Here is a 57,671-nt window from a genome sequence, read left to right as displayed (position 1 = left end):
CCCAGCCCTGCTTCTTCTTCGGCTTGCGATCGGAGAGGGCCAGATACTGCTTGCTCACTTCCCGCGCCGCGAAAGCCATGCTGAGGGCGCGATTCGCTTCGGGGGTGCGGGCCAGCAGCACCAGCCCAGAGGTCATCTTGTCCAGTCGATGGACCGGATAGAGGTCAAGACCGGTATCCATTCTGACCCGATTGACGAGACCCGGCTCGCCGGCATCATCGTGCATGCCAATGCCCGGACGCTTGTTGATCACCATGAAATCTTTGTGCTGCAATTGTATCCGGTACATGTATAACCCTTTAGAATGTTATTTGTTAACAACTTGAATGCAGGCCTGCAGGCCATCTTCATGGACCCTCAGCACAAGAATCGCACGAATGAAAAAATGCCTGTTTTGGCTGTTGTTGCTTGGCATCACTTGCTTCTCGCCCCTCCAGGCCAGTGAACGGACACGTGATCTGCCGGAGAAGGTGGTATTGCAGTTGCGCTGGCTGCATCAGCCCCAGTTTGTGGGCTATCACATGGCCAAGGCCAAGGGGTATTACGCCGACGCTGGTCTGGATGTCGAGATAAGGCCAGGTGGCAAGGGAATAAGTCCGGTTCAGGAGGTGCTGGCCGGACGCGCCGACTTTGGCGTCGGCAACACCGAGGTGCTGACCCACTACGCCCAGGGCAAGCCGCTGCTGGCGCTGGCCAGCGTCTACCAGCACTCTCCCTCCATCTTCCTGGCACGCCGCGACAGCGGCATTCTCACCGTTGCGGACATGCGTGGCAAACGGATCATGATGTTTCCGGGTCATCAGGATGCCGAACTGCTGGCCACCCTCTACTATCAGGGGCTTCACGAGCGCCAGCTCATCCCGGTACCCACTTCGGTCAACATCGACGATCTGATCGCCGGCCGGATAGACATCTTCAACGCCTATCTGAGCAATGAGCCCTTCTATCTGGAAGAGCGCGGCATCTCGGTGTCCGTCATCAACCCTCGCAACTACGGCATCGATTTCTACAGCGACATTCTCTTCACCACCCAGGCACAGGAGCGGCTCAATCCGGAGCGGGTGGCACGTTTTCGTGCAGCCAGCCTCAAGGGATGGCGCTATGCCCTCACCCACCCCGAGGAAGCCATCGCCCTGCTGCGCACGGAGTATGGCGTCAACCGCAGCCAGGCCCACATGGAATACGAGTTGCAGATGAGCAAGGAGATGATCCAGCCGCTCTATGTGGAGATCGGGTATATGAATCCGGATCGCTTCGCTCACATCATGCAGCAGCTGGTGGAGATAGGCCTCCTTGCCAAACCGGTCTCCCTGACCCGTTTTCTCTATCAGGTTCCCTCAGAACAGTGGAGCTTCTGGCGACCCTGGTTCCTGCTGAGCCTGGGTGTTGGTGGCCTCATCCTGCTGCTCTCCCTCTATCTTCTGATGAGCAACAAGCGGCTCAACCAGGAAGTGGCCCTGCGCAAACAGCGAGAGCAGGAGATACTGCAACTGGCCCGCCTCGATCCCCTTACCGGGCTGCCCAATCGCCTGAGCCTGATGGAACAATTGAAACACCAGGTGCAAAGCGACAATCCGGGCTGCCTGCTGTTTTGCGATCTCGATGACTTCAAGCGCATCAACGACAACTTCGGCCACAGCCAGGGGGATGCCATCCTCTGCCAGCTGGCCAGACGGATCCACGACGCCATCGGCCACCAGTGCTATTTTGCCCGCTTGGCAGGGGACGAGTTCATCCTGCTGCTGCCGGGCTACGATATCCGTCAGGCAGAGGAGGTCACCGCCGTGATCCGCCAGGCCATGCAGGCCCCCTTCGTGGTCAATGACCAGCCGATGCAGGTGGGTATCAGCATCGGCGTCAGCCACTACCAGCATGACTGGAGCCCGGAGCAGTGGCTCATCCAGGCCGACAGGGCCATGTATTGTGACAAGGGTGGCCGCGTCATCACGCTGGCGGAGCAGTCCGGCTGACTGGCTCATCTCCCGGCACACAGATCCGATACCCCCGTGAAACCAATAAACAGGAAGGCCACCCCAGGGGTGGCCTTCCTGCATTGCATGAGTCTGACCGCTCTTACCCGAAGGTCTGCCCCAGGGATTTGAGCTGGCGAGCCTTGGTGAGCAGGATGTCGCTCGAGGCGTCCATGTCCTGCATCTTGTTGCTGTTGGTGTGGGAGTGCTGGGAGATGGCGTTGACGTTGCGGCTGATGTCCTCCACTACCGCCTGCTGCTCCTCTGCCGCCGTCGAGATCTGGGCCGAGAGGTCCACCACCCGTTCTATTTCCGCCAGCACCTGATGCAGGCTCTCTGATCCCTGGCGGGTCAGGGTCACGCAGGATTGGGTCTGTTGCAGGTTCTGCTGCATCATTCCCTTCCAGCCGTTCAAGGTACGCTGGATCTGGCCTATGCTGCTCTGGATCTGCTCGGTCGCCTTGTGGGTGCGCGTGGAGAGGGTTCGCACCTCGTCCGCCACCACCGCAAAGCCTCGCCCCTGCTCCCCTGCCCGCGCAGCCTCGATGGCGGCGTTGAGCGCCAGCAGATTGGTCTGATCCGCAATGCCCTGGATCTCGCTCATCAGCACACCGATGCGATCCGACTCCTCAGCCAGTGCCACGGCGGCCGTGAAGGCATGCTCTGCCTGGGTTGCCAGCTCCGTCACCCTGTGCTGGGTATCTTCCAGCTGCTGATCGGTGTGTTGGCAGTGCGCCTTGGCCTGGGCTATCTGGTTGTCCGTCTCCAGGATATTGCGGGCAATCTCGTGGGCTGTCGCCGCCATTTCGGTGATGGCCGTCGCCACCTGCTGGGTCTGGACATCCTGTTCGGCGATGTCGGCGCTCGCCTCGCTGGAGGCTGTTTTCAGATGCACCGCGAGATCCTGCAGGGAGAGGGTCGCATCGTCCACTCGTCCAAGGACGGTGCGGATCCTGGCCTGCAACAGCTTGATGTGGAAGTCTGCAATAGCACTGGCATCCTCCCCCGAATAGATGAGCCGGGTCAGGCTGTCATATTCCTCCGCGAGCTGTCGCAGATAACGGGGGGTAGTGATGAGAGTGTCACGATAGATCAGGGCCAGCCACAAGAGAGGCAACAGAGTGAACAACGGCCCCCAGGGCCCCATCAGATAGCTCCCCCCCGCCAGCATCAGCAAGACACCGACGATGGCCAGCCCGTGGCGCATAGGGCGCAGGCTCAATCCGCCCTTTCGCTCCCCCCGCTCCACGCTCTTCAATCTGGCATAGGTGCGCCCGGCCACGGCTTTCATCTCCGGCGCGGCGCGACTGCGGACCGACTGGTAGCCATTGATCCGCCCCTGCTCGAAGATGGGGGTGACATAGGCATCCACCCAATAGTAACGCCCATCCTTGCAGCGGTTTTTCACCATGCCGCGCCAGGGTTTGCCCTGCTTGAGCTTGCCCCAGAGGTCAGCAAAGGCGGCCTTGGGCATGTCCGGGTGGCGAACCATGTTGTGGTGCTGGCCTATCATCTCTGCCCTGCTGTATCCCGCCACCCGGCAGAAGTGGTCATTGGCATAAGTAATGACCCCCTGAAGATCCGTGGTGGAAACCAACTGTTCACTGGACGGAAAATCCACCTCTTCATCAACGAGATGAATCTGGGTTCTGTTCATGGCGCACGCCTCTTGTGTGATAACTCAGTTATCGTAGTCAAGCCATGGCAGCCCGGCCAACAAGGCCCCTCAGACAGTGGGGATGACTGAGAGGCCGTCCTCTGGATCTATGACGGCGCCCTCAGTTCTCCACCGCCGGATGGCACTCGCGCTCCCGGATCAGCTTCTTGTTCACCTTGCCGACACTGGTCTTGGGGATCTCCTGCACTATGCGGATCTGGCGCGGAATGGCCCAGCGATTGATGCGACCACTGTCGACGAACCCCTGCAGGTGCGCCTTGATGGCCTGGGGATCCAGGTTCGTCCCCTCCTTGCCGACCACCAGGGCCAACGGGCGCTCCCCCCACTGCTCGTCCGGCACCCCCACTACGGCCACCGAATGCACCCCGCAATGGGCGCTGATGAGGCTCTCCAGCGCCAGCGAGCTTATCCACTCGCCACCTGTCTTGATCACGTCCTTGATGCGGTCCTTGATCTCCACCGTGCCGTCCGGGGTGATGGAGGCCACGTCCCCGGTGTGCAGCCAGCCGCCATCCCACAGCTCAGCCCCCTTGGCGGGCTCCTTCAGGTAGCCCTGGGCCAGCCAGGGGGCGCGCACCACTATCTCCCCCATGGCCTCACCGTCGTGGGGCAGATCCTTGCCCTCGGTATCGACGATGCGCAAGTCCACCAGGCCGATGGGCTTTCCGGTCTTGATCCGCAGCGGCAGTTGCTCCGCCATGGGCAGCGCCAGCTCCTCGGGAGCGAGGTGCACCACGCACAACAGCGGGCAGGTCTCCGACATGCCGTAGCCGGCGTGCACCCGTATCCCCTTCTGGCTCGCCTGGGTCGCCAGCCCGAGCGGCAGCGCACTGGCTCCCAGCAGCATCTTCCAGCCCTCGAACGAGGTCTGCCTGGCCTCCTCGCAGTCCAGGATCATCTGCAATATGGTCGGCACGCAGTGGGAGAAGCTCACCCCTTCGTCGCGATAGAGCTTGACCAGCTTGTTCGGCTCGTAGCGCCCCGGGTAGACCTGCTTCACCCCCAGCATGGTCGCCACATAGGGGACGCCCCAGGCATGGACGTGGAACATGGGTGTGATGGGCATGTAGACGTCGTCGGAGCAGAGCAGCGACTGGCCCGCATGGGCCGCCAGGGTGCCCAGCTCGTTGAGGGTGTGCAGCACCAGCTGGCGGTGACTGAAGTAGACCCCTTTGGGATCCCCGGTGGTGCCCGTGGTGTAGAACAGGGTCGCCACCGAATATTCGTCGAAGTCGGGGAAGTCGAACTGGTCGTCCGCCCCGGCCAGCAGCGTCTCGTACTCCCCGAGCAGGGGCAAACCGGTAGAGGGCGACTCCCCATCGGTCAGCCGGATGTAACCGCGCACCGTGGGCAGCTTCTCCTGAATGGAGTCCATCATGGGCAGGAAGTCGTCATGAACCAGCACCAGGTGATCCTCGGCGTGGTGCATGGTGAAGGCGATCTGCTCCGGCGACAGGCGCACATTCACCGTGTGCAGCACGGCGCCTATCATGGGTACCGCGAAGAAGCACTCGAGGGAGCGGTGGCTGTCCCAGTCCAGCAGGGCCACCGTGTCCCCCGGTCCAATGCCCGAGGCGGTCAACAGGTTGGCGAGGCGGTGGATGCGCTGATTGAGGGTGCGGTAGTCGTAGCGCAGCCGATCTGCGTAGACGATCTCCCGGCCCGGGTGATGGCGCCCCCCGGACAACAGCAGGCTCTTGATCAGCAAGGGATAAGCATGGGCTCCCTGGGCTGGCGGTATGATCCTTGTCTTCACCATACGGACTCCTTCCGATTCGTGTTTGGGCGCAGGGGAGCCGTCTCCCCTCACCATCTGAGTTAGCGGGCGTCGAGACGCCCGAGCAAGGCCTCGGCCTCTGGCCAGGGGCCAAATCCGCTCGCCGGATTGAGGTGTCCCACCGCCCCGGCATCCACCAGCTCGCTCCCCCACTCCCCGGCCAGGGCACGCACCGCCGCAGGGCTCGCCAGGGGATCGTTGTGACTCAGCACTACCAGACTCGGGAACGGCAGCGTCATACGGGGCAAGGGGTGCCAACCGCCGGCCGCCATGGCCTCCTTGCTGGGATAGTGGGAGGGCCAGTCGGCATCCAGATCCGGTGGCGTCACCAGCAGGGCGCCCTTTATCCTGGGCTGACTGACAGCGCCGTACTGGGCAGCCCAGTGGGCCACCATCAGCACCCCGGCGCTGTGGGCCACCAGGATCACCGGGCCCTCGATGGCGGCGATCGCCGACTCGATGGCCTCGACCCTGGCCTGGCAGTTGAGCTTGTCCGAGGCGAGCGGCGGCACCGTCACCACCTTGTCAAGCCTCTCGGCGAGCAGGGTCTGCCAGTGATCCGCCACGTGTTCACGCAGGCCGGGCACGATCAATACGGTGGCCTCGGGCTGACATTCCTTCATGTATCTTCCCCTGTTCAGGCGCTCCGGCGACGGCCGGATGACATCGGGACCACAGTAAGGTGCCGGGCCCCCGGCTGCTTTACCTTGGATGCCATGAAGTTGTCTTTTTGCGACAGAGACTCGGCCGGACAAGGCGGCGATCGCTGGGCCTGGATGCCATCGGAAGCGGACTGTGAGCGAGCTCACCCCCTGGGATCTGCGACTAACAGATAGGTTAATAAGCCTTCCCATGATGTAAGCGAAATGATAAAAAACGGTTAACAACCAGCAGATGAGCTGTCGCCATGGGAACTGCATCATGACCCTTCTTGCCAGAGCCGCTACCCTCACCAACTACCTCGATGTCGCCCGCCAACTGGGCCTCAATACCCCCCACCTGTTGTCGCAAGCCGGCCTCAGTGCCTCCATTCTGGATGTGCCCAATCAGCGCATCCCGGTCTCCACCATCATCAACTTGCTGGAGCTCACCGCCCGCACCGGCGACTGCCAGAGCCTGGGGCTGCGCATGGCGGAGCATCGCCAGCTGTCGGACTTTGGCGAGGTGAGCCTGCTGCTGAGCTATCAGCCCAACCTGCGCGAGGGCTTGCAGGTGATGGTGCAATACATCCATCTGTTCAATAACGCCCTGGCCATCTTCATCGAGGAGGCGGGCAAGGCGGTGATCATTCGCGAGGAGATCATCACCGACGCCCCCATGCCCTCGCGCCAGGCCACCGAGCTTGCTGTCGGCGTCATGTATCGCTTCTGCGCGGCCCAGGTCGGGGTCGGGGCGAACTGGCATCCCATCAGCGTCAACTTCACCCATGACGCGCCGGCGGATCTCTCCATCCACAAGCGGCTGTTCGGCTGCAAGCTGGAATTTGGCAGCGAGTTCAACGGCATCGTCTGTCAGTCAGCGGATCTGGACATCCCCAACCCCCTGGCCAACCAGGCCATGGCCCGCCATGCGCGCCAGTACCTCGACACCCTGCTGGTGGAGACCCAGCAATCCCTGATGACTGACGTGCGCAAGGCCATCTACCTGCTGCTGCCCATGGGGCGCGCCACCATAGAGCAGATAGCCCGCACCCTGGGCATGAACGTGCGCACCCTGCAGCGCCATCTGGAGGAGAGCGGTGCCACCTTCAGCGAGCTGGTCAACGACGTGCGCCGGGATCTGGTGATGCGTTATCTGCAAAACTCCGGCTATTCGCTGGGCCACATCGCCGACATGCTGGGTTACTCCATGCCGAGCTCCTTCACCCGCTGGTTCAACGCCCAGTTCGGCATGCCGCCCGCCACCTGGCGCTCCCGCCACAAGGGCGTGCCCAAGGTGACCCAGAGCGCGCACACCAGCCTTGCCTACGGCTAGACCCCATTCCTTCGCCAGACGTTGAATTAAAGAGGGAGGCTGCGGCCTCCCTCTTTGCATTCCGCTTTCCATCATGTGGGGCACTCGCCATCGACAGCGAAACGAGTGGGATGCCATGAAAGCCAGCAGCGCGACACTCCCGCATCCCTTTGCCATCCAACCCGGCCCCTCAACAGATCACGCCAAAAAAGAAGAGGGAGGCTTGTCGCCTCCCTCTTCACATCTCGGCTTGCCGCCCCTAGCGGACATCGGCCGGCAGCTGTTCCGCCTTCATCCTCCCCTGGGGCGCGGAGGCGTCGACGCTCGCACGGGGCGCAGCAGCCTTCTCAACGGCTTCGGCCAGAGCGGGCTGGGTGCCGCGCAGCAGGAAGTAGGAGAGTGCCGACACCCCTATCAGGGCCCCCAGCATGTTCCACAGGAACATGAAGGTGAGCAGTATGCCCATGTCGGCCTGGAACTTGATGGGGGACCAGACCCAGCCCACCACGCCGGCGGCCAGGGTGATGCCCACCAGCCCCACCACCCGGCCGGTGAAGGCCACGGCCTGGCGATAGGACTCCACCAGCGACATGCCCTGGCGTTGATGGTGCAACTGCACGCTCAGCAGGTAGAGCGCGTAGTCCACCCCGATGCCGACCCCGAGCGCAATCACCGGCAGGGTCGCCACCTTGACGCCTATCCCCATGAAGACCATCAGCGCCTCGCACAGCACAGAGGTGAGCATCAGTGGCACCAGGGCCACCACGGTCGCCCGCCAGCTGCGGAAGGTGATGAGGCAGAAGACGGTCACCGCCAGGTAGACGTAGAGCAGCATGGTGCGGTTCGCCTCGTGCACCACCAGGTTGGTGGCCGCCTCGATGCCCGCCGAGCCCGCGGCCAGCAGGAACTGGCGATCCGGCGACGAGTTCTCCCGGGCAAACCGCTCGGCGATGGCCACCACGCCGCTCAGGGTCTCGGCCTTGTGATCCCTCAGGTAGGCGATCACCGGCATCAGGGAGCAGTCGGTGTTGAACAGCTCGGGGCTGTTGACCGAGGCCTGCTGGGCCGCGTAGTTCAACACGTTCTGGTTGCGCTGGATGCTGGCGAGCCTGGGGTTGCCCTCATAGGTGCCGGCGGTGATCTGGCGCACCGCATTGACCAGGGAGCTGGTGGCCTGCACCCCGGGATGCTGCTGCAGCTCCCAGCCCAGGCGATCCGCCAGGATCAGGGTCTGGTAATTGAGACACCCCTCCGGCGCCGTCTTGATCATCACCGCGAACAGATCGCTCGAGAGCGCATAGTGGCTGGTGATGTAGCCGTTGTCCTTGTTGTAGCGCGAATCGGCGCGCAGCTCGGGTGCGCCGCTGTCCAGATCGCCAATCTTGAGGTGCAGGCTGACCAGGTAGCCGCCGATCCCCATGGCCAGGCCCAGCAGCACCACAAAGGTGGCCCACTTGCGCTCGGTGCAGCGGTCCAGCAGCGTCCAGAGCCTGCCGAAGCCCTGGTTGGCGGCGGCGTTATTTTCAATGGCCAGCGCCCGCTCGGCCGCCTTGTGGCCCACTCCCACATAGGAGAGCGCCACCGGCATCAACAGCAGGGAGGTGAAGATGAGCACCGCCACCCCGATGCTGGCGGTGATGGCGAGATCCTGAATGACCGGGATGTCGATCAGCATCAGCACCGCGAAGCCCACCGCATCGGCGAGCAGCGCCGTGACTCCGGCCAGGAACAGCCGGCGGAAGGTGTAGCGCGCGGCGATCAGGCGATGGGTGCCGCGGGCGATGTCCTGCATGATGCCGTTCATCTTCTGGGCCGCGTGGGAGACCCCGATGGCGAAGATGAGGAAGGGCACCAGCACCGAATAGGGATCGATGGCGTAGCCGAGCCAGGCGACGAGGCCGAGCTGCCACACCACGGCGATCAGCGAGCAACCCACCACCAGCAGGGTGCTGCGCACGCAGCGGGTGTAGAGGAAGATGATGAGAAGCGAGGTCGCCACCGCCAGGGCGAAGAACATGATCACCTGAATGAGGCCATCGATGAGATCGCCGACCAGCTTGGCAAAACCGATGACCCGGATCTTGTACTGACCCGTCCCCTCCTCTCCCGCCTTGTGGGGCTTGCCGTCGAACTCGATCTGGCTGCGCAACGTCTCGATGCGCTGGGAGAACTCGTGATAGTTGAGGGGCTTGCCGGTGGCCGATGCCTTGTCAAGCAGGGGCACGATCAGCATGGTGGATTTAAAATCGCTCGCCACCAGGCTGCCGACGATACCGGCCCGGTTGATGTTCTGGCGCAACTGCTCGATGTCGGCGGGCTTGCCCTGATAGGCGTCCGGCATCACGGGGCCGCCCTGGAAGCCCTCCTCGGTCACCTCGGTCCAGCGCACCGCCGGACTCCAGAGGGACTTCATCCAGGCGCGGTCCACCCCCTCGGTGAGGAACAGCTCGTCATTGACCCGCTTGAGCACGCCAAGATAGCCGGGATCGAAGATGTCCCCTTGGGTGTTCTCCACCACCACCCGCACCGAGTTGCCGAGGCCACGCAGGGACTGGCGGTTCTCCAGGAAGTTTTTGATGTAGGGCTGGCTCTGGGGGATCATCTTCTCGAAGCTGGGCGCCAACGCCAGGCGAGTCGTCGCCATGTAGCCAAACACCAGGGTCGCCAGCGTCATCACTAGCATGAACAGCGCTCTGTGGTTGAACACCAGCCGCTCCAGCAGGTTGCCGGAGCGCCTGTCGAACTGCGCCAGCTCGCGGATCACCGGCATCGCATCTTGCTTCACATGGCCCATGTCTGGATCCTCGTTATCGTTATTGGGCCGTCATCCGGTGACGGCCTGATTTGGCAATACTTGTGACCGCCTTAATTCACCGCCAGGGTGCGCACACCGCGGCTGCCCACCAGTGCCAGGGTGCCCTGGGGCGTCAGCAGGGCGCCCGCCACCGGGGATGGCTCGGCCAGGGGTTCCAGAGTCAGCGGCTCGTTGCCCCGTTGCCGCAGCATATGGCCGGCCTGGGTAAAGAGGCGGAACTGGCCATCTGCCCCCTGCATAGCAGTGCTGAGGCTGATGGGCAGCGGACTGGCCAGTCTCGCCCAGTGCTGGCCGCCATCCGTGCTGCGATAGGCATGGCCCCGCAGCCCATAGACCAGCAGCTCGCCGGGCCGACCGATGAGGCCGAAGAAGCTGCCGTCATAGGGGCTTGGCAGTGAGACGAAGCGCTGCGTCCCCGGATCCCACTTGCGCAGCAAGCCCTGCTCGCCGGCGAGATAGAGGCTCTCCCCGGCCAGGGCGATGGCATTGAGATGCAGCCCATCCGGGTTGTCGGTGCGATCCTGCATCGGCGTCCAGTGCTGACCGCCATCCTGGGTGCGCAGAATGAGGTTGAACACCCCGACCACGTAGCCAACCCTGTCGTCTTGGAACCAGACGTCGAGCAGGGGCTTGTCGGCCCCCTCCTCCACCAGGCGCTGGCCCTCTTCCACCAACGCGGCCCACTGCTCGTTGTCCGGCTCGGACTGGGCCTTGGCCGAGTAGTATTGCAGCACCAGGTCGCCTATCTGGCGGCCATCCAGCTGTTTCTGCCAGCTGGCGCCACCGTCCTGGCTGTGCAGGATGACCCCGTCCCCCCCCACGGCCCAGCCCTGCTCGGGACTGGGGAAGACGACGGCATTGAGATCCGAGCTCACCGGCACCCTGGCCTGCTGCCAACCCTTGCCTTCGTCGTCGGAGTAGAGGATGTGACCCCGCTGCCCCACCGCCACCAGCCGGCTGCCGGCACGGGCCAGATCCAGCAAGGGGCTCTGCTTGGCCAGCGCGCTCGGCTTGGCCGGCAAGTCCAGCACGTCCACATAGGCCGTCGCCGCCGTGATCGTCTCCGCGCTCTGCGCGGGCCCTGCCATCAGCAGGGCGCCGCACAGCCAGGGCGCCAACTTGTTGAATGAACCCATACCACTTCCTTGTCTTCAAAACCCATCGGATGGTCGCAACAACCCCACCCCGGCCCTCCCCTTGGCAAGGGGAGGGCGCACTTCACTCCTCCCCCTTTCGAAGGGGGAGGCCGGGAGGGGGGTCAGTGGAGATCATCAATGCTTAGCGGATACCCGCGCCCGCCAGGGACTCCGGTGACCACTTCGCCTTGGACAGCGAATCGCCGTACTTGATGCCGCCATGGGGTCCCACCACGCCGTTGATGTTGTAGGTCCCCGCCACCAGGTCATAGATCATGAAGGGGGTGGCATCCGGGGTCTGCTTGTCGTAGCTCTGGCTCAGGAAGGCGAAGGAGCCGCGATAGAGCTGACCACGGGCGTCGTACTGATCCGAGGCCAGGGCCACCCAGCTGTCTTCGTCCAGATAGAAGCGACGCTTGGCATAGATGTGGCGCTCGCCGGCCTTGAGGTTGCCCTCCACCACCCAGACCCTGTGCTTCTCCCAGCGCACGTGATCCGGCGACAGGAAGTTCGGGGTGGTCAGCGCCCGGGCATCGGGCTCATAGGTCAGCTTGTAGGTGTTGTAGGGAACTATCATCTCCTGCTTGCCCACCAGCTTCCAATCGAAGCGGTCCAGCGCGCCGTTGAAGACGAAGACGTCGTCATAGGTGCCGGCGCCCGAGGTGCCCGGGTTCGGGGTATCGTAGGCCAGGTTCGGTGCCAGCTTGACCCGGCGCTGCCCCGGCAGGTACTGCCAGGCCTTGCGCGGCTGCTCAAGGGGGTTGGCGGCATCGCGCAGCATGATGGCTTCACCGGCACGGCGGGCGGGCCCGGTGTAGTAGAGCTTCATCTGGTAGTAGGTGTCCTTGGCCGCGATGGGCTTCTTCATGTCCTCGTAGATGGCGTAGTTGATGAACGCCTGCCCCGTGGTGGAGAGCGCCGCTACCCCGGCGGAATCGACGTTCCAGGAGTCGTATTTGGTGGCGATGTTCACCCCCTGGTAGCGCAGCAGGAAGTTCCACATCGCCTCGGCGCCGGTCTGCGGGATCGGGAAGGGAATGCCCGGCAGCACCTGATCCACCGCCATGCCCCCTTCCAGGGTCTTGGCGTTCAGGGCGTTCTGCCTGGTGTTGTCCAGCACCGCCTGGGGCAGCGCCACGCTGCGGTGAGTCGGGTAGACATCGACTCTGAAGTCCGGGAAGCGGCTCAGCAACTCGGCGGTGGTGGCGGTCAGCTCACCCTTGTACTTGGCCACGTTCTTGCCGTCGATCACCAGCTGCGGCTTGTCGCCCGCATAAGGATCCGGGCGCATGCTGTCACCGGCCTTGAAGCCGGCGGGCGCCGTGGTCAGGCCGCCGGTATAGGCGGGGATGGAGCCGTCGGCGTTGGCCGCGGCATCGGCGCCGACCTGGGTCAGGCTGGTGCCCAGCTTGCCCGCTTCGCTGGCGGAGACGGCCGCCTGGGCCTGACTGGTGAAGGCCAGGGCGAGGGACAGGGCCAGCATGGTCTGTTTATGTTTCATCATCTTGTTCTCCGACTCGGTCGCTTGACTCAATAAGTGGTCTTGAGGGTCAGGTAGACGGCCCCTCTGTCTTCCGTGGTGGCGCCGCCACCGGAGAAGGAGGAGTAACCGCCGGCATAACAGGTGTTGCGCTGGGTCGCATCCAGGGCGTTGGGGGTGGAGCCATCGGTGGCGCCGTCGTTACAGTCGGCAGACTTGCCGAAGGAGTCCACGTACTTCAGATCGACGAAATACTGGTTGTAGATGGTAGCGCCGAGGCCAAGGGCGTAGTTGCCGGTGTCCTTGGCACCGCCGCCCTGCACGGGAGACACCCCCGCCAGGCCGAGGTTGACCGACAGCGGCATGCTCATGTCCACGCCGGGGAACACCTGATACCAGGTCGGGGTGAAGTTGATCGCCAGGCCCCAGTTGTCGGTGGTCGACTTGTCGAGCCCCTGGTAACTGTCCTCGCCCTTGTAGAGCGCCTTGTTGTGATCGTTGAGGCTCAGCAGGTTGCTGTAGTAGAGCTCGGCCAGCAGGGCGGCACCGTCGAACAGCGGGGTGTCGGCCATGGTCATCAGGCCGTTGAGGGTCCAGTGCAGGGTCTCGCCGGTGGCGCTGTAACCGTCGCTGTCGTCGGTGATCACCCCGGTGCTGTCATTACGGGCAGGCAGCGCACCGAGCCCCTGTTTCAGCCCGAGTGGACCCGAGGCACTCAGCAGCGCCGGGATGCTGGAGAGGGGCATGTTGTGGCGATAGTTCAGATCGCTGCCCACGCTGACCCCGGCGATGTCCTTGGACAGGCTCAGACCCAGGATGTCGATGTCCTCGCCGTAGGCCAGGGAATAGCTGGTGTTGGCAATCGAGTTACGCAGGTTGGGAATAGCCCCGGCCGGCAGGGGATTCGTCCCGCGGACGCTCAGACCACGGGCGTCCAGTACCGCCTGGGGCAGGATGTCGGCGGTGCGACGGTAGTATGCCCCCAGGGTGGCATCCAGCGCCTCGGGGGACCACTTGGTCATGAAGCCCCAGTCACCGTGCTTGCCCGGCTCTATGTCTGCCCCGCGGCGGATGTTGCTCAGGGTGCCGTTCGGCCCGGCGAGGCCCGGGCCACCGGTGTGACCCAGCAGGAAGGCGCGGGCACCGTAGCCCACCAGATCGGAGCCACCGTAGAAGGTGCCGGCCTCCGGCAGACGGGCCGCGTCCCAGTCGAAGAAGTACTGGGCGGCGAAGGTCCACTCCGGGTTCAGGGTGAAGGAGGCGGAGATCTGCTTGCGGGGCATGAACAGCTCTTTTGCCTCGGTGCCCGGGGACGCCGCGAGCTTGGCGAGATCCAGGCCAGACTGGCCGTAGCTGATGGAGTGCACCGGGTTGAGCAGGGTCTCGCCCCAGAAGATGTTGTGCTGGCCTATCTTGACGCCGAGCAGCGACTCGTCACCTATCTCCATGTTGTGGAACACGAAGGCGTCGAGGATCTCGCCGGAGGGGCCGTTGTAGTAGCGATCGGCATAATCGCTCAGCCCCGGCTGGCCAAACATGGTCGACCTTGCGGGGTTGGCGCCCCAGCCCGGGATGCCGGAGGCATCACCGTTGTTGTTCAAAAAGGGGTTGTCGCTCGCGCCGACGTCGTCATAGGCATAGTCGTACCAGCTCGCCGCACTGATGCGAAAACCGGTATTGCCCTTGTTCACCACGTCCAGCTCGGTCAACAGATCGAAGCGGGTGGTGACGGTGTCGCCGGCATCCTTGAAGTTGTAGTCCCCATCGTTGCTGTTCGGGGTGGCGAGCATCCGCTCGTCGGCGCTCTCGGTGCGCATGCCGTAGTTGAACTTGCCGGTGTTGTCGAAACGCACTGACCACTCTTCACTGTCCGTGTCGATCTCGACCGCCTGAGCGGTGGGCAGGAGCACGGCCGCAATGGCCGTCGCCAGCAGGCTGAGGCGCAGGGCACCGCAACCATGACTCGTGTGCTTGTAATCCATTACAGTCTCTCCGAGTGTCGTCATCTGTTGTTTGTTGTTCTGTGTCTAGTCGCCGTTTCCGTTGGCTTTATTGTCTGGCTTTATTGTCTGGCTTGTTGCTTGGCTTCTTGCCTGGCTGTTGTGCCAGTGTCGGCGCTTCCCTTGGGGATGAGGGGGCGCTCTGTTTGCCTCCTCCCCTTGCGGGTTCCTCCCCCGGGTGCGCTCTGTGTTGTTGCTACCGACTCTACGGCCAGCCCAACCCCCTTGCTTGCCATTGAACGTCAGCCACTTTTCATTTGATGACAGGGAGTGGCGGCGCCGAACAAGCGGCGCGAAAGGGGTGTCGGACGGCATCCGCGCAGGGATTCTCGGGGCTCAGCCAGGGACCATGGTGAAGGACAGGGGTCCGCCAAGGGGCTGGCGTGTCCAGTGAGTGGGTGGGTGATGGCAGTCTGTTATCGGGGCGAGAGGCAGCAGGCAGAGCATCTGCGCCATCACGGAGAGCATAAAAGCGGCGGAGCAGGCCCAAGCATCCTCACTCCGCCGTGAAAATGGCCGACGAGTCGGCCCACACGCGATTCAGCGGCAGATGCGGCAGCCGGTGGCGGCCTGCAACTGCTCAAATTCGATGCCGGGGGCCAGCTCCACCAGCTTGAGGCCGCTTGGGGTCACGTCCAGCACGGCGAGATCGCTGATGATGCGATCCACCACCCCGACCCCGGTCAGGGGCAGGTTGCACCACTCCAGTATCTTGTGCTCACCGTTCTTGGCGCAGTGCTCCATCAGCACCACCACCCGCTTGACCCCGGCCACCAGATCCATGGCCCCCCCCATCCCCTTGACCAGCTTGCCGGGGATCATCCAGTTCGCGAGATCCCCGCGTTCCGAGACCTGCATGGCCCCGAGCAGCGCCAGGTTGATGTGGCCACCGCGGATCATGCCGAAGCTCTCGGCGCTGTCGAAGAAGCTGCTGCCGGGCAAGGTGGTGATGGTCTGCTTGCCGGCGTTGATGAGATCGGGATCCAGCTCCTCTTCACTCGGGAAGGGGCCTATGCCGAGCAGGCCGTTCTCGCTCTGCAGCCACACCTCCATGGCATCCGGGATGTAGTTGGCCACCAGAGTCGGCAGGCCGATGCCGAGGTTCACATAGAAGCCGTCCTGCAGCTCCTTGGCGGCGCGCTGCGCCATCTCTTCACGGGTCCAGGCCATGACTTAGCTCCTTACTGCAGGCTGTTGAAAACAGGAAGCCACCGGCAGTTCCTGGGTGATGCACAGCGCCATCTCTTCACGGGTCCACGCCATGTTATCTGCTCCTCAGCGCGCAATGTTGAATACAGGAAGCCACCACCAGCGCCTGGGTGATGCACAGCGCCCTCTCTTCACGGATCAAAACCATCTTATTTCTTCTCCATGACGGTGCGCACTTCGATGCGTTTCTCGGGATTGGGGTTGTGCACCAGCCGCTGCACATAGATGCCGGGCAGGTGGATCTCGTCCGGGGCCAGCTCCCCCACCTCGACGATCTCCTCCACCTCGGCCACGCAGACCCGGCCCGCCTTGGCGCAGAGCGGGTTGAAGTTGCGCGCCGTCTTGTTGAACATCAGGTTGCCCGCCTTGTCGGCCCTGGCGCCCTTGATGATGGCGAGATCCGCGGTGAGGGATCGCTCCATCACGTACCAATCCCCATCGAACTGACGGGTCTCCTTGCCCTCGGCGATCAGGGTCCCGTAACCGGTGCGGGTGAAGAAGGCCGGAATGCCGGCGCCGCCGGCGCGAAGCTTCTCGGCGAGCGTCCCCTGGGGGGTGAACTCCAGCTCCAGCTCCCCGGCGAGGTACTGGCGCTCGAACTCCTTGTTGCCCCCCACGTAGGAGGAGATCATCTTCTTGATCTGGCGGCTGTGGAGCAGAGGCCCAAGGCCGAACTCGTCCACCCCGCAGTTGTTGCTGATGATGGTTAAGCCGCGTTTGCCGCTCTCCTGCAGCGCCTCGATAAGCTGCTCCGGGATGCCGCACAGGCCGAAGCCCCCCGAGGCGATGGTGATGTCGTCCTGCACCAGATCGCTAAGAGCGGCCTGGGCGCTGGGGTAAACCTTGTTCATAAATACCTCTTTCGGCTAGTCCATTGGCCACGGGGGCGCGTTCGTTTATTGCGGTTTTTCTGATTGATCTCGTATCGCGATCGTCCGATTACGCCGCTACGCGGCTAATCGAACCTACGCAGTCAATTGAGTTGGTAGGTTCGGGTAGCGAAGCCTATTCGGACGTTCGCGGCATTCATGACATTCCTGATATGCCTAAGGCTTGATGCCCCAATGCATCAGGGTCAGCACCAGGGCGACCAGGAAGGCGGTCTCCCCCACCATCAGCAGGATGGGTTTGATGCCGACCGCCGCCAGCTCCTTGAGCTGGGTCTTCATGCCGATGGCGGCGATGGCGATCACCAGGCACCAGCGCGACAGCTCGTTGACCCCCCCCTGAACCAGGGCGGGCACCCAGCCTGTGCTGTTGATGCAGGCCAGCACCAGGAAGCCGACCGCAAACAGGGGCAACAGGGGTGGCCGCTTGCCGGACGCGGGATCCGCCCCCTGCATCCGGGTGATCATGGCGGCGACCAGGATCACCGGCAGCAGCATGGCGACCCGCATCAGCTTGACCACTGTGGCCACGTCCCCGGTCTCGGTGGACATGCTGTAGCCGGCCCCCACCACCTGGGCGACGTCGTGAATGGTGGCACCGAGAAAGACCCCCGCCTCCACCGGCGTCAACTCGAAGAAGCGAGCGATCATGGGGTAGAGGATCATCGCGAGCGTCGAGAGCACCGACACCCCGATCACCGTGAACAGGGTGGCGCGCTCCTTCTGGGGATGGTTCGGCAGGGAGGCGGCCAGGGCCAGGGCGGCGGAGGCACCACAGATGGCGGTAGCGCCCCCGGTCAGCATGCCGAACAGGCGCTGGAAGCCCATCGCCTTGGCCACCACCACCGACAGGCTGATGGTCACCACCACCAGGGTGACCACCAGCAGCACCAGCATCCAGCCCAGTTCGGCGATCTGGCCGAGGGTGATGCGCATGCCGAGCAGGGCGACCCCGATGCGCAAGACGCTGCGCGCCGTGAACTCGATGCCCGCCTTGCAGCTTCCCTCGCCGCTGAGGAAGTTCAACCCCATGCCGAGCAGCAGGGCGAACAGCAGCACGGGGGCGCCGTAGTGCTCCGACAGGAAGGTGGCGGCGGCCGCCACCGTGATGCTGACCGCCATGCCGGGGGCCAGTGTCCGCACCCGCTGGAAGCGATCCGTCATGGTCAGGGTGAGCATGGGATGGCCTCCTGGGACTCGATGACGATGGACAACCCCTCCCCCGCCGGCTCGACCGGGTAGCGGCGCACCCTGAGCTGGGTCGAGTTCAGCAGCAACCCGGTCGTCAGGTTGAAACGCAGACCGTGGGCAAGGCACTGGATCACCTCCCCCTCCAGCCGGCCGCCGCACAGGGACGCCCCCTGGTGGGGACAGCCGTCATCGATGGCATGGAAACGGCCATCGACGTTGAACAGCACCAGGCTCTTGCCCGAGTCCTCGATGAGGACGCGCTGGCCCGGCGCGGGCACCCGCTCGGCCGGCACCAAGACTCGCGCCTGCGCCCGGGTCATCGCCGCGACGGCCTGGTGCAAGCCGGCAAGCAACTGCGCCACGGGCTGGGCACCGCTGAGGACGCGCCCCTTCCCCAGCACGAAGCTGGGCACCCCCTGCCGAGCCGCCTCTGGCTGATCGCAGAAAAAGGGGGTTCCGTCTCCCTGCAGGCTGCCCACCAGATCGGCAGGCGAGAAGCCCACCGCCTCGGCCAGCCCCAGCAAGGTAGCACCATCCCCCAGATCCCCGCCGTGCAGGAAGTGGCAGGCAAACAGCCACTCCAGCAGACTCTCCAACTGCGCCGGCGATCCCAGCTGGCAGGCCCGTTGCCACAGGCGGTGGGCATCGGCCGTGTTCGGCATACGGGGGATCTTGTCAAAGTCCAGCTCAACGCCGACGCTGGCCGCCGCCTGCCGCACCTGAGCCTGGCGCAGGCGCACCCCCTGTTCGCTGCCAAGGCGCCGCAGATAGAAGGCGTGAAAATCCTCCCCCTGCATCGGCAGCGCGGGCAGCAGTTGCACCCCGCGCCAGCTCACATCGACCCGCACCTCGGGCCGCTCCACCCGCAGCTGGGCCAGCGCCTCATCCAGTTGACGCTTGCCGATGAGGCACCAGGGGCAGATGAAATCGAAATAGACCTCGATGCTGAGCCTCATGCCCTCACCTCGCTGCCCTGGGGACCGGCGACGACCTGGCGGGCGTCCCCTTCAATCCTGGCCACGTCCTTGTGGTAGTGGCGCTTGCCGTCGAAGAAGACCGCAGCCGCCGCGACGCTGATGAGGGGCACCAGCTGGAAGGCGTTGTCCAGCCCGATGTGATCGGACACCTTGCCGGTGATAAAGGGACCGGGGGCCAGCCCCAGCAGGTTGTTGGCAAGGGTCAGGGTCGCAAACGCCGTACCGTGCACGCTGGCGTGGGTGAGATTGGCCACCATGGCGCCGGCGGGGCCCGAGGTGCCGGTGGCGATGAACATCCCCAGACCGATCAGCACCAGCTGGGGGAAGCCGGCCGGCAGGGCAAACGCCAGGGAGAGCAGGAGACAGCTGCCGAGGCAATAGGCGATGGCGAGGCTTATCTTGCGATCCGGCCGGTTGCGGCACAGCCGATCGCTCAGCATGCCGCACAGGATCATGCCGGCACCGCTGCACAGCACTATGATGGCGGCCATGAGTCCCGCCTTGTCCGTGTCCAGCCCGTAGTAGCGGTTGAAATAGCTCGGCATCCAGACGATGACGGTGCCGCCGACGAACAGCTGCAGGCCGCTGCCCACGTAGGCCGAGATCACCGAACGGCTGGAATAGAGGCTGCGCAGGGGGTTGCGGCCCGCCTTGCTGCCCTGGGCCGCCCGGCTGGCCTGGGAGATCCGCGCCTCCTTGACGATGAGGGGATAGATGGCCGCCAGCACCAGACCGAACAGGGCCATGCCGGCGAAGGCCCAGCGCCAGCCGAGGAGATGCGCCAGCACGCCCCCGCAGGCCATGCCGAGCACAGAGCCGAACATGCCGCCGGAGATGAAGGCGCCGGAGAGGGTGGCCCGCATCTCCCGCGGGAACACCGAGACCACCACGGCGATGCCGACACTGCCGTAGGCGGCCTCCCCCACTCCCACCAGGAAGCGGGCGATAAACATCTGCTCGTAGTTCTGGGCCAGGGCGCAGCCCAGGGTCGCCAGGCTCCAGAGCGCGGCCATCATGGCCAGGCTCTTGACCCGGCCGAACCGGTCCGCCAGCAGGGAGAGCGGGAAGGTGAGCAAGCCGACCATGAGCGCGACTATGCCGCTGAGCAGGCCGAGCTGGGTGTCGGAGAGTGCCCACTCCCCCTTGAGCATGGGGAAGACGGCGTTGAGCACCTGGCGCGACATGTAATCGGAGATGAGCAGACCGAAGGTCAGCGCAAACACTATCCAGGCATAACGACGGGGCACGGCAACCTTGCCGGCCTCGGGGTCGTCATCGATATGAAACGTAGCCATACATTCCCTCGCGCTACTGCAAATTGGGTTGGGTATTCGGTCAACCAGCCGGTGGAAAGTCCCCCGGCCAGACAATATTGATTCATCACTCAGTTGCCCTGCGTGCTGCATAGTGCAAGGCGCACCGCCGTTTGGCAAACAGGTTCTTAGGGCGCTTGGCTTGGGGGCCTTGCGCCCTGACACGCAGATCTGCGTGGGTATTACATCACTTCTTCAGGAAGCCCTGCTGACCGCCCTTTGGATTCGGGGCGAAGCCGTTGGCTGCAAGGGTTTCTTCAACCGTCTCATAGAAAACACCGATTTTGAGGATCTCGCGGGCTTCCTTACCGTTGGCAACTGGACGGCCGATCTCTTTGGCAAGGCGCACCAACTGTTCGATCTGCTCGACGGAGGTCATCTTACGCGAACGGTCCTGGGTCCAGAGGTTATCCTCAATACCGCAGCGCACGTGCAGGCCCATCGCCATGCCCATCAGGTTGATTGGCAGGGTGTTGAGCATGGAACTTTCCACCGTCAGCATGGTGCCGTCAGGAATGGCGCGCAGGAAGTTGGCCATGCTGTAGATATGCGGCTGGTCCATGCCACCGCCAATCGCCACCCAGTTGCATACCAGCGGACCCTTATAGACACCGCGGCGGATCAGCCGCTCCACCGACTCGTAGCTGTTGATGTTGTAAAACTGGAAGGCACTCTGGATGCCGGCGGCACTCAGACGCTTGACGTGCTCCTCGATGAAGCCAGGGCCGGAGGGCACGATCATCTCGCGGTAGGCTTCGTAGGTATCGGTCCCCATAGAGGTGCCGGCGTAGTCACGCTTATCCATCTGCTCGACCACGTTCATCTGCGTGGTGTTCACGGTCACAGTGACTTGGTCGGGTTTGGGCTCGAGTTCGGCGAGCATGTGCCGAGTGTCGTCATGCAGCCACTTGGCGGCCGCGCCATCTTCTGGCGGCGCGAAGGAGATAGAGCCGCCGACCTGGATGATCATGTCCGGCACGGCCTTGCGCACACCAGCGATCAGTTCGTTGAACATCGACAGGCGCTTGGAGCCCTTGCCGTCCAGTTCACGCACGTGCAGGTGCAGTACGGCGGCGCCCGCTTCGTAGCAGTCGACCGCTTTCTGGATCTGCTCTTCCATGGTCACCGGGATGTCTTCCGGATAGTCAGAAGGGAACCATTCAGGGCCATACGGGGCTACGGTAATAACCAACTTGTCCTGATTTTCAGGGAAGAGAGAACCGTCAAGGAAGTTCATGTCTATTGCCTCAAGTTATTGAAAATTAGCGGTATCACTGGGATGTTACGACTCAGTAAGGCGTGTCGCCCATGATCCCGGCCCGCTCCATCTTGCGATGGCAGGGGGCGTAATCCATGGCGGCGTAGTGCTGGGTGCTGCGGTTGTCCCAGATGGCCACACTGCCCGGTTGCCAGCGCCAGCGCACCTGGAACTCGGGGATATAGGCCTGGCTGATGAGGTAGCGCAGCAGATCGCTGCCCCCCATGGTGTAGTCCTGGCCGACACGGACATTCGCCGGGGTGTGGTAGTTGGTGAAGTGGGTCGCGAAGGCGTTGACGAACAGGATCTTCTCGTCGGTCTCCGGGTGGGTGCGCACCACGGGGTGCTCGGCGTCCGGGAACATGGCCTTCAAGGCGAGCCGCTTCTCCATCGGCATGGCCGCCCCGAAGCTCGCCTCTATACTGTGGCGGGCGCGCAAGCCGGCGATCTTCTGCTTGATCTCCTCCGGCAGCGCGGCGTAGACCGCCGCCATGTTGGCCCAGAGGGTGTCGCCCCCCACCGGCGGGCACTCCACGCAGCGCAGCACGCAGCCCATGGGCGGTTGCTCGCGCCAGGTGGCGTCGGTGTGCCAAGCGTTCTCGTAGCGATCGTTGGGCACCTCCGGCGACTTGTAGATGCGCACCAGGCCGGGGTGATCCGGATCGCTGCCCGCCACCGGGTGATCCTCCAGCTCGCCGAAACGGCGGGCGAAGGTCACGTGATCGGCGCGGCTCATCTCCTGATCCCGCAGGAACAGCACCTTGTGCCTGAGCAGCTGGGCACGGATCTCGGCAAACAGCCCTGCGTCGTGGGCCGCATCCGCCAGCTGGACGCCGCTCAGTTCGGCGCCGATATGGCAGGTCAGTTGTTCTACACGCATGTCTCTCTCCCTGAATGACAAGTCGGTGCGCTCAGGCGCCGCCATCGAGTGCGGGCTGGCCTGAGATCCTTGGCCTAGATGATGAACACGGAGGAGCCCGTGGTCTGGCGCGACTCCAGATCCCGGTGGGCCTGCGCCGCGTCCTGCAGCTCGTACTTCTGGTTGACCTCGATCTTGATCCGCCCGCTGGCCACGTGATCGAACAGCTCGCCGGCCAGGGCCTCCTTCTCGGCCGGGTCGGCGATGTAGTCCGCCAGGGCCGGTCGGGTCAGATAGAGGGAACCCTTCATGGCCAGCAACTGGGGGTTGAAGCCGTCGATGGGGCCGGAGGCGGTGCCGACGCAGACCATGAGGCCGCGGCGTTTGAGGGAATCAAGCGAGCCCAGGAAGGTGTTCTTGCCGACGCTGTCAAACACCACGTCAACCCCGGCGCCGCCGGTCAGGGCGCGCACCCGGGTCGCCACATCTTCCCGGCTGTAGTCGATGGTGAAGTCGCAGCCGTGGGCACGGGCCAGCTCGGCCTTGGCGCCGCTCGAGACGGTGCCTATCACCGTCAGCCCCAGCAGCTTGGCCCACTGGGCGACGATGAGGCCGACCCCGCCCGCCGCGGCGTGCAGCAAGATGCTGTCACCGGGTTTGAAGTCGTGGATGCGGCGCATCAGGTAGGCGGAGGTGAGGCCGCGCATGGTCATGGCGGCGGCGGTCTCGCAGGAGATGCTGTCCGGCAGGCGAATGAGCGGCGCGGCCGGGATCAGGCGCTCGGTCGAGTAAGCGCCGAGTGTATTGATGAAACCGGTGTAGGTGACGCGATCGCCGACGTCGACGTTGGTGACGCCCTCGCCCACCGCCTCCACCACCCCGGCCGCCTCGACGCCGAGGCCATTGGGCATGGGGATGGGGTAGGTGCCGTTGCGAAAATAGGTGTCGGCATAGTTGAGGCCGACCGCGGCGTGGCGCAGGCGCACCTGGCCAGGCCCGGGCTCGCCCACCGCCACTTGTTCGTAGCGCAAGACCTCGGGGCCCCCGGTTTCATAAAAGCGAATGGCGTTGGCCATGGCGGTTCTCCAGATTCATTCGTGGGTGAAAACATCGTCCAGAGTGAATCTAGGGATTAACGTAAACGTCCGCTTTGCATCGGGCGACAGCCACTTTTCATCTCATGACACCCCCCTTCGAATCCGTTGCCCCCCCTCGGGGAAGAGGCCAGAATCGGCCCTGTTCCCCCATGACGGCGAGGTGACAGTGGCCGGGCATGAATCAAATTGGGAAGCTACTTGATTGAATTACATGAAGTTATACAGGAAGCAACCGCTGGTGCCCGCCCATTGACGGGCCTTGGACTTAAGCATGATTGACGTTAACGTCAACGTAGTGTGAGATGAACCTGTTCACAGCCAGCATCCGCAGCAGACAAGCACCCCATGAAAGGAGTCACAATGTCCAACCTATCCCCCTCGGCCGGCACGCGTTTTCGCACCGCCCTGGCCAATGAGAAGCCCCTGCAGATCGTCGGCACCATCAACGCCTACATGGCGCTGATGGCCGAGCGCAGCGGCTTCAAGGCCCTCTACCTCTCCGGTGCCGGGGTGGCCAACGCCTCCTTCGGCCTGCCGGATCTCGGCATGACCTCCATGAACGACGTGCTGATCGATGCCGAGCGCATCACGGCCGCCACGCAAGTGCCGCTCCTGGTGGATATCGACACCGGATGGGGCGGTGCCTTCAACATCGCCCGCACCGTCCGCGCCTTCGAGCGCGGCGGGGTGGCCGCCGTCCACATGGAGGATCAGGTGGCCCAGAAGCGTTGCGGCCACAGGCCCAACAAGGCCGTGGTCTCCCTGTCCGAGATGGTGGACAGGATCAAGGCGGCGGTGGATGCCCGCCAGGACGAGAGCTTCGTCATCATGGCCCGCACCGACGCCCTGGCGGTGGAAGGACTGGGCTCGGCCCTGGAGCGGGCCGCCGCCTATGTGGAGGCCGGTGCCGACATGATCTTCGCCGAGGCGGTCACCGAGCTGGATCAGTACGATCGCTTCAAGCAGGCGGCCGGGGTGCCCATCCTCGCCAACATGACCGAGTTCGGCAAGACCGAGCTGTTTGACAAGGAGGCGCTCGCCGCCCACGGCGTGGACATGGTGCTCTACCCCCTGAGCGCCGCCCGCGCCGCCAACCAGGCCGCCCTCAATGTTTATCAGACGCTTCGCCGTGACGGCCACCAACGCGCCGTGGTCGACACCATGCAGACCCGGGAGTCCCTCTACGATTTTCTCGGTTACCACCACTACGAGCAGACCCTGGACAGGCTGTTCACCCAGGATCTGTCGACCAAGGAATAAGACGGCGACCAGCCGCCTCATGCTGGCGGCTGGCGCTTCAACGGACTGAATGAGGAAACATGTGATGAGCGCCCTGCCCGAAACCACCGGCTTCAAGCCGAAGAAATCCGTCGCCCTCTCCGGCACCGCCGCCGGCAACACGGCCCTGTGTACCGTGGGCCTCTCCGGCAACGACCTGCACTACCGTGGCTACGACATCCTGGACGTGGCCACCAGCTGCGAGTTTGAAGAGATAGCCCACCTGCTGGTGCACGGCCATCTGCCCAATGTGGCGGAGCTTGCCGCCTACAAGGCCAAGCTCAAGGCCCTGCGCGGCCTGCCCACCGGGGTCAAGACCGCCCTGGAGCAGCTGCCCCCGAGCGCCCACCCCATGGACGTGATGCGCACCGCCGTCTCCGTGCTGGGGTGTCTGTCGCCGGAGAAGGACGATCACAACCACCCGGGCGCCCGGGACATCGCCGACAAGCTGATGGCCTGCTTAGGCTCGGTGCTGCTCTACTGGTACCACTTCAGCCACAACGGCAAGCGCATCCATGTGGAGACCGACGATGACTCCATCGGCGGTCACTTCCTGCACCTGCTGCACGGCGAAAAGCCACGGGACTCCTGGGTGCGCGCCATGCACACCTCCCTCATCCTCTACGCCGAGCACGAGTTCAACGCCTCCACCTTCACCGGCCGCGTCATCGCCGGCACCGGCTCGGACATGTTCTCCTGCATCACCGGCGCCATCGGCGCCCTGCGCGGGCCCAAGCACGGCGGCGCCAACGAGGTGGCGTTCGAGATCCAGAAGCGCTACGAGAATCCGGACGAGGCGGAGGCCGACATTCGTGCCCGCATCGAGAAGAAGGAGGTGGTCATCGGCTTCGGCCACCCGGTCTACACCGTCTCCGATCCCCGCAACAAGGTGATCAAGGAGGTGGCCCGCGCCCTCAGCCAGGAGCAGCACAACACCAAGATGTTCGACATCGCCGAGCGGCTGGAGTCCACCATGTGGGAGGCCAAGAAGATGTTCCCGAACCTCGACTGGTTCAGCGCCGTCAGCTACCACATGATGGGCGTGCCCACCGCCATGTTCACCCCGCTGTTCGTCATCGCCCGCACCTCCGGCTGGTCGGCCCATGTCATCGAGCAGCGCATCGACGGCAAGATCATCCGCCCGAGCGCCAACTACGTCGGCCCGGAAGATCTGGTGTTCGTCCCGCTCAAGGAGCGCAAGTGATGAACAACGCCCACTATCCCGCCCGCGTGCACGCCGAGAAGAATCAGGAGCGCAAGTGATGATCAACGCACAATACCGCAAGCCCCTGCCCGGCACGGCACTGGACTACTTCGACGCCCGTGCGGCGGTCGAAGCCATCCAGCCCGGCACCTGGGACAAGCTCTCCTACACCGCCCGCGTCCACGCCGAGAACCTGGTTCGCAAGTGCGATCCGGCCATCCTCACCGAATGCCTCGGCCAGATCGTCTTCGGCAAGCGTGAGCGCGACTTCCCCTGGTTCCCGGCCCGCGTGGTCTGCCACGACATCCTGGGCCAGACCGCCCTGGTGGACCTGGCGGGCCTTCGCGACGCCATCGCCGAGCAGGGAGGAGATCCCGCCCAGGTCAACCCCGTGGTGCCGGTGCAGCTTATCGTCGATCACTCGCTCGCCGTCGAGTGTGGCGGCTTCGATCCCCAGGCGTTCGAGAAGAACCGCGCCATCGAGGATCGCCGCAACGAGGATCGCTTCCACTTCATCAACTGGACCAAGCAGGCATTCAAGAACATCGAGGTGATCCCGCCAGGCAACGGCATCATGCACCAGATCAATCTGGAGAAGATGTCCCCGGTCATCCACGCCGATCGCGGCCTGGCCTACCCGGATACCTGCGTCGGCACCGACAGCCACACCCCCCACGTGGATGCCCTCGGCGTCATAGCCGTGGGCGTGGGCGGGTTGGAAGCCGAGAACGTGATGCTGGGGCGCGCCTCCTGGATGCGGCTGCCAGAGATCGTCGGCGTCGAGCTCTCCGGCAAGCCGCAACCCGGCATCACCGCCACGGATCTGGTGCTGTCGCTCACCGAATTCCTGCGCCAGCAGAAGGTGGTCGGCGCCTATCTGGAGTTCCGTGGCGAGGGCGCCGCCGCCCTGACGCTGGGCGACAGAGCCACCATCTCCAACATGGCGCCGGAATATGGCGCCACCGCGGCCATGTTCTTCATCGACGGCCAGACCATCGACTACCTGAAACTGACCGGCCGTGACGACGAGCAGGTCAGGCTGGTGGAGACCTACGCCAAGGAGGCGGGCCTCTGGGCCGACGCCTTGGTGGACGCCCAGTACGAGCGCGTGCTGCACTTCGATCTCGCGACCGTGGTGCGCACCCTGGCGGGCCCCTCCAACCCCCATCGCCGCCTGCCGGTATCGGCATTGGCCGAGCGCGGAATCGCGGTGGACCTGGACAAGGCTCGTGCCCAGGAGGCGGACGGCCTCTTGCCCGATGGCGCCGTCATCATCGCCGCCATCACCAGTTGCACCAACACCAGCAACCCGCGCAACGTGATTGCCGCAGGCCTCCTGGCCCGCAACGCCAACCGGCTCGGCCTGATGCGCAAGCCCTGGGTCAAATCCTCCCTCGCCCCCGGATCCAAGACGGTCGCGCTTTACCTGAAAGAGGCGGGGCTGATGGATGAGCTGGCACAGCTCGGCTTCGGCGTCGTGGCGTTTGCCTGCACCACCTGCAACGGCATGTCCGGTGCCCTGGATCCCGCCATCCAGCAGGAGATCATCGAGCGGGACCTCTACGCCACGGCGGTGTTGTCGGGCAACCGCAACTTCGACGGCCGCATCCATCCCTATGCCAAGCAGGCGTTTCTCGCCTCCCCCCCCCTGGTGGTGGCCTACGCCATCGCCGGCACCATCCGCTTCGACATTGAAAAAGATGTGCTGGGGGTGGTGGACGGTCAGGAGATTCGCCTCAAGGATATCTGGCCGTCTGATGAAGAGATCGACGCCGTGGTCAAGGCGTCGGTCAAGCCGTCCCAGTTCCGCCAGGTCTATATCCCCATGTTCACCCAGGAAGAGGATCAGGGGCCCAAGGTGACGCCCCTGTACGACTGGCGTGCGCAGAGCACCTATATCCGTCGCCCGCCTTACTGGGAGGGGGCACTGGCGGGCGAGCGCACCCTGCGCGGCATGCGGCCCTTGGCGCTGTTGCCGGACAACATCACCACAGACCACCTCTCCCCTTCCAACGCCATCCTGCCGGGCAGCGCGGCGGGGGAATACCTGGCGAAGATGGGCCTGCCGGAGGAGGACTTCAACTCCTACGCCACCCACCGCGGCGATCACCTGACCGCCCAGCGCGCCACCTTCGCCAACCCCCAACTGGTCAACGAGATGGCGGTGGTCAACGGGGCGGTGAAGAAGGGATCCTTGGCCCGGGTCGAGCCGGAAGGCCGGGTCATGCGGATGTGGGAAGCCATCGAAACCTACATGGAGCGCAAGCAGCCGCTCATCATCGTCGCCGGCGCCGACTACGGTCAGGGTTCGTCCCGTGACTGGGCGGCCAAGGGGGTACGGCTGGCCGGGGTGGAGGTGATCGCGGCAGAAGGCTTCGAGCGCATCCACCGCACCAACCTGATCGGCATGGGGGTGCTGCCGCTCGAGTTCAAGCCGGGCACCACCCGGCTGACCCTTGGCCTGGATGGCACCGAGACCTACGACGTGGTGGGAGAGCGCCAGCCGCACACCGATCTCACCCTGGTGATCCGCCGTCGCAGCGGCGAAGTGATCCAGGTGCCCATGACCTGCCGCCTCGACACCGCCGAGGAGGTCTCGGTCTACGAGGCAGGTGGCGTGCTGCAGCGCTTCGCACAGGACTTCCTGGCGTCGACGGCGCACAAGGCCGCCAGCTAAATCGCAACCCCGCTCCGCCCCTTTGAAAAAGGGGAAGGCATAAAGCACCCTCTCTCTTTGGGAGAGGGTTGGGTGAGGGAACATGCGTCTCCCTCGCCCGACTCCCCCTTCGGGCACCTTCTCTCCAGCAGAGAAGCTTCTTTCACCCTTTTTTGGACGATTTCTATGGCCCACCAACCACAAGTCAGAATTCCGGCCACCTACCTTCGCGGCGGCACCAGCAAGGGGGTCTTCTTTCGCTTATCTGACCTGCCCGAGCGCTGCCAACAACCGGGCCCGGCACGGGATGCCCTCTTCCTGCGGGTCATCGGCAGCCCCGATCCCTACGGCGCCCACATGGACGGCATGGGGGGGGCCACCTCCTCCACAGCCAAGTGCGTGATCCTCTCCAAAAGCCAGCAACCCGATCACGATGTGGACTACCTCTACGGCCAGGTTGCCATCGACAAGGCATTCGTGGACTGGAGCGGCAACTGCGGCAACCTCTCCACCGGCGCCGGGGCCTTCGCCATCCACGCCGGCCTGGTGGACCCGTCCCGCATCCCGGAGCACGGCACCTGCGAGGTGCGGATCTGGCAGGCCAATATCGGCAAGACCATCCTCGCCCACGTGCCGGTGACGAACGGCCAGGTGCAGGAGACAGGCGATTTCGAGCTGGACGGGGTGACCTTCCCCGCCGCCGAGATCGTGCTGGAGTTTCTCGACCCGTCCGACGAGGGTGAAGACGGCGGCGCCCTCTTCCCCACCGGCAATCTGGTGGACGATCTGGAGGTGCCCGCGTCTGTTGTAGAGAGCGGCGTACTGAAAGCCACCCTGATCAGCGCAGGCATTCCCACGGTGTTCGTCAACGCCGAGGACATCGGTTATGAGGGCACCGAGCTGCGCGAGGCGATCAATACAGATCCGCAAGCGCTCGCCCGTTTCGAGGCGATCCGGGTTGCCGGTGCCCTGCGCATGGGGCTCATCAAGCGCCCCGAAGAGGCGGCCACTCGCCAGCACACCCCGAAAATTGCCTTCGTCGCACCCGCCAAGGATTACCGCACCGCCAGCGGCAAGGAGATTATTGCTGGCGAGATCGATCTGCTGGTGCGGGCCCTCTCCATGGGCAAGCTGCACCACGCCATGATGGGCACCTGCGCCGTGGCCATCGGCACGGCGGCGGCCATTCCCGGCACCCTCGTCAATCTGGCCGCCGGGGGCGGCGAGCGCGAAGCGGTGCGCGTTGGTCACCCCTCCGGCACCCTGAGAGTCGGAGCCCAGGCAGAGCAGGTAGCGGGACAGTGGACGGTCACCAAGGCGGTGATGTCCCGCTCCGCCCGCATCCTGATGGAAGGCTGGGTGCGGGTCCCTGGAGATGCCTTCTAGCCCGCTGCGGCATCACACCGACCAGGCCAGTCAGACGAAAAGAGCCCCAAGGCGACTGCCTCAGGGCTCTTTTTTGGATGTTTCAGGCTGTGAAAATCACATCATCATTGCGGTCTTGCCACGCACTCCACCTTTCTTGGCACATTGTGCTTCGCGTCCCCGCCGATGAGCCGCTTGACCTGCCCGGGTGGGCAGCGACCGTCATCCACATAGGCGGTCTCCCCAAGGGGCAGCCTGCCTGGGGGCGGATCCTGACTCAGAAAGGTGACGGGAATGGGCGCAGGCGCAAACCCACTGCACCCCGACATCAGGAGTACGCCGCACCACAGGGCCAGCATGCCTCCCCTCTTTCCTGCAACCGCCATCGCTCACTCCCTGCCTCTGTCGGGGCACCGACCCGGCGCCCCTCGTTTCGGCAGTCTACCCAGGGATGGCGCCGGACCGACACCCGTCTCCGGCGCCGTTGTGACGATTCCAGACACAGGCAAAAATATCGGCTTTTCACGGCTTCGCCCCGTAGTAGTGGGCCAGCAGGGCATCGGCCTCGTCCACGGGGATCGCCATCTGCGGCCAGCGCGCGGCCTTCTCCCTGATGTCCCGCAGGCTCCCCAGCTCCGGGCGCAGTGCGCTGCCGAGGTGGCGGTTCAGGGCATCAAAGCGGGCGATCACCCCCTGTCGGCTGAAGTGACCGGGCGCCAGATCCAGCCGATAGCCCTGAAACAGCCACTGGAGTCCCTGATAGACGGCGGGGTGGTAGACGCTGTGGTGATCCTCCTCCTCGAAGTAGCGGCTGGTGACGTGCAGATTTGGGCCGGGCGCGGCCACCACCTGCCGGGCAAACTGCTGCAGGCGATCCCGGTGAAACGCCGAGCGCCCGAATCCCGGGGTGAAGAGGTTGTTGGCCACCGCCATAAACAGCGAGGAGGCGTGCCTGAGCGGCCCGGTCAACTCCGACGCGATGCGCTCGTAATTGCGGGGGTAATCGAACCAGAGGCTGGCGTCGATGGCGATCACCCCCTGGAACTGGCCGCCATCTTGCGCCTGGGCATCGAGTGCCAGCAGGCCGCCGAGGGAGTGGCCCACCAGCAGGGCCGGCGCCCGGGTCCGAAACCTCTCCTCGATGAGGGGACGCAGCTCCTCACTCAGATAGCGCAGGAATCGGGGCCCGCCCCCCGTCACGGCATAGCCGGGCCCCGCCGGTGACCCATTGGGCAAGGTCATGGTGTGGCTCGGGGTGTAATCCCGCATCCGGTCGGTGTTGTGGACCGCGACGATGATGAGGGGGGGAATCGCCGGATTGAGCCCGGCCCGCAGGGCCCGGGTGATGCCGACAACCTCCAGCAGACTCTTCTCCCCGTCGAGCAGATAGAGCACGGGGAACCGAGCCCCGGGCTCGCGTTCATATTCCTGGGGCAGAGAGACGCTGTATTGCCGCGTCTCCCCCAGCAGGGCCGAATGGTGGGTGAAGCGCTGGGCGTAGTGGAGCATGTCTGCCTGGGCAGAAGAGAATGTGATCATGGTGAGCAGCAGGATGATGAGTCTTGTCATGGGATGAACCAGAATTGTGTCGCCAACCTTGGGGATCCCCCGTAGGGCGGCGCACAGAGACGGCAGCAGGGCCCGCAGACCCTGCTGTCGTCGGTCGTTACAGCTTGTAGGTGAAGCCTGCCATCAGGTTCGCCGGCTCGCCGTACATGTTGAAGGTGCTGGTGGAGCCGACCCGGTAGAAGTACTCCCGGTCGAGCAGGTTGTAGAGGTTCAGGGTCGCCTGCATCCTGTCGTTGATCTCGTAACGCACCGCCGCATCGAACAGGGCATAGCCCCCCTGATGGGTCTCGACCCCCTTCTGGTTGAAGCCGTAGTCGCTCACCGCCGTCATCCCGGCCCCGAGGTGCAGCCCCTGCACCCAGTCGGCCAGGTGGTAGTCGGTCCAGAGTGAGAGGGCGTGACGGGGGATGGTGTCGAATTTCGGGTTGTGATCCCCGGCCTTCTCCTCTATGTCGGTGAAGGTATAGCCGGCCATCACCATCCAGTTCTGGCTGAGATAGCCGCTCGCCTCCAGCTCCACCCCTTGCGTCTCCACCTTGCCGGTGGCCCAGTAGGTGTTGGTGATGGCAATGCCCTGATCGTCGTAGGCCTGGGCCGCGATGTTGTCGTCCTTCATCAGGAAGAGGGTCGCCCGGGTGTTGAGCAGGCCGTCACGCAGCGAGGACTTGATGCCGGTCTCCCACTGGCTGCCCTCCCGGGGCTTGAGCAGGTTGCCGCTCTCGTCCTGGCTGGTCTGGGGCTTGAACACCTTGGAGTAGCTGGCATACCAGGCGTGTTCGTCGCTCAGGTCATAGACGGCCCCCGCGTAGGGGGTGAGCTTGCCGTTGAACGCACTGGACTCGCCGCTCTGGGCTCCGGAACTCAGGGTCGTGCTGACGGCATCCAGATCGTACCAGGAGACGCGGGCCCCGGTGATCACCGCGAGCGGCTCCAGCAGACGCCAGGTCACCTTGCCGTACAGACCGAGCTCCGACTGCTCCTCATGGTCATTCTTGGTGTAGCTGTAGTCCGGCTTGGCGACCCGGGTCGGGTCGAAATCGAACACATTGATCTTGCCGAGGTTGCGGTTGGTGTAGGTCTGGATGTCCGACTCGTAGCGCTTGTAGTCGGAGCCCAGCACAAACTCGCTCTTGTGCCCCAACAGATCGAACATCTGGCTGTAGTTGGCATCGAAGGCCATGTTCTTCTGCTGGTTCCCCTGGCCGTTGAACATCAGCCCGGTGTTGCCCGCCGCGTCCACGGGGCCGTTGGTGAAGGTCTGCTCCAGCCGCATGTCGTGATCCATGTAGCGGGCCGAGACCTGACCCACCCCGCCGTTGGCAAAGGCGTGTTGCAGCGAGGCCCCCACATCCGTGGTGTCGGCGTCGAAGAAGTCTTCAGCCGACCCCAGGTAGGTGCTGCGGCCGATGTCGAGCAGGGAGCCGTCCTTGTACGCCGGCAGGCCGTTGGTGGGCAGGATGTCCTTGGTCTGGTGCAGGGCGTAGACGGAGAGCCGGGTGCGATCCGAGAGATCGAACTCCAGGGTGCCGTAGTAGGTACCGTTGTCGTTGTTGTTGTAGTCCACCTGGTTCTTGATGTCGGCGTTGGCCACCACGACGCGGCCGCGCAGGGAACCCTCGTCGTTGAGTGCGCCCCCCATGTCCGCCTCCAGGTAATGCCTGTCCCAGCTGCCATAGCGCGCCGTGACCGAGCCCTTGAAGGCGTCGGTCGGACGCTTGAGCACCATGTTGATCACGCCCCCCAGCTCGCTGGTGCTGTTGAAGAGGCCGGAGGGGCCGCGCATGATCTCCACCCGATCCACCGCCGCCAGCGACGGCAGGGTGCCGTACTTGCTCTGCATGGGCGATGGCAGGCCGTTGAGGTTCACCTCGTCGTATTCATAGCCGCGGGAGAAGATGGAGGAGCGACCGCTGTCGTTGACCAGGGTGCGCAGACCCGGCGTGTACTTGGCCAGATCGTCCACCGCCACGAAGTTGCGCTCCTCGATGTAGTCGTTGGTCAACACGGTGATCGACTGGGGGATGTCTTTGAGGGCCGCCGGCGTCTTGGTGCCGACGGTGGCCGAGTCGACCCCATAGCCTCCCATCTCCTCTGACGGCGACATCCCGTAGAGTGGATTGCCATAGACGACCAGGGTTTCGTCCGGCTTGATGTCCGGTGTGTGTGCCCCTGCCGGGGCGGCAACGGTGACGGCCAGAGCGGCAGAGATGGCCAGAGCCAGCGGGCTTCGCGCGTTATCCTTCAAGACAACCATAGTAAGAGTGACCCCAAGATAGAGATGATAATCATTTTCATTTAATTTTCCGGGGGCTAATATATCACTCCATCTTCCGCCGCAGTTTTGCGGTGTGGTCATTTCACTCTTCGACATGGTCAAATTGCACATGACTGACACAGTGGCAAGGGACACCAGCGCACGCCAGCGAGGCCGCTTCACCGGCAGGGTGGAGAACCTGGTGATCCAGGAGGGTCTTCGCTTTCACAACAAGGACATCGTTCACAAGGCAGACTTCGCCACCGAGCGGGAGTTGCCGCCGCAGTTGATCATCGCCATTCCCCTCGAGAGCCGGGCCCTGATGACCTATGGCGCCATTCACAGGCTCAAGGGGTGCCGCTTTCACGAGTCCGACCCCATAGTGGCAACCGCCATCCTCTATACCGAGCCCGACATCGTGCAGGGGGCGGCCAAAGCCCAGGTGCGCAGCCGCAGCATCGTCCTCTCCCTGGACCACACCTGGCTCGCCCACAACCTGGCACAGGCGCATCGCAAGGCTTTCGCACAGACCTTCAGCCGCCATCTGAGCCGCGTCGACTGGCCCCTGCCCGCTGCCCTTGGACAGATTGCGGAAGCGCTCAATCTCACCAGCAGCCAGAACGCCTCCGAGATGCTGATGCGCAAGGCCTTTGCCCTCAGTGTCTGGGAGAGCCTGATGACCCACCTCCAGCAGGCCGCCTCCCCCTGCTGCCAACGCCAGAACGAGCAACCGACGCGCCTCAAGATGCTGCTCAGGGATGAAAAAGTGGACGAGATGACCCTGACCGAGATCGCGGCCACCCTCGGCATGAGCGTCTCCACCTTGCAGCGGGCCGCAAAAAAAGAGCTGGGCATGAGCCTGCAGCGCTACCTTCGCCAGCGAAAGCTGCAAGAAGCGCGGGCCAGGCTGGAGGCGCGCAGCCTCTCTCTGCAAGGGGCCGCCGCCCACGCCGGCTATGACCATGTGGCCAATTTCATCACGGCGTTTAGAAAGCAGTTCGGCTTCTCGCCGACGCGGATCGCCAGACAGGGTAAAGAGCAGGAGCAGGCGCCCTCTGCAACGCCTTGAGCCTCCTTGTTCATGCGCAATACATCTTTGCTCTGGGATAGTAGGCACCACGCAGGTGGGGTGGCGCTTGAAATCAGCGCTCGTCATCCACACATTCAGTGCATACAATGCGTTAACGAAGCACACTTGGTCGCTTCACCCCGGAAATCAAGAGGACATCAAGATGGATACCCGTTCTATCTACACTGGCACCCAGGGTGCCGTGCGCGACACCAACAAGGTGCTGCGCAACACCTACATGCTGCTCTCCCTCACTCTTGGCTTCTCAGCCGTGGTAGCCGGGGTAGCGACCGTCATGAACATGCCGCCCCTGCACTGGGCCGTGTTCCTCATCGGTGTCTACGGCCTGATGTTCCTGACCGAGAAGAACCGTGACAACGGCATGGGGCTGGTGTTCACCTTCGCCCTGACCGGCCTGCTGGGCTATAGCCTCGGCCCCATCATCAACATGTACATGAACAACGGCGGCGGCGAGATCGTGATGACGGCGCTGGGCGGCACTGCGCTCACCTTCTTCGGCCTGTCTGCCTATGCCCTGACCACCAAGCGGGACCTCTCCTTCCTCGGCGGCATGCTGTTCGTCGGGTTCTGGGTACTGCTGGTTGCCATGGTCGCCAACATCTTCCTGCAGATGAGCGCCCTGAGCCTGGCCCTGTCCGCCATGTTCATGCTCTTCTCCTCCGGCGCCATCTTGCTGACCACCCAGCAGATCGTGCGCGGCGGCGAGACCAACTACATCTCTGCCACCGTCACCCTGTATGTCTCCATCTACAACATCTTCCTGAGCCTGCTGAGCCTGCTTGGCGGCAACCGCAACTGATGGATGCTTGATATGCACAAGACCCCGCTTCGGCGGGGTTTTTATTGGCGTCCATTTCTGTCAGGATAAGTTGCAAATCAAGGATATGAAGCGAAGTGGCCCTGATCCAAATCAGGGCCGTTTCGCTGTCGACGGGTTATGCTGTCGCTTTCGTTTCGCTCAAGGGTTGCCTTCATCCCATGCCCATGGACTTCTCAGGTTTATTGCGCCGTCTGCTGACCGACTGCCACATCGATTTCACCTCGTTCAAGGGTGGTGCCTAGCATGCCGATGGATTTCTCCGGCCTGCTGCGCCGGCTGCTGACAGACAGCCACATCTATTTCGCTCTCAAGGTCCTGCTCGCCATCGCGGGGCTGCTCGCCTTCGCGCTGGCTACCGGTGACATCCAGCTCACCGTGCTGCTCTCCCTTGGGGTGGTGGCCGGCGCCATCGCCGAGACCGACGACAGCCTCTGGGGCCGGGTCAAGAACCTCGCCATGACCCTGCTCTGCTTCCTGTTTGCCTCATTGTGCGTACAGTATCTCTTCCCCACCCCCTGGCTCTTTGCCATCGGGCTCGCGGGCTCCACCTTCCTCTTCGTGATGGTGGGTGCCCTCGGCCAACGCTACGCCACCATCAGCTTCGGCTCCCTGCTGATTGCCATCTACACCATGCTGGGGGCCGCCAAGGCGCCGGATCTCTTCTATCAGCCGCTGGCCCTGTGCGCCGGGGCCCTCTGGTACGGCCTGGTGTCCCTGGTCTGGCTCTGGCTGCTGCCCTACAAGACCCTGCACGAGCAACTGGCCCAGAGCTACTTCGCCCTCGCCCGCTACTTGCAGGAGAAATCCCGCTTCTTCCCGGCCGACGAACACGGCGCCCAGGCCATCCGCCACAATCTGGCCCAGCTCAACATCAACCTGGTCAATGCCCTGAACCAGGCCAAGACGGCGCTCAATGCCCGCCTTCATGCCCCCGGCCGCCACGGGGTTGCCCCCGAGCTCGCTGGCCTGCTGCGCCTTTACCTGCTTGCCCTGGAGATCCAGGAGCGGGCCACCTCCAGCCACTACCCTTACAGCAAGCTGGAAGCTGAGCTCAAGCAGGGCATCGTCCTCGACGGCTTCCAGGAGGTGCTGTCACAGCTTGCCGACGCCTGTCAGCAGCTTGGCTACGCCATCCTGGTGCACAAGCCCTACACCCACCACAAACGCATTCACTGGACCCTGGAGGCCCTCGGCGATCAGCTGGAGTTCACCCACCTCAAGCAGCACTACCCCAAGACCCTGCTGACACCGATGAAGTTCCTGCGTCGCAACCTGGCCAGCATCAACCAGTTGCTGCAAAGCGCCGAAGAGCTGCAAAACCCCGCCGCGCCGCCCACCAGCCTGCCTCCCCTGGCACGGCCGGTCGCCCTGCCCTTGCTGGCATTGCTCAGGCAGCACCTGACCCCCAACTCCATGGTGTTTCGCCATGCCCTGCGGCTCTCCCTCGGGCTGGTCGTGGGCTATGGCATTCTGCAGGCGTTTCACCTGGACAAGGGGTACTGGATCCTGCTCACCGTATTGTTCGTCTGCCAGCCGAGCTACAGCGCCACCCGCCGTCGTCTGGTGCAGCGGATGCTCGGCACCTTTGCCGGTATCCTCATCGGCGTGCCCGTGCTCTGGTTCTTCCCCGAGCTGCACCTGCAACTGGGGATCATGGGGCTGGCCGCCTTCCTGTTCTTCACCCAGGTGCGCAGCAACTACAGCGCCGCCGTCTGCTTCATCACCCTCTACGTGCTGATGGCGTTCAACCTGCTGGATGGTATCGGCTTCGCCATCCTCGGACCCCGCTTGCTCGATACCCTGCTCGGCTGCCTGCTCTCCTACGTCCTGGTGGCCTGGCTCTGGCCCGACTGGCAATACAAGCGGTTGCCGACCCTTATCGCCAACTCCCTGTCCGCCAATGCGAAGTACCTCTCGGCGGTACTCGCCAGCCTGCATCGCCAACGGGATGAATCCCTGGACTACCGGGTGGCCCGCAAGTGTGCCCACCTCGCCGACAGCGAGCTGGCCATGGCCTGGCAGAGCATGCTGGTGGAGCCGAGCAAGCGCCGCCGCTTCCTGGATCTCTGCTTTACCCTCACCTGGCGCAACCATGCCCTGCTCTCCTATATCTCGGCGCTCGGGGCCCATCGCGACAAACTCGAGCCCATCGAGGGGCTGGAGGAGATAAGCCGCCACATCAGCCAGACCCTGGAGCAGGCCGCCGATCACCTGGCGGGGCAGATGCCGACGCCACTCACGGGAGCCTGTCCGGCCATCGCTCCGGAGAGCAGCGAGGAGCAGCTGATGCTGAGCCAGCAGCTCTCCCTCATCAGCCAGTTGGCAGACGAGCTGCTGATGCTGGCCAACGACGGCCAGTTGCTGACAGGTCAGGGGCGAACCTAGCCGGACATAGCCGCCGGGCCAGTCCCGCCCGAGGCAGGCGCCAAGCGCCGCCCCGGTTGCCGGACGGGACGCAAGGCGCTACCATGCCCGCCCCATTGAGATAGCCTTTTCGAGGAAGCGTCATGTCCGAGGCACATCATTTGCAGTTCAACGGCCAACTCATCGAGACCGATGCCCAGGGCTATCTGCGCCACAGCGAGCAATGGAGCGAGGCGCTGGCCCTGGTGCTGGCCGAGAAAGAGGGGATAGTGCTGGAGGATCCCCACTGGGAAGTGGTGCGTTTCGTACGGGCCTTCTATCTGGAGTTCAACACCTCCCCCGCCATCCGCGCCCTGGTCAAGGCAATGGAAAAGCAGTATGGCCCGGAGAAGGGCAACAGCCGCTACCTCTACAAGTTGTTCCCGGAAGGCCCCGCCAAGCAGGCCACCAAGATCGCAGGCCTCCCCAAGCCGGTGAAGTGCATCTAGTCCTCCTCGGCAGCCAGATAGCCCGATAGCCACACTGCCTCCCCCGTGTTGGACACAAAAAAAGACCGCGCCCATGTTGCCATGAGGCGCGGTCTTTTCATTTCATCGTCCTGTCAGGGGTTGTAGGCCACCACGGAGCCGCTCAAGCCCGTCATCTGGCTGATCCGGCTCTGCATGCCCTGCAACTTGGCCTTGGAGACATCCGGCCCGATGAAGACCCGGTTGATCTGCCCCTGCACCGGGGTTCTCGGCGACGTCTGGGCCGAGTAGCCCGCCGCCCTCAGCTTGCTCACCAGGGCATTGACGCTGTCTGCATTCTTGAAGGCGCCAAGCTGCAGGATCCAGCTCCCCTGAGCCGGGGCTGCTGCCGGTGCCGTAGTCGGCTGGGCCATCTTGCTCGCGATAAGATCATCCATGGTCTTGATCTGGCCCGCCTGTGGCTTGGCCTCCACCGGTTTTTGCACCTCTACCGGCTTGGTTGGCACCGGCTTGGGTTTGGGCTGCTCCACCGGTTTCTTGGCGATCACTTCCGGCTTGGGCTCGGGTTTGGGCTGGGGCTTGGGTTGCGCCACGGCCTGTACCGGCTGCTGCTGGGTGATGGGAGCCTGACTGGCTCCCGCTGGATTGGCTCCCCCCTGATTGGCCAGGGTCACGGTATCGCCAATCTCCTCTACCTGCCACTGGGTCGCGGCAGAGGCCTGCTGCTGACTCGCCAGATGCTCGGCCGGCAGGGTGCTCGCCGCCGAGACCTGAAGCGCAGGCTTGGCGGGCTCCAGCTCCGGACGCAGGGGTATCTTGGCGAAGGCCTCGTCCTTCTGCTCCAGCTTGTTGCCGTCCATCAGGTCCGGCAGAAAGATGACCACCAGGGCGACCAGGATGACGGTCCCCACCAATCTGTTTTGAAACTTCGAAGCCAAGTTAATTTCCACCCATGTTACTTAGGATCCATTGCAATCTTGCACACTTCGCAAAGAACGCCTCCCCTCACGCCGGCTGGCGAAGCCGGGTCCCTCGCCACCCACTTGGTCTGAAAGGGGATTATCCAGTGCAAAACCCGGCCCGTCGTCACGTTGACGGAGCCAGGGGAGCGAACGGCTCAGACCGCGCCCAGAGCCAGCACGTCGGCGACAGTGTAAAACGAGCCGAACACAATGACCATATCGTCAGGACTCGATGCGGCCAAGGCGGCGCCGTAGGCATCCCCCACGCTGGCAAAGGTGAGCGCCGCGCCCCGGCCGCTGCCAAGGGCCGTCGCCAACTGGTCGGCCGTGGCCGCGCGCGGGCCGTGGAGGCTTGCCAGGAACCACTCGTCAATCAGACCGTCAAGCTCGGCCAGCGACCCCGCCATGTCCTTGTCCTTGAGCATGCCAACCACGGCGCGGCGCTTGCCCTTGCCGGGGCGCTGACGCAGCTGGCTGGCGAGATAGGCCGCAGAGTGGGGATTGTGGGCCACGTCGACGATGACCAGCGGCGAGGTTTGCAACTGCTGCATCCGGCCAGCCAGGCGGGCATTGGCCAGGCCGTCGCGGATGGCGGACTCCGCCAATGGCAGACCGAGGGACTCCAGGGCCGCCAGCACGGTGACCGCATTCATCAGCGGCAGGGCCGGTTTGGGCAATCCCGACCAGTGGTGCAGGCCGTGATAATCCCAGTCGCCTTCATGCTCGTCACCACGAAAATCGATGCCGACCTGACGCAGGCAGGCGCCAAGGCGCGCCGCTTCGCTTGCGATGGTCGACGGCGGATTGGGCTCCCCGCTGATGGCGGGTTTATCTTTGCGATAGACGCCGGCTTTCTCCACCGCCACCGCCTCCCGGGTATCCCCGAGCCAGTCGCAGTGATCCAGGGCAATGGAGGTGATCAGGGCGACGTCCGATTCCACCACATTGGTGGCATCGAGCCGCCCCCCCAACCCCACTTCCAGCAAGAGCACATCGGGCGCGGCGCGGCGAAACAGCCACAGACCTGCCAGGGTGGCGAACTCGAAGAAGGTGAGGGCGATGTCGCCCCGGGCGGCTTCCACCTCGGCAAAGGCCGCGCAGTGATCGCCATCGGCCAGCTCCTGGCCATTGACGCGCACCCGCTCGGTAAAGCGCAGCAGGTGGGGGGAGGAGTAGACACCGACCCGGTAGCCGGCGGCCATCAGGATGCTGGCCGCCATGGCGCAGGAGGAGCCCTTGCCGTTGGTGCCCGCCACCGTGATCACCTTGAACGGCAGTTCGGTGAGGCCCATGCGGCGGGCAACCGTGCCGACCCGCTCCAGCCCCATGTCGATGTTGGCCGGGTGGATCTGCTCCAAATAAGAAAGCCAGTCGACCAGCGACCGGCTTTGGGATTGTTGCATGTGTGAACTCATCTTCAGTCTTCGATGACCTGAGTGTTCATCAGCTTGGCCAGCAGACCGGCCAGACGGTTGCGCATTTCGCGCCTGTCGATGATGAGATCGATGGCACCCTTCTCCAGCAGGAACTCGGAGCGCTGGAAGCCTTCCGGCAGTTTCTCGCGCACGGTCTGCTCGATGACGCGGGGGCCGGCAAAGCCGATCAGCGCCTTGGGTTCGCCTACGTTGATGTCACCCAGCATGGCCAGACTCGCTGAGACGCCACCCATGGTGGGGTCGGTCAGCACGGAGATGAAGGGCAGGCCCGCCTTGGTGAGGCGATCTAGGGCCGCACTGGTCTTGGCCATCTGCATCAGGGAGAACAGGGCTTCCTGCATCCGCGCACCACCGGAGGTGGAGAAGCAGACCAGGCCGCGGCCCTCCTTGATGCTCTCCTCGACGGCGCGCACGAAGCGGGCACCGACCACGGAGGACATGGAGCCCCCGATGAAGGAGAACTCGAATGAACAGGCGACGACCGGTACCCCCTTGAGGGTCCCCTTCATCACCACCAGCGCATCCTTCTCGCCCGTCTCTTTCTGGGCGGCAGACAAACGATCCTTGTAGCGCTTGGAATCCTTGAATTTCAGGATGTCTTGCGGCTCCAGCTCGGCCGCGACTTCGCTGCGTCCCTCGGCGTCGAGGAAGCTCTCGAGACGGGCACGTGCGCTGATGCGCATATGATGGTCACACTTGGGGCACACTTCGAGATTGCGCTCCAGCTCTGCCCGGTAGAGCACCTGTTCGCAAGCAGTACACTTGGTCCACACCCCTTCCGGAATGTTGTGACGACGCGGTGTGGTGATCTTGCTCTTGGGAAGGATCTTCTCAAGCCAGCTCATGGAATTCCTTAATGCATTTGTGCCTGACAAAACACATCGAGCCTTGATTGTTCAATGACTTAACGGCTCGATGGCAATAAACGACGGATCATTAAACCACAAATTTTCGGGCCCAGTTACTAAAAACTGGTCGTACCCGGTGCCGAGTCCGGCAGCCACAGCGGGCCGAGGGGCGGCCGGGGCAACCCGAATTCGGCCGGGTAATCCACATCCACCAGATAGAGGCCGCCCGCCTTGGCGGTCGGGCCCGCCAGGTTGCGATCCTTCGCCGCCAGCACCTCGGCAATCCACTCCACAGGTTGAAGCCCCTGCCCCACCAGCAGCAGGGAGCCGGTGATGTTGCGCACCATGTGATGCAGGAAGGCGTTGGCCTTGATGTCGAGCACGATGTAGGGGCCGGAACGGCTGACACACAGGTGGGTCACATTGCGCCAGGGGGTGTTTGACTGACAGGCGACAGCCCGGAAGGTGCTGAAGTCGTGCTCCCCCAGCAGGCTCTGGCCCGCCTGGTGCATCAGCGTCGCATCGATGGCTTCGTGGTAGTGGCTGACGCCTTGGCCCAGGATCGCCGGGCGGTAGTTGTGGTTGTAGATGACGTAACGGTAGCGGCGGGCGGTGGCGCTGAAGCGGGCATGGAAATGCTCGTCCACTTCCCTGACCCAGCGCACGGCGATGTCAGGGGGCAGGTTGGAGTTGAGCCCCAGGGTCCAGGCGCCTTCCGCGCGGTTCGACTCGGTATCGAAGTGGATCACCTGGCCGGTGGCATGCACCCCCGCATCGGTGCGACCGGCACACTGGATGGAGACGGGGTGGTTGGCGATGCGGCTAAGGGCTTTTTCCAGCTCCTCCTGAACGCTGATCACTTCGCGCTGGCGCTGCCAGCCGAAGTACCGGCTGCCGTCATATTCAATACCAAGGGCAATTCGCATGGGTAACGGTGTCTTCTGATGAAAGGATGCAGTGAAAGAAACGGGGCGGATTATACGCGCTCGGGCTCAAAAGTCCCAGACCGAGCGAGGCAGCGGTGCGGGGCCCCCAAAGCGAGAGAGCAGCCCGCGGGCTGCCCTCTCTGGTGCATGGATGACAAGGGCCTGCCTAGCCCAGGCGCTTGAGCAGCTTCTGCGCCTCGCTGCGCTGGTGCTCGCTGCCCTGGGCCACCGCCTCTTCCAGCAGCTCGCGGGCGCTCTCCTTGTCGTCGATCTCGAGGTAGGCCCGGGCCAGATCCAGCTTGGCCCCCACCCCGCCGTCATCGGCATCCACATCAAAGCCGTTGGACTCCGGCAGCACCTCGGGGAAACCGTCCAGCCCCACATCCAGAGAGAAGCCCTGATAGGGTTCCTGCTCCGTGCTGCTGGCATCGGCATCGGCCAGCAGCTTGTCGATTTCAACGAAGTCGCTGTCTTGCACCTGTTCGCGGGGTTTCACCTCCCCCTGATAGGACTCCACCTCGGCGAAGGCATCCTCGAAGTCCGCCAGGGCCAGCTCGCTGGGATCCCACTCGGACGCCGTCGGCTTGGTGGGCTCCAGCCCGAGCTCGGCCAGCATGTCGTCCACATCGTCCTTGCCAAACCCCGTCTCGTCGATGTGCGGCGCCTTGGTGGCAAGCTCATCGTCGGTCGGCTCGCCAAACCCGGTCTCTAGATCGCTCAGATCGAAGTTGGCCAGTGTCTCGTCACGCTGGCTGCGGCTCTCCTTCTGGGCCTGGGCCAGATCCGCTTCCAAATCCGCGTCCAGCTCGGCAAACAGGGCGGCCTGCAGCTCCTCCTCGGTCATGATCTCGTCATGACCACGAGCAGAGGAGGTGGGCTCGTCGGAGAGATCGAGTTCCGGCACCACGGGCAGATCGAAGTCCCCATCGTGGGCCAGATCCAGCTCGGGCACCAGATCCGGATCCCGGTTCGCCGTCGTCACCGCAGGCTCCACATCAAAGGCGGAGAGCGCCGTCTCGTCATCCCGGAAGATGACATCGGCGGCAGCACTGGCACCATCTTGCTTCCTGCTCACTTCCGGCTCGTTGAGATCCGGCATGCCATGGAGGGGCTCGTCATCCGCGATGCCCACCGTCATCAGCTGCTCAAACTCGCTGTTCTCGTCTCCCATGACCATGGAGGTCGACTCGGAGAGGCTCTTCTCCTGCTCTTCCAGCTCGCGGCGGGCACGAGCACGCAGCCAGAGCGTGACCAGGGCAAGCACCAGGAGCACCGGCAGCAGGATGATCATGGCGAGATTGAGCGGCGAAGAGAGCAGCTCCATCAGCCAGCTCTGTTTGGGCACCGGCGCCACCACGGGAGGCGTCGGATTGGCCTTGAGTTCCGCCACCTCTTTTTGCAGGGCGGTCTGATCCTGCAACTGGGCCTTGAGGGTCTCCACCTCTTCGGTCAGGGCTTGCAGGCGCAGCTTGAGCCTGTGGTTCATCTCGGTGACCTGGCCGAGCTGGGCGTTGGCATCTTCCAGGGCCAGCGCCATCTCGGTAGAGGGTTTGCCCACCGCAGTGGCGGGCAGGGGCGCCGGCGCCGTGCTGGCGGCGCTGCTCGCAGCAGCGCTCACCACCACGGGGGTGGAGACAGCCGCCTTGGCGGTCTCCTTCACCTCGGGGGCTGGAGCCGTTGCCTTGGGTGCCGCCGGGATCGGCGCCGCCTTGGGCGGTGTATTCTTGGCCACCACAGCCGGCTTGGCCGGAGCAGGTTTGCTCACCACCGGCTGGGCGACGTGGGATTGCTTGTTGGCCAGGTATTTGGGGCTCAGCCCCTTCCAGCTCGCGTTGTCGCTGTTGAAGCGACGGCGTGCTTCGGCATCCGTGATGCGCCCCGCCTCTGCGGCGGTGGGCAGCAGGATGTGGGAACCCACCAGAATATGGTTGATGTTGCCGTCTGCGAAGCTTCGGGGGTTCTTGTCATAGATGGCCACCATGGTCTGGTAGACACTTACCCGGTTGGACGGGCGAAGCTTGCTCGCCAGACTCCAGAGGGTGTCGGTGGGACGCACGGGACCATAACTGCCAGCCGACGCAGCAGGCACCTGACGCACGATGGGCTGGGCTCTGGGCAGGGTGACGGGCGCCACGGGCTGGGCCCGGGGCTCTGGTTGCACCGCGGGGGGCGGTGAGCCATCCGGTCCCTTGAGTTCGACAAAGAAGGGTTCTCGCGCCCCCTCTTCGGCCTGAACCGTGCCCAGAAGCCCCAATGCGAGTAGCGTTGCCAGCGTTATGCGGGAATGTCCCATATTCGTTCCTTCGTATGACGGCCCTATCACATTGAAAAATCTGGATAGTTACCCCAAAACAATCGGCTCAATATAAATCAGGCGCCGGTCTCAAGCCAGCGATCCGACATATTTCGCGCCCGGCGGCGACCAGAAAGCAGCCCCAGACGCGAACCAGAGTGTAGAAAAAAACCTAGTCCACTGATATCACACGGTATTCCAAAAACCGGAGAGTGGGTTCCCGGTCACATCCCGGGGCCAAGGGGCCCACATCAAGGCGGGGTTCCCTCCCCGCCCGGGGCCGACATCCGGCCTCAGAGGTAGTCGCGTACCAGCAGTTCGGCAATCTGCACGCTGTTGGTCGCCGCGCCCTTACGAACGTTATCGGCCACGATCCACATATTGATACCACTCGGATGAGAAATATCCTGGCGCACCCGCCCGACCATCACATCATCCTGGCCGGTGGCATCGCGCACCGGGGTCGGGTAGTCCCCTTCATCATCAAACAGGGTCACCCCCGGGGCATTGCGCAGCAGCTCCTTGACCTGCTCGGCGTCCAGCGGCTGGTGCAGCTCCACATGGACCGCCTCGGCGTGACCGTAGAAGACCGGCACCCGCACGCAGGTGGGGTTCACGGCGATGCTGGCATCCCCCAGGATCTTCTGGGTCTCCCACACCATCTTCATCTCTTCCCGGGTGTAGCCGTTGTCGGTGAAGGCATCGATCTGCGGGATCAGGTTGAAGGCGATCTGCTGCGGATAGAGGGTCGGCTCCACCGGGCGGCCGTTGAGCAGGTGGGCGGTCTGGCCCGCCAGCTCGCTCACCCCTTCCTTGCCGGAGCCGGAGACGGATTGGTAGGTCGCCACGTTGATGCGACTGATGCCCACCTCGTCGTGCAGGGGCTTGAGCGCCACCAGCATCTGGATGGTGGAGCAGTTGGGGTTGGCGATGATGTTGCGGTTGCGAAAATCGGCCAGCGCGTCCGGGTTCACTTCCGGAATGACCAGGGGAATGTCCTCGTCGTAGCGGAAGCAGGAGGTGTTGTCGATGACGATGCAGCCGTGCTCGGCGGCGATGGGCGCCCATTTGGCCGAGACCTCGGCACCGGCGGAGAAGAGTGCGATCTCCACCTGGCTCCAGTCAAAGGCCTCCACGTCAAGGATGTCGACGTTCTTGCCGCCAAAGCGCACCGTGTCCCCAGCGCTGCGACTGGAGGCGAGCGGATAGAGAGTCGCTACCGGGAAGGCGCGCTCCTCCAGGATCTCGATCATGGCCTGACCCACGGCGCCGCTGGCACCCAATACCGCTACGTTGAATTGCTGACTCACTGATCTGTTCTCCTGTGATGCGGCCCGTCGGGGCCGGGCATGAGGGCCCCGGCTGGCACGCGTATCGGTTTGATGACAAGCCCGCCATGATGCCGGGCCGGGGGGAGGCGCCGCCTGGGCAAGCCCCTCCCCTTGTTGAAATCGGGTTTATTGCTCCGAGACGGCAAAGCCCAGTAGGGCCAGTCTGTCGTCGGCGAAGGGCCCTTTCAGTTGCAGGGCGCCCAATTCGCGCCGCTCGGGGTAGCGCTTGCGCTGCTCATCGAAGCTGCCGGGCAGCCCGATCCGGTTGCGAAAACGGGCGTCGTCCCGGCGCACGTCATAAACAAGGTGGACAAGCTGCTTGATGAGCGCCTGATCCGCTGGCTGCCCCGGCGTTAGCTCGCGCACCTCTGGGGCAGGCAGCAGGGATTGCAGATCCTGGCGCGGGATGCGCCCCAGTTGCCGGCACAGCGCCTCATAGAGCATCCAGGTGCCACGGGCCTTGCCTTCCAGGCTGTAACCGGCGATGTGCGGGGTGGCCAGCTCGGTATAGGGCACCAGTTCCTTGAGGGGCTCCGGCTCTCCTTCCCACACGTCCATCACCAGCCGCAGGGGATGGGGCCCCTGCTGGCGGACAAGCAGGGCCCGGTTGTCCCACACCTCGCCGCGGGAGGCGTTGATGAGGATCTGCCCGGCCGGACGCTCGGCGATCTCCTCGGCTCCCAGCAGGTGGAAGGTGGCCTCTTCCCCTTCACGAAGATAGGGGACATGGAAGCTGACGATGTCGGCATCCAGGGCAGTGCGGTAATCCACGAAGTCGCCAGCGGCGCCGCTACGGGCCAGGGGCGGGTCGCAGCGCAGCACCTTCATCCCGAGCGCCTCGGCCTTGCCGGCCACGCTCTCGCCGGTGTTGCCGGCACCGATGACGGCGAGGCTCATCTCGCTCAAGGTCAGCTCATGGCGTTCCGCCAGAACCAGCAGGGCGGAGAGCACGTAGTCCCCCACCGACACCTTGTTGCAGCCGGGGGCGCTGAAGAAGGGGATGCCCCACGCCGCCAGCAGCCCCTGATCGATGTGATCCGTACCGATGGTGGCCGTGCCGACAAACCCCAGCCTGGGGCAACTCGCCAGGAGCGCTTCGTTGACCCGGGTCACGGAGCGCACCAGCAGCACATCCGCCTCTTGCAGATCCGCGGCCTTTATTTCTCGTCCCGGCAGGGGAACCACTTCACCAAATTCCGCAAACAGCTCCACCGCATGGGGCATATTTTCATCAACGACGATCTTCATCGGCACGCATCTCGTCCACAAGGGCCACAGGCGCGCCATTCTAGCCCAAACGCGACGGATTTTCAGAGGCTTGTTGGCAGACCGCTCTGCGGCCATCTTTCCGCCTTCCGGCCTCAGGTGCGGGCACGATGCCCGGCAGCATCATATGTAACAGCCTGTTGCCCTCGCCCCCTTCGCCTTGACCAGAGCAACCTGACTGGCACAATGACGCCTCTTTTTAGCCGCTCGCGCCACCGAACCGGACCCCTTGATGCCGACTCACTCCTCTTCGTTGCCACGCCGCAAGGTGCTTCATTTCAATGCCCTCCTGCTCCTTCCCCTGCTGCTGCTCGTCTGCCTGCCCTGGCAGCCGTTCATGACCCAGGCCCTGCAATCGGGCTGGCTATGGTGGCCCTACGCCCTCACCCGCATGGTGGACTTGCCGGGGCTGGTCTTCACCATCGCCGCCCTGCTGCTGCTCACAAGACACAAGCTGACGCTGGACGGTCGCGCCCTGCTGGCGCTGGCTGGCGCCCTCTTTGCCGTACTGGCGAGCGACTGGGTCATCAAGAGCCTCATCAAGCTGCTGACCGAGGAGCCCAGGCCCTACCTCATCTGGCTGGAGAGCCAGGAGCTGATCCCCGCCATCCGCCAGTTCTATGGAGGAAGCCAGGCCCTTCGCAGTGAACAGGTCCACGCCGCGACCCAGTTGCTGGCGCTGCCCGCCTGGCTCGGTCAGCACTGGCAGGCAGAGGTCAACTACGCCTTTCCCTCCGGTCACAGCATCGCCGCCATGAGCCTCGCCCAGTTCTTCGGCCTGATCTGGCTGGCCCGGGCACCTGCCGGGGCCTGGCTGCTGCCACTCTGGGCCATCGGGATCGGCCTCTCGCGCACCCTTATCGGCATGCACTGGCCCCTGGATGTGCTGGCAAGCGCCCTGCTTGGCAGCCTCACCGCCCTCCTGGCCGCCCGCTGGTGGTTGCGCCACTACTGACCTCCAATAAAAAACGGGCACCTGGGTGCCCGTTTTTATCGCTTGTACGCCACTCACCCCTTCTGCTGCCAGCCCTCGGGATACTTGTAGCCGACGAAGCGCTTGGCGGCATAAGCCTTGAATTCAGGGGAGTTGTAGGCGGCCGCCACATCCTTGGCGAACGGCTTGCCCGCATCGGCGCTCTTTACCACCACCCAGTTGATGAAGTCATAGCTGCGCTCGAGGAAGAGGCCGGAGCTGAACGGGATCCCGCTTGAGGCGGCAAAGTTGCCGTTGATGACGGAGAAATCCACATCCTCACGGGAGCGCGGCAGCTGCGCCGCCTCCAGCAGCACCAGCTTGAGGTTGTGGGGGTTCTTCACCACGTCGAACTCGCTCGCCTTGAGGGGATTGATCCCCTCCTTGAGGCTCAGCCAGCCCAGATCCTGCAACATCAGCAGTGCCCGGGCCTGGTTGGTGGGATCGTTCGGGATGGCGACCGTGCTTCCCTCTTTCACCGCCTTCAGATCCCCCAGCTTGCCGGCGTAGAGCCCCATGGGACCGGTCGGTACCTGGGTGATGGGCGCCAGAGAGAGACCCCGGTCTTTGGCGAAGCTCTCCAGATAGGGCTTGTGCTGGAAGCAGTTGACGTCAAGCGACCCGTCCGCCAGGGCGATGTTGGGGGTCACGTAGTCGGTGAACTCCACCAGCTTGACCTTGTAGCCCTTGGCTTCGAGCTGCGGCTTGATGGCGTCGGTGACCATGTCGGCAAAGTCGCCAACCGTGGTGCCGATGACGATCTCTTTCTTCGCCTCATCGATGGCAAAGGCGGACAGCGGCAGGCTGCTGGCGAGCAGCGCCAGGGCGGAAAGGGTGAAGAAGGAACGACGTTGCATAAAAACTCCCTGTCAACATGATCATCAAAACGGTGAGCGGTCGGGGGCGAACATGCAGCCACCACACAACCATCTAGCCATCCAAACGGCTAATTTAGCACACCATAACAGAGCTCGTAGCCTTCGCCAAGCAACAAAACCGGGCAAGCTTGGCCAGCACGAAGCAAAGCGCATCCCGCAACTGGATGAGAAATCTTTGACAGAGCGCGCAGTTATGCGCCTTGCCCTCTCCCTGCCTGGCGTCAAACTGGCTTATTGTGGTCATTCGATACCCATTTCAACGGTTCCCGTGAGGGCCTGATGGGCTGCTCTACACCCAGGCCACACAAGGAGTCACCGTGTTCGATCATGTTGAAATCAAGGTGGTGCGTTTTGACTCCTGTCAGCACTTCTACGCCACCGTACTGGCTCCTCTTTTGATAGAACTCAAATGGTCTGATGAGGCGGCGGCCGGTTTTGGCCTGATGGGCCGCGATCACGTGGGCTTCCTGATTGAGCGGGGGCAGCAGGGCGCCTCCTGCCATCTCGCATTCAGGGCCGACGACGCGACCCAGGTGGATGCGTTCCATCACGCGGGGATCAAGGCAGGTTTTGCCTGCAATGGGCTGCCGGGACTGCGTCCCCACTATGCCCCCAATTACTACGCCGCCTTCCTGCGCGATCCCGATGGCAACAACATCGAGGCGATGACCTACCTTGAATGCCCAGACACGGCAAGCGAGTGAAGCAGCGCCACTCAGTCAGCCAACGAAAGCCTTCAGGCGAGGCAGTCCGCCACAGACAAGGAGACATTCATGCTTGAGCAAAACACCACCGGCCTGCTGGTCGTCGATATCCAGGGCAAACTGGCCCGTCTGGTCGAGGAGAGCGACACCCTGATTGCCAATACCGCCAGGCTGGTGCAAGGGGCCAGGGTGCTGGGGCTGCCGGTTGTCTGGCTGGAGCAGAACCCGGACAAGCTCGGTGCCACCGTGCCCGAACTGCAGTCGCTGCAGGCAGGCGATCTTGTGCTGCCCAAATACAGCTTCGGCGCCCTGGGTGAGCCGACGGTGGCGGCCGCGTTGGCCGAGAGCGGGATCGAGCATTGGCTGGTATGTGGCATCGAGACCCATATCTGCGTCTACCAGAGCGTGCTGGGGCTTCTCGCCAGCGGTGCCGGGGTCTCGCTGGTGGTGGATGCGGTGTCGTCCCGCACCCTTGCCAACCGGGATCTCGCCATCGCTCAGCTGGCGGCCCGGGGCGCCGCCCTCACCTCGGTGGAGATGTGTCTTTACGCGCTGATGGGGGATTGCCGCCATCCGGCATTTCGCCAGATCCTCTCCCTGGTGAAATGACCGCCATGATGGACAACATGGCGCCCTTTCTGTTCGCCCTCATCGCCTTCGGGGCGGCACTCATGGTGACGGTGACGGGGATGGCGGCCACCCGTCACTATCTGGCCTGGCTCTGGCTGGGGATCATGCTCTTCTTCGGGCTGTGGTGGACGCTGCTGGGGATGCCGCCGCTCCTTGCCGAACCAGCCCCTCTCTGACCATGCCGCCCGGACGGCTCAGCCCCCCAGACGCTCCTGCAGATAGTCGTATCCTCCCCCCTCCCTTGGCACGAAGCTCAGCCTGTGGGTCAGACCGGGGGGCGCATCATCGGCATGATGGGAAACGAACAACAGCTGGGTTCCCTCGCCCACGAGGCGCGCCACCATCTCCCGTACCAGGTGACGGTTGAGGGGATCCAGTCCCTGCAGGGGTTCGTCCAGGATGAGCAGCGGCGGATGTTTGACCAGGGCACGGGCGATCAGCACCAGTCGCTGCTGACCGAAAGAGAGAGAGTGGAAAGGCTGCGCCCCCTGATCGGCCAGCCCCAGCAGGGCCAGCCACTGGTTGGCCAGCGCCAGCTGACGATCCCCCGGCCGGGTATAAAGCCCGATGGAGTCGTAGAAACCGGAGAGGATCACTGTCTGCACCGGGCAGCTGACACGATAGTCCAGATGCAGCGCCGGGCTCACGAGCCCGATATGGCGCTTGATCTCCCAGATGCTCTCGCCGCTGCCCCGCCGCCGTCCGAACAGATGGAGCTCATTGTTGTAACCTTGCGGGTGATCTCCGGTGATGAGGGAGAGCAAGGTCGACTTGCCAGCGCCGTTCGGTCCCACCAGTTGCCAGTGCTCCCCCTCGTCAATGGTCCAGTCGAGCCCGTCGATGATCACCTGATCCCCGTAAGTGATACGCATGGCTTTCATGACGACCCGAGGGCCGGGAGGCAGGGGCTCGGGTGTCGTCAGCGGGGGCGGCAAACGGGGGGACGTGGTCTCGGCCCGTGCCAGCTGGGCCACCTCCTGGCTGCCGAGCACCGCCTCGCGCTCCCCCGCCAGCAGCAGACGACACTCGCCGAGCAGGCCGAGGTGAGTGGCAAAGGGGGGGATCTCGTCAAAACGATTGACGATCACCACCAGGCGCAGCCCCTCTGACACCAGGTCGGCCAGCAACATCATCAAAGAAGCCCTGGCCCCCTGATCCAGACCATCGAAGGGTTCGTCCAACACCAGCAGCTCGGGTCGCCCCAGCAGGGCCCGGGCCAGCAGCAGCTTGCGCCCCTCCCCGCTCGAGAGGTAGCGATAGGGGCGCTCCCACAGGGGTTCGATGCCAAAACGGGCCAGCAGCGCGCGGGCCTCATGCTCCTCGTCCCCCGCCTCCAGCATCAGGGTCGATACCCGATACCCCGCCTCCTCCTCTTCTCCCAGCATGTCGGTATTGCGCCGCTGCCAGTCCAGCTCCCCCAGCTGTTGCTGCGACTCGAACGAGAGTCGCTCGGCTCGGACTCGGCCCGATACCGCTCCGGCACGCACGGCCAGCTCGCCGCACAGGGCCGACGCCAGCGCCGTCTTGCCGCTGCCGTTGCTGCCGACGAAGGCCCAGCACGCTTGAGGCGCCAGCTCAAGATCGGGAATGAAGAGGGTCTGGCTGCCGTGAAGGGCCAGCCTGGCCTTGTGCCACTGCAATAGGGTCATGAGTCCATCCAGTTAACCTGTCTCTCGCTACCTTAACAGCTGGAGGGGTGAGAGTGTATCGATAAGGGGCATCCGGGCCCCCTCTGTCACGCCCCCTGATCGTGCTGGCTGGCCAGCCCACAATTGCACCACCACAGAGAAGGGCTGCCGGACTGTGCCATCAAAGCCCGGTGGCGCGATAGATTCGATCCTTGCCATCTTGCTTGGCGCGGTACAGGGCCTGATCCACCTGCTCCATCAACGCTTCCGGAGTACGCCCCTCGGTCGCGCCGATGCCGCCACTGAAGGTCACCTTCATCGCCTCATCCCGCCATCTCATCTCACCCACCCCCTGGCGCCACTGTGCCATCAGCCACTCGGCCTCGGCCAGGGTGCAGTGTTCGAACAGGGCGACCAGCTCCTCGCCACCATACCGGCACAGGGAGGCCGCATTGGCGAGCCGCTCCTGCCCGAGCGAGGCGCAGCGGCGCAACACCACATCACCGACGGCATGGCCATGGCCATCATTGATGCTCTTGAAGTTGTCGAGATCCACCAGCGCCAGCACGAACGGCCTCCCCTCGCTGTGCAGTTGCCTGAGCCGTTCATCCAGGAAGCGGCGATTATAAAGACCGGTCAGTGCATCCCGGTTGGCGGCATCGTGCGACGCCTGCAAGCGATCGGAGACCAGATTCAGCTCCTCGTGCAGCTCCGCTATCTCCGGGAAATCCGGCAGTATCATCGTCGCCCTCTCCTGCGTCGAGCTCAAACGCAGCAGGCGCACCATCTGGATAAGCCCCCCGATCAGCGCCGACAGCCGCAAGCGAAAGAGGATCGCCATCACGATGAACAGAGCGCTCGACAACAGCAACAGCACAATGACGGCACCGCCCCCCACCAAGGCCACCGCGTCTCGCCTCGGCTGCATAGTGATGGCCAGTAGGTTCGAACGCCCCGGCAGGGCCTGATAAGCCACATACTGGCCGACTTCCTCCGAGAAGAAGGTGCCGGACGCTCCCTCCAGCCGCGCTAGCCAGGGATAGGCGATGACCTGACCATTGAACTCGGCCTGGGAATGGACCAGGATCTGGCCGCTGGATCGGTCAAACAGCAGGTGATTCAAGCCGTTGTCCCGATAGAGCATGGTGCTGAGCCGCTGCGACCAGGCGGGCAGGTTGATGTCGAGGCCGATGACACGCTCCTTCACCCCCCCAAATGGCCTTAGCCGATGGGAGACGGTCAGGGTATAGGCCCCGGTCAGCGCATCCGGATAAGCGCCGGTCCAGCTGAAACCGGAGGTGCCGAGCGCCCCCTTGAACCAGGCACGATTCGTCGAGTCAAACTGGGTGGTGTCCCAGGCCAGATCCTGCTCCTCGTTATTGGAAAAACTCTGTCCGCTCGCATCGGCGTAGTAGATCAGGTTCAGTTGCTCGCCGAGCGTCACCTTGTCATTCCACAGGTTGCGGCTGTAGGCCTTGTCTTCCTCGGAGAAGGTCAGAGGACGCAGCTCGTCGGCATTGACCTCGGCGACCAACACCTGCTCCACCTGTTCGAGGCGCTCCGCTTCGGCGTTCGCAATGGCGTGGTTGAGAATCACCAGCTTCTGCTCCACCCCGGCGCGATGATTGAAGATAGAGAGTGCAAACACCCCACCGATCCCCAGCAACATGGGCATGGCAAGTAACCAGAAATATTTGGTACTAAAGGCGTATTTGGTCGTTGGACGGGCGGTGTGAGACATGCAGGAGACCCTCGATACATCTGTGGTATGGTCCCCCGACCCGCTCGCGATAAAGCCGGCATCTGCCCGTCTTGTCCATATTATCGACAAGGTTCTCTCAGGTCAGGGAAATTCATTGATGCAACACGACATCACGTTGATATTTATCTCAGCCATCAATATGCAGTAATTCATTGCCGTTGCTCCTTGTTTACAGGGTGAAGAGCGCTGGCATTTCTCTAACTATTTTTTAAATCACGACCAAACACGCATAATATGTTTTCATCTAATTCCGTTAGGACCGGTCAGGTTTTTCATCAATCACAGACTCGAAATGAGGTTGCGTAATAATCTGGCCCGCCAATAAAACCCTTGCCCCTGAACAAAGCCATGTAATCTGAGGAATGAGAGGTGATGCTTGTTTTCGACCCCCTCGATGATGACATTGTCATGCCCCCAGTCAGCAGTGAGCCTGGTCATGGCGGTGCCATCACATCGGGTGAAGCAGCGCCAGAAGAACTGTTTATTGACCCTAATGCCATCGAACAAGGCTGCGGATACATGGTCCATCGACAACAAGGATTCATCGGCATTGTTTATCCATAACTTGACCCCTAATCTTCTAAGCCTCGCCATATTATTCAATGCCAAATCTGGGATACCATCAGAAATATCCGCCATCTCAAAGGCCATACTCAGTCCAAAATTCGATATATACGAACCGAAATCTTCCCAAGAGATAAAGCATTCCATCAAATGCATATCGACACGGAGAAACACCGCCTGATAGAGGCGACAGTCGATTTTATTAAGATCTTTAAAGAACACCAGTTGTTGCGTAAATAGCCATGCGGCGTAGGAGGTGGTCATGTTGCTGAAGTTGGCTCTGGAAAAGACAGCCTTTTTTTCTGAAAATGAAATAACCTCAACTGCAACAATATCCCCGGCATGCAGGTTGGCGATGGGTTCAATAGTATGCCTGATATAATCATGACCTTCGATGCTATGGCTTATGATGGTCGTCACCCGCTATTCCCCCCTACTGAATGAATTGGGCTTAATATGGCGACAGCCACCACACAATGACGGCAAAAAGCAAGTGGCACGGGTCACCTCATCATCGCTGACATTCACTTCAAGCATGGTTACCTCTTTATCAAGCCATGCCCTATCTGGCCCACCGGCATCTCCCCTCATACGGCACCATTATCAGTTCAATTGCTGTATCCAGACTGAATCGTTTTATGCTCACATAATAAGACCGCCAGTGCATGCCAATCAAATTACCTTGCCATCCATCAACAATAAAATCATTTAATAACAATGAGATATGAACATATTTCTGCTAAAGGGACGTGAATGAGCAAGATAAAGAAATGAGTTTTAAATTTTTTCGGAATTAAACTCTGAGGTATTGCCGTTATTAAAACAGAGGAGCGCCAAGAGAAAGCGTTTTCAAGGCTTGCCTTGATATCATGGCAAGGAGACCGACCATCAAAAAACTGATATCTCTCTCCATGACCCCTCTTATTGCTTTATTTGTGATTGGAGTGTTATCAGCGATGGTGACGACTGTGTTTGCCCAGGTTCCATCCGGGCAGAGGCAATATGAGGCACCCGCTTTGGATTGCAGCCCATGACGGCATCATTCTCGCGCCCTCTCATCGGGCGCAGTGTCACCGGCCTCACTCATTCCCTGACTTATGCCAACCAATGGGACCAAAGTCACAACTTGATCTGCTTGCCCGCAACTGCACATTTCCCGCCCCCCAGGGGCAAGGCGCGGCGGCGACTTGCTAGCCTGCCTGCGGCTCGGGCTCATGGCCACGCACGGCCTCCCCCGACGCCCTATCGACATCCCGGCCCTCAGATTGGCCTATAGTTCGGCGAGGTTGTGGATCGTAACAGCATGATCTGGCACGCCATTTTTGCGCAGGAGAAGGCAGGCATCGGACAACATAGACATGCACCGCATGCCGGCATGAAAACGGCGCCCTCTCGGACGCCGTGTCTTTTATCACAGTGCAGCACTATCGCCACACAGGCACAAAAGCGGCTCAGCCGGCCTTGTGCTGCTCGGCCAGATAGAGCCAGGTGTCGACCACGGTATCGGGGTTGAGCGACACGGAATCGATCCCCTGCTCGACCAGCCAGGCGGCGAAGTCCGGGTGATCGGACGGCCCCTGGCCGCAGATCCCCACGTACTTGCCCGCCTTGCGGGCGGCGGCGATGGCCATGGCCAGCAGCGCCTTGACCGCTTCGTTGCGCTCGTCGAACAGGTGGGCGATGAGCCCGGAGTCCCGATCCAGCCCCAGGGTCAACTGGGTCATGTCATTGGAGCCGATGGAGAAGCCGTCGAAGTGCTCGAGGAACTTGTCCGCCAGCAGCGCATTGGAGGGCAGCTCGCACATCATGATGACTTTCAGGCCGCGCTCGCCACGGCGCAAGCCGTTCTCAGCCAGTATCTCCACCACCTGCTCCGCCTCACCCAGGGTACGCACGAAGGGGATCATCACCTCGACGTTGGTCAGCCCCATGACATCCCGTACCCGTTTCATCGCCTCGCACTCGAGGGCGAAGCAGGGGCGGAAACTGTCGGCGATGTAGCGCGACGCGCCACGGAAACCGATCATGGGGTTCTCTTCATGGGGTTCGTAACCACGGCCCCCCACCAGGTTGGCGTACTCATTGGACTTGAAGTCCGACATCCGCACGATGACCCGCTCAGGCCAGAAGGCGGCCGCCAGGGTGGCGATCCCTTCCGTCAGCTTGGCTACGTAGAACTCCCGTGGGCTCTCGTAGCCCGCGATCATCCTGGTGATGGTGGCCTGGAGTTCCGGGGTCTGCTGATCGAACTCCAGCAGCGCCTTGGGGTGGACCCCGATCATGCGGTTGATGATGAACTCGAGGCGGGCCAGGCCCACGCCGGCATTCGGCAACTGGGCAAAATCGAAGGCTCTGTCCGGATTGCCGACGTTCATCATGATCTTGATGGGCAGGCGCGGCATGTTGCCCACCTCGGTCACCGCCACGTCAAAGTCGAGCTCGCCGTCATAGATGAAGCCGGTGTCCCCTTCCGCACAGGAGACGGTGATGAGCTGACCATCCTGGATGTGGTCGGTGGCGTTGCCGCAACCCACCACTGCCGGAATGCCAAGCTCCCGGGCGATGATGGCGGCGTGACAGGTGCGCCCACCCCGGTTGGTGACGATGGCGGAAGCGCGCTTCATGATGGGCTCCCAATCCGGATCCGTCATGTCGGTGACCAGCACATCGCCAGGCTGCACTTCATCCATCTGACTGATGGAGGAGATGACACGGGCCGGACCCGCGCCAATCTTGTGGCCGATGGCGCGCCCCTCGATCAGCACCTTGCCGGTTTGCTTGAGGGCAAAGCGCTCGAGGGTAT

Annotated in this window: 45 protein-coding genes (2 of these 45 cut by a window edge); 14 read left to right on the top strand and 31 right to left on the bottom strand. The window is 63.4% G+C overall.

Features of this window, described 5'->3' with window-relative positions; genetic code table 11:
- Window positions 1–289, bottom strand: the 5' portion of a protein-coding gene (locus tag H7R73_RS09625) for a TIGR01621 family pseudouridine synthase (RefSeq protein WP_042016970.1). 356 nt of this gene lie to the left of the window's left edge; 289 of the gene's 645 nt are visible here — the first part of the coding sequence; the start codon lies at window positions 287–289; the stop codon falls past the left edge of the window.
- 88 nt (window positions 290–377) lie between these two features.
- On the opposite strand from H7R73_RS09625, the gene H7R73_RS09620 reads away from it, so the two are divergent.
- Window positions 378–1,970 (top strand): GGDEF domain-containing protein, encoded by a 1,593-nt coding sequence (locus H7R73_RS09620; protein ID WP_103260312.1) that lies wholly within the window; start codon window positions 378–380, stop codon window positions 1,968–1,970.
- A gap of 103 nt (window positions 1,971–2,073) precedes the next feature.
- Here the strand turns inward: H7R73_RS09620 and H7R73_RS09615 are convergent, their stop codons facing one another.
- The 3 genes from H7R73_RS09615 to H7R73_RS09605 all read right to left on the bottom strand — a co-directional run bounded on the left by H7R73_RS09615 (window position 2,074) and on the right by H7R73_RS09605 (window position 6,048).
- Window positions 2,074–3,627 carry a methyl-accepting chemotaxis protein gene (locus tag H7R73_RS09615; RefSeq protein ID WP_103260313.1) on the bottom strand — a complete coding sequence of 518 codons (1,554 nt, stop codon included), beginning with the start codon at window positions 3,625–3,627 and terminating at the stop codon, window positions 2,074–2,076.
- A gap of 121 nt (window positions 3,628–3,748) precedes the next feature.
- Window positions 3,749–5,407 carry a fatty acid--CoA ligase gene (locus H7R73_RS09610; protein ID WP_103260314.1) on the bottom strand — a complete coding sequence of 553 codons (1,659 nt, stop codon included), beginning with the start codon at window positions 5,405–5,407 and terminating at the stop codon, window positions 3,749–3,751.
- A 59-nt stretch (window positions 5,408–5,466) separates the two neighbouring features.
- Window positions 5,467–6,048, bottom strand: a complete 582-nt coding sequence (locus tag H7R73_RS09605) for an RBBP9/YdeN family alpha/beta hydrolase (RefSeq protein ID WP_103260315.1) — start codon at window positions 6,046–6,048, stop codon at window positions 5,467–5,469.
- A gap of 298 nt (window positions 6,049–6,346) precedes the next feature.
- Here H7R73_RS09605 and H7R73_RS09600 point away from each other — a divergent pair, with 298 nt between their 5' ends.
- Window positions 6,347–7,399 carry an AraC family transcriptional regulator gene (locus H7R73_RS09600; protein ID WP_042882909.1) on the top strand — a complete coding sequence of 351 codons (1,053 nt, stop codon included), beginning with the start codon at window positions 6,347–6,349 and terminating at the stop codon, window positions 7,397–7,399.
- A gap of 238 nt (window positions 7,400–7,637) precedes the next feature.
- Here H7R73_RS09600 and H7R73_RS09595 read toward each other — a convergent pair whose 3' ends face one another.
- The 12 genes from H7R73_RS09595 to H7R73_RS09540 all read right to left on the bottom strand — a co-directional run bounded on the left by H7R73_RS09595 (window position 7,638) and on the right by H7R73_RS09540 (window position 23,579).
- Complete coding sequence (locus H7R73_RS09595) at window positions 7,638–10,172, bottom strand: efflux RND transporter permease subunit (RefSeq protein WP_182951681.1); 2,535 nt, start codon at window positions 10,170–10,172, stop codon at window positions 7,638–7,640.
- A gap of 71 nt (window positions 10,173–10,243) precedes the next feature.
- Window positions 10,244–11,329, bottom strand: a complete 1,086-nt coding sequence (locus H7R73_RS09590; RefSeq protein ID WP_042882806.1) for a WD40/YVTN/BNR-like repeat-containing protein — start codon at window positions 11,327–11,329, stop codon at window positions 10,244–10,246.
- A 142-nt stretch (window positions 11,330–11,471) separates the two neighbouring features.
- Complete coding sequence (locus H7R73_RS09585; protein ID WP_231959455.1) at window positions 11,472–12,833, bottom strand: DUF1329 domain-containing protein; 1,362 nt, start codon at window positions 12,831–12,833, stop codon at window positions 11,472–11,474.
- A gap of 26 nt (window positions 12,834–12,859) precedes the next feature.
- Window positions 12,860–14,791: a DUF1302 domain-containing protein gene (locus tag H7R73_RS09580; RefSeq protein WP_042016955.1), complete on the bottom strand. Its 1,932-nt coding sequence runs from the start codon at window positions 14,789–14,791 to the stop codon at window positions 12,860–12,862.
- 558 nt (window positions 14,792–15,349) lie between these two features.
- A complete protein-coding gene (locus H7R73_RS09575) occupies window positions 15,350–15,979 on the bottom strand; it encodes a CoA transferase subunit B (RefSeq protein WP_039038783.1) in 630 nt (209 codons plus the stop codon).
- A 188-nt stretch (window positions 15,980–16,167) separates the two neighbouring features.
- On the bottom strand, window positions 16,168–16,869 hold the full coding sequence (locus tag H7R73_RS09570; protein ID WP_103260317.1) for a CoA transferase subunit A: 702 nt from the start codon (window positions 16,867–16,869) through the stop codon (window positions 16,168–16,170).
- A 195-nt stretch (window positions 16,870–17,064) separates the two neighbouring features.
- Window positions 17,065–18,084 carry a YeiH family protein gene (locus H7R73_RS09565; RefSeq protein ID WP_103260318.1) on the bottom strand — a complete coding sequence of 340 codons (1,020 nt, stop codon included), beginning with the start codon at window positions 18,082–18,084 and terminating at the stop codon, window positions 17,065–17,067.
- A complete protein-coding gene (locus H7R73_RS09560; protein ID WP_103260319.1) occupies window positions 18,072–19,052 on the bottom strand; it encodes a DsbA family protein in 981 nt (326 codons plus the stop codon). The genes H7R73_RS09565 and H7R73_RS09560 overlap by 13 nt, the downstream gene beginning before the upstream one ends.
- Entirely contained in the window at window positions 19,049–20,368 is a 1,320-nt protein-coding gene (locus H7R73_RS09555) for an MFS transporter (protein WP_103260320.1), read from the bottom strand. Before H7R73_RS09555 ends, H7R73_RS09560 begins: the two co-directional genes overlap by 4 nt.
- Before the next feature lie 205 nt (window positions 20,369–20,573).
- Window positions 20,574–21,623: a 3-keto-5-aminohexanoate cleavage protein gene (locus tag H7R73_RS09550; protein ID WP_039038787.1), complete on the bottom strand. Its 1,050-nt coding sequence runs from the start codon at window positions 21,621–21,623 to the stop codon at window positions 20,574–20,576.
- Window positions 21,624–21,675: 52 nt separating this feature from the next.
- Window positions 21,676–22,524 carry a TauD/TfdA dioxygenase family protein gene (locus H7R73_RS09545; RefSeq protein WP_103260321.1) on the bottom strand — a complete coding sequence of 283 codons (849 nt, stop codon included), beginning with the start codon at window positions 22,522–22,524 and terminating at the stop codon, window positions 21,676–21,678.
- A gap of 74 nt (window positions 22,525–22,598) precedes the next feature.
- Window positions 22,599–23,579 carry a quinone oxidoreductase family protein gene (locus H7R73_RS09540; protein WP_103260322.1) on the bottom strand — a complete coding sequence of 327 codons (981 nt, stop codon included), beginning with the start codon at window positions 23,577–23,579 and terminating at the stop codon, window positions 22,599–22,601.
- Window positions 23,580–23,960: 381 nt separating this feature from the next.
- On the opposite strand from H7R73_RS09540, the gene prpB reads away from it, so the two are divergent.
- From prpB to prpF, 4 genes are all read left to right on the top strand, one after another.
- The gene (prpB, locus tag H7R73_RS09535; protein WP_103260323.1) at window positions 23,961–24,860 is read left to right on the top strand and encodes a methylisocitrate lyase; all 900 of its coding nucleotides are present in this window, start codon (window positions 23,961–23,963) and stop codon (window positions 24,858–24,860) included.
- A gap of 64 nt (window positions 24,861–24,924) precedes the next feature.
- Entirely contained in the window at window positions 24,925–26,082 is a 1,158-nt protein-coding gene (gene prpC, locus H7R73_RS09530) for a bifunctional 2-methylcitrate synthase/citrate synthase (protein WP_103260324.1), read from the top strand.
- A gap of 58 nt (window positions 26,083–26,140) precedes the next feature.
- Window positions 26,141–28,759: a Fe/S-dependent 2-methylisocitrate dehydratase AcnD gene (gene acnD / locus H7R73_RS09525; protein WP_197971181.1), complete on the top strand. Its 2,619-nt coding sequence runs from the start codon at window positions 26,141–26,143 to the stop codon at window positions 28,757–28,759.
- Between the two features lie 165 nt (window positions 28,760–28,924).
- A complete protein-coding gene (gene prpF, locus H7R73_RS09520; protein ID WP_103260325.1) occupies window positions 28,925–30,124 on the top strand; it encodes a 2-methylaconitate cis-trans isomerase PrpF in 1,200 nt (399 codons plus the stop codon).
- A 104-nt stretch (window positions 30,125–30,228) separates the two neighbouring features.
- On the opposite strand, the gene H7R73_RS09515 is transcribed toward prpF, so the two are convergent.
- The 3 genes from H7R73_RS09515 to H7R73_RS09505 form a co-directional block, all read right to left on the bottom strand.
- On the bottom strand, window positions 30,229–30,489 hold the full coding sequence (locus tag H7R73_RS09515) for a DUF6719 family protein (protein ID WP_103260326.1): 261 nt from the start codon (window positions 30,487–30,489) through the stop codon (window positions 30,229–30,231).
- A gap of 136 nt (window positions 30,490–30,625) precedes the next feature.
- Window positions 30,626–31,672, bottom strand: a complete 1,047-nt coding sequence (locus H7R73_RS09510; RefSeq protein ID WP_041214982.1) for an alpha/beta hydrolase — start codon at window positions 31,670–31,672, stop codon at window positions 30,626–30,628.
- 97 nt (window positions 31,673–31,769) lie between these two features.
- On the bottom strand, window positions 31,770–33,926 hold the full coding sequence (locus H7R73_RS09505) for a TonB-dependent siderophore receptor (protein WP_103260327.1): 2,157 nt from the start codon (window positions 33,924–33,926) through the stop codon (window positions 31,770–31,772).
- Between the two features lie 130 nt (window positions 33,927–34,056).
- Between H7R73_RS09505 and H7R73_RS09500 the strand changes: the two genes are divergently transcribed.
- From H7R73_RS09500 to H7R73_RS09485, 4 genes are all read left to right on the top strand, one after another.
- On the top strand, window positions 34,057–34,995 hold the full coding sequence (locus tag H7R73_RS09500) for a helix-turn-helix transcriptional regulator (protein WP_232092762.1): 939 nt from the start codon (window positions 34,057–34,059) through the stop codon (window positions 34,993–34,995).
- A 163-nt stretch (window positions 34,996–35,158) separates the two neighbouring features.
- On the top strand, window positions 35,159–35,815 hold the full coding sequence (locus H7R73_RS09495) for a Bax inhibitor-1/YccA family protein (RefSeq protein WP_010675134.1): 657 nt from the start codon (window positions 35,159–35,161) through the stop codon (window positions 35,813–35,815).
- Window positions 35,816–36,079: 264 nt separating this feature from the next.
- Entirely contained in the window at window positions 36,080–38,221 is a 2,142-nt protein-coding gene (gene yccS / locus H7R73_RS09490) for a YccS family putative transporter (protein ID WP_103260328.1), read from the top strand.
- A gap of 122 nt (window positions 38,222–38,343) precedes the next feature.
- Window positions 38,344–38,688, top strand: a complete 345-nt coding sequence (locus tag H7R73_RS09485; protein WP_029314727.1) for a TusE/DsrC/DsvC family sulfur relay protein — start codon at window positions 38,344–38,346, stop codon at window positions 38,686–38,688.
- Between the two features lie 113 nt (window positions 38,689–38,801).
- On the opposite strand, the gene dedD is transcribed toward H7R73_RS09485, so the two are convergent.
- From dedD to H7R73_RS09450, 7 genes are all read right to left on the bottom strand, one after another.
- On the bottom strand, window positions 38,802–39,605 hold the full coding sequence (gene dedD / locus H7R73_RS09480; protein ID WP_029314728.1) for a cell division protein DedD: 804 nt from the start codon (window positions 39,603–39,605) through the stop codon (window positions 38,802–38,804).
- A gap of 179 nt (window positions 39,606–39,784) precedes the next feature.
- On the bottom strand, window positions 39,785–41,044 hold the full coding sequence (gene folC / locus H7R73_RS09475) for a bifunctional tetrahydrofolate synthase/dihydrofolate synthase (RefSeq protein WP_182951680.1): 1,260 nt from the start codon (window positions 41,042–41,044) through the stop codon (window positions 39,785–39,787).
- Between the two features lie 2 nt (window positions 41,045–41,046).
- Entirely contained in the window at window positions 41,047–41,910 is an 864-nt protein-coding gene (gene accD, locus H7R73_RS09470) for an acetyl-CoA carboxylase, carboxyltransferase subunit beta (protein ID WP_010675139.1), read from the bottom strand.
- Window positions 41,911–42,029: 119 nt separating this feature from the next.
- Window positions 42,030–42,839 carry a tRNA pseudouridine(38-40) synthase TruA gene (truA, locus tag H7R73_RS09465; RefSeq protein WP_041214976.1) on the bottom strand — a complete coding sequence of 270 codons (810 nt, stop codon included), beginning with the start codon at window positions 42,837–42,839 and terminating at the stop codon, window positions 42,030–42,032.
- Window positions 42,840–43,005: 166 nt separating this feature from the next.
- Complete coding sequence (locus tag H7R73_RS09460) at window positions 43,006–45,132, bottom strand: FimV/HubP family polar landmark protein (protein WP_182951679.1); 2,127 nt, start codon at window positions 45,130–45,132, stop codon at window positions 43,006–43,008.
- 293 nt (window positions 45,133–45,425) lie between these two features.
- On the bottom strand, window positions 45,426–46,442 hold the full coding sequence (locus H7R73_RS09455; protein WP_041214974.1) for an aspartate-semialdehyde dehydrogenase: 1,017 nt from the start codon (window positions 46,440–46,442) through the stop codon (window positions 45,426–45,428).
- A 147-nt stretch (window positions 46,443–46,589) separates the two neighbouring features.
- Window positions 46,590–47,711 (bottom strand): 4-phosphoerythronate dehydrogenase, encoded by a 1,122-nt coding sequence (locus H7R73_RS09450; protein ID WP_182951678.1) that lies wholly within the window; start codon window positions 47,709–47,711, stop codon window positions 46,590–46,592.
- Between the two features lie 250 nt (window positions 47,712–47,961).
- Between H7R73_RS09450 and H7R73_RS09445 the strand changes: the two genes are divergently transcribed.
- A complete protein-coding gene (locus H7R73_RS09445) occupies window positions 47,962–48,684 on the top strand; it encodes a phosphatase PAP2 family protein (protein WP_029314731.1) in 723 nt (240 codons plus the stop codon).
- Between the two features lie 53 nt (window positions 48,685–48,737).
- On the opposite strand, the gene H7R73_RS09440 is transcribed toward H7R73_RS09445, so the two are convergent.
- Window positions 48,738–49,559 carry a MetQ/NlpA family ABC transporter substrate-binding protein gene (locus tag H7R73_RS09440; RefSeq protein ID WP_010675145.1) on the bottom strand — a complete coding sequence of 274 codons (822 nt, stop codon included), beginning with the start codon at window positions 49,557–49,559 and terminating at the stop codon, window positions 48,738–48,740.
- 338 nt (window positions 49,560–49,897) lie between these two features.
- Between H7R73_RS09440 and H7R73_RS09435 the strand changes: the two genes are divergently transcribed.
- From H7R73_RS09435 to H7R73_RS09425, 3 genes are all read left to right on the top strand, one after another.
- Window positions 49,898–50,284, top strand: a complete 387-nt coding sequence (locus tag H7R73_RS09435) for a VOC family protein (protein WP_042016917.1) — start codon at window positions 49,898–49,900, stop codon at window positions 50,282–50,284.
- Between the two features lie 69 nt (window positions 50,285–50,353).
- Window positions 50,354–50,893: an isochorismatase family protein gene (locus H7R73_RS09430; protein ID WP_103260332.1), complete on the top strand. Its 540-nt coding sequence runs from the start codon at window positions 50,354–50,356 to the stop codon at window positions 50,891–50,893.
- Window positions 50,890–51,090 carry a hypothetical protein gene (locus H7R73_RS09425; protein WP_039038807.1) on the top strand — a complete coding sequence of 67 codons (201 nt, stop codon included), beginning with the start codon at window positions 50,890–50,892 and terminating at the stop codon, window positions 51,088–51,090. Before H7R73_RS09430 ends, H7R73_RS09425 begins: the two co-directional genes overlap by 4 nt.
- Window positions 51,091–51,108: 18 nt before the next feature.
- Here the strand turns inward: H7R73_RS09425 and modF are convergent, their stop codons facing one another.
- The 4 genes from modF to ppsA all read right to left on the bottom strand — a co-directional run.
- On the bottom strand, window positions 51,109–52,563 hold the full coding sequence (gene modF, locus H7R73_RS09420; protein ID WP_103260333.1) for a molybdate ABC transporter ATP-binding protein ModF: 1,455 nt from the start codon (window positions 52,561–52,563) through the stop codon (window positions 51,109–51,111).
- Between the two features lie 160 nt (window positions 52,564–52,723).
- Window positions 52,724–54,217 (bottom strand): sensor domain-containing diguanylate cyclase, encoded by a 1,494-nt coding sequence (locus H7R73_RS09415; protein WP_052130413.1) that lies wholly within the window; start codon window positions 54,215–54,217, stop codon window positions 52,724–52,726.
- 366 nt (window positions 54,218–54,583) lie between these two features.
- Window positions 54,584–55,288, bottom strand: a complete 705-nt coding sequence (locus tag H7R73_RS09410) for an EAL domain-containing protein (RefSeq protein ID WP_103260334.1) — start codon at window positions 55,286–55,288, stop codon at window positions 54,584–54,586.
- Between the two features lie 1,031 nt (window positions 55,289–56,319).
- Window positions 56,320–57,671: the 3' portion of a phosphoenolpyruvate synthase gene (gene ppsA / locus H7R73_RS09405; protein WP_048207926.1), read on the bottom strand. Its footprint extends 1,021 nt past the window's final position; only the last 1,352 of its 2,373 coding nucleotides appear in the window; its start codon lies beyond the right edge, outside the window — the gene reads right to left on this strand; it ends in the stop codon at window positions 56,320–56,322.

Source organism: Aeromonas sp. WP2-W18-CRE-05 (genome assembly GCF_014168615.1).
In the GTDB taxonomy this organism is placed as follows: Bacteria; Pseudomonadota; Gammaproteobacteria; order Enterobacterales; family Aeromonadaceae; genus Aeromonas; species Aeromonas caviae.
The sequence above is the reverse complement of the archived record's forward strand: the minus strand, read 5'-3'. Positions and strand labels throughout refer to the sequence as shown.

What these genes read in the sequence shown, in the direction of transcription:
- H7R73_RS09605 (WP_103260315.1), bottom strand. Translation starts at nt 6,048, where the DNA reads ATGAAGGAATGTCAGCCCGAGGCCACCGTATTGATCGTGCCCGGCCTG.
- H7R73_RS09570 (WP_103260317.1), bottom strand. Translation starts at nt 16,869, where the DNA reads ATGAACAAGGTTTACCCCAGCGCCCAGGCCGCTCTTAGCGATCTGGTG.
- H7R73_RS09510 (WP_041214982.1), bottom strand. Translation starts at nt 31,672, where the DNA reads ATGACAAGACTCATCATCCTGCTGCTCACCATGATCACATTCTCTTCT.
- prpB (WP_103260323.1), top strand. Translation starts at nt 23,961, where the DNA reads ATGTCCAACCTATCCCCCTCGGCCGGCACGCGTTTTCGCACCGCCCTG.
- H7R73_RS09550 (WP_039038787.1), bottom strand. Translation starts at nt 21,623, where the DNA reads ATGAACTTCCTTGACGGTTCTCTCTTCCCTGAAAATCAGGACAAGTTG.
- H7R73_RS09460 (WP_182951679.1), bottom strand. Translation starts at nt 45,132, where the DNA reads ATGGGACATTCCCGCATAACGCTGGCAACGCTACTCGCATTGGGGCTT.
- prpC (WP_103260324.1), top strand. Translation starts at nt 24,925, where the DNA reads ATGAGCGCCCTGCCCGAAACCACCGGCTTCAAGCCGAAGAAATCCGTC.
- H7R73_RS09440 (WP_010675145.1), bottom strand. Translation starts at nt 49,559, where the DNA reads ATGCAACGTCGTTCCTTCTTCACCCTTTCCGCCCTGGCGCTGCTCGCC.
- H7R73_RS09590 (WP_042882806.1), bottom strand. Translation starts at nt 11,329, where the DNA reads ATGGGTTCATTCAACAAGTTGGCGCCCTGGCTGTGCGGCGCCCTGCTG.
- accD (WP_010675139.1), bottom strand. Translation starts at nt 41,910, where the DNA reads ATGAGCTGGCTTGAGAAGATCCTTCCCAAGAGCAAGATCACCACACCG.
- H7R73_RS09545 (WP_103260321.1), bottom strand. Translation starts at nt 22,524, where the DNA reads ATGCGTGTAGAACAACTGACCTGCCATATCGGCGCCGAACTGAGCGGC.
- acnD (WP_197971181.1), top strand. Translation starts at nt 26,141, where the DNA reads ATGATCAACGCACAATACCGCAAGCCCCTGCCCGGCACGGCACTGGAC.
- H7R73_RS09565 (WP_103260318.1), bottom strand. Translation starts at nt 18,084, where the DNA reads ATGCTCACCCTGACCATGACGGATCGCTTCCAGCGGGTGCGGACACTG.
- folC (WP_182951680.1), bottom strand. Translation starts at nt 41,044, where the DNA reads ATGAGTTCACACATGCAACAATCCCAAAGCCGGTCGCTGGTCGACTGG.
- H7R73_RS09505 (WP_103260327.1), bottom strand. Translation starts at nt 33,926, where the DNA reads ATGGTTGTCTTGAAGGATAACGCGCGAAGCCCGCTGGCTCTGGCCATC.
- H7R73_RS09495 (WP_010675134.1), top strand. Translation starts at nt 35,159, where the DNA reads ATGGATACCCGTTCTATCTACACTGGCACCCAGGGTGCCGTGCGCGAC.
- H7R73_RS09560 (WP_103260319.1), bottom strand. Translation starts at nt 19,052, where the DNA reads ATGAGGCTCAGCATCGAGGTCTATTTCGATTTCATCTGCCCCTGGTGC.
- H7R73_RS09415 (WP_052130413.1), bottom strand. Translation starts at nt 54,217, where the DNA reads ATGCCCATGTTGCTGGGGATCGGTGGGGTGTTTGCACTCTCTATCTTC.
- H7R73_RS09580 (WP_042016955.1), bottom strand. Translation starts at nt 14,791, where the DNA reads ATGGATTACAAGCACACGAGTCATGGTTGCGGTGCCCTGCGCCTCAGC.
- H7R73_RS09500 (WP_232092762.1), top strand. Translation starts at nt 34,057, where the DNA reads ATGACTGACACAGTGGCAAGGGACACCAGCGCACGCCAGCGAGGCCGC.
- H7R73_RS09575 (WP_039038783.1), bottom strand. Translation starts at nt 15,979, where the DNA reads ATGGCCTGGACCCGTGAAGAGATGGCGCAGCGCGCCGCCAAGGAGCTG.
- H7R73_RS09515 (WP_103260326.1), bottom strand. Translation starts at nt 30,489, where the DNA reads ATGGCGGTTGCAGGAAAGAGGGGAGGCATGCTGGCCCTGTGGTGCGGC.
- H7R73_RS09600 (WP_042882909.1), top strand. Translation starts at nt 6,347, where the DNA reads ATGACCCTTCTTGCCAGAGCCGCTACCCTCACCAACTACCTCGATGTC.
- H7R73_RS09485 (WP_029314727.1), top strand. Translation starts at nt 38,344, where the DNA reads ATGTCCGAGGCACATCATTTGCAGTTCAACGGCCAACTCATCGAGACC.
- H7R73_RS09610 (WP_103260314.1), bottom strand. Translation starts at nt 5,407, where the DNA reads ATGGTGAAGACAAGGATCATACCGCCAGCCCAGGGAGCCCATGCTTAT.
- H7R73_RS09540 (WP_103260322.1), bottom strand. Translation starts at nt 23,579, where the DNA reads ATGGCCAACGCCATTCGCTTTTATGAAACCGGGGGCCCCGAGGTCTTG.
- H7R73_RS09450 (WP_182951678.1), bottom strand. Translation starts at nt 47,711, where the DNA reads ATGAAGATCGTCGTTGATGAAAATATGCCCCATGCGGTGGAGCTGTTT.
- H7R73_RS09445 (WP_029314731.1), top strand. Translation starts at nt 47,962, where the DNA reads ATGCCGACTCACTCCTCTTCGTTGCCACGCCGCAAGGTGCTTCATTTC.
- H7R73_RS09425 (WP_039038807.1), top strand. Translation starts at nt 50,890, where the DNA reads ATGACCGCCATGATGGACAACATGGCGCCCTTTCTGTTCGCCCTCATC.
- H7R73_RS09595 (WP_182951681.1), bottom strand. Translation starts at nt 10,172, where the DNA reads ATGGGCCATGTGAAGCAAGATGCGATGCCGGTGATCCGCGAGCTGGCG.
- H7R73_RS09555 (WP_103260320.1), bottom strand. Translation starts at nt 20,368, where the DNA reads ATGGCTACGTTTCATATCGATGACGACCCCGAGGCCGGCAAGGTTGCC.
- H7R73_RS09620 (WP_103260312.1), top strand. Translation starts at nt 378, where the DNA reads ATGAAAAAATGCCTGTTTTGGCTGTTGTTGCTTGGCATCACTTGCTTC.
- prpF (WP_103260325.1), top strand. Translation starts at nt 28,925, where the DNA reads ATGGCCCACCAACCACAAGTCAGAATTCCGGCCACCTACCTTCGCGGC.
- H7R73_RS09615 (WP_103260313.1), bottom strand. Translation starts at nt 3,627, where the DNA reads ATGAACAGAACCCAGATTCATCTCGTTGATGAAGAGGTGGATTTTCCG.
- yccS (WP_103260328.1), top strand. Translation starts at nt 36,080, where the DNA reads ATGCCGATGGATTTCTCCGGCCTGCTGCGCCGGCTGCTGACAGACAGC.
- modF (WP_103260333.1), bottom strand. Translation starts at nt 52,563, where the DNA reads ATGACCCTATTGCAGTGGCACAAGGCCAGGCTGGCCCTTCACGGCAGC.
- H7R73_RS09585 (WP_231959455.1), bottom strand. Translation starts at nt 12,833, where the DNA reads ATGATGAAACATAAACAGACCATGCTGGCCCTGTCCCTCGCCCTGGCC.
- truA (WP_041214976.1), bottom strand. Translation starts at nt 42,839, where the DNA reads ATGCGAATTGCCCTTGGTATTGAATATGACGGCAGCCGGTACTTCGGC.
- H7R73_RS09430 (WP_103260332.1), top strand. Translation starts at nt 50,354, where the DNA reads ATGCTTGAGCAAAACACCACCGGCCTGCTGGTCGTCGATATCCAGGGC.